At 32.1% G+C, this 48733-nt stretch carries 45 protein-coding genes and 1 other RNA gene (1 of these 46 cut by a window edge); 5 read left to right on the top strand and 41 right to left on the bottom strand.

Annotated elements, in window-relative coordinates; all coding sequences use genetic code 11:
• The 4 genes from ortB to J2Z44_RS01055 all read right to left on the bottom strand — a co-directional run.
• Window positions 1–512: the start of a 2-amino-4-oxopentanoate thiolase subunit OrtB gene (gene ortB / locus J2Z44_RS01040; RefSeq protein ID WP_031271714.1), read on the bottom strand. The gene continues 901 nt to the left of window position 1, outside the view; the window shows 512 of its 1413 coding nt (coding positions 1–512); it begins with the start codon at window positions 510–512; its stop codon lies off the left edge, out of view.
• A gap of 22 nt (window positions 513–534) precedes the next feature.
• On the bottom strand, window positions 535–834 hold the full coding sequence (gene ortA, locus J2Z44_RS01045; RefSeq protein WP_031271713.1) for a 2-amino-4-oxopentanoate thiolase subunit OrtA: 300 nt from the start codon (window positions 832–834) through the stop codon (window positions 535–537).
• 241 nt (window positions 835–1075) lie between these two features.
• Window positions 1076–2122 carry a 2,4-diaminopentanoate dehydrogenase gene (ord, locus tag J2Z44_RS01050; RefSeq protein WP_021284350.1) on the bottom strand — a complete coding sequence of 349 codons (1047 nt, stop codon included), beginning with the start codon at window positions 2120–2122 and terminating at the stop codon, window positions 1076–1078.
• A 411-nt stretch (window positions 2123–2533) separates the two neighbouring features.
• Window positions 2534–3892: a sigma-54 interaction domain-containing protein gene (locus J2Z44_RS01055; protein ID WP_209649282.1), complete on the bottom strand. Its 1359-nt coding sequence runs from the start codon at window positions 3890–3892 to the stop codon at window positions 2534–2536.
• A gap of 607 nt (window positions 3893–4499) precedes the next feature.
• Here J2Z44_RS01055 and J2Z44_RS01060 point away from each other — a divergent pair.
• Window positions 4500–5267 (top strand): threonine/serine exporter family protein, encoded by a 768-nt coding sequence (locus J2Z44_RS01060; RefSeq protein WP_021284347.1) that lies wholly within the window; start codon window positions 4500–4502, stop codon window positions 5265–5267.
• A gap of 2 nt (window positions 5268–5269) precedes the next feature.
• Window positions 5270–5719: a threonine/serine exporter family protein gene (locus J2Z44_RS01065; protein ID WP_021284346.1), complete on the top strand. Its 450-nt coding sequence runs from the start codon at window positions 5270–5272 to the stop codon at window positions 5717–5719.
• 728 nt (window positions 5720–6447) lie between these two features.
• On the opposite strand, the gene J2Z44_RS01070 is transcribed toward J2Z44_RS01065, so the two are convergent.
• From J2Z44_RS01070 to hflX, 29 genes are all read right to left on the bottom strand, one after another.
• Window positions 6448–7749, bottom strand: coding sequence for a helix-turn-helix domain-containing protein (locus tag J2Z44_RS01070; RefSeq protein ID WP_021284345.1), 1302 nt, complete (start codon window positions 7747–7749; stop codon window positions 6448–6450).
• Window positions 7750–8352: 603 nt separating this feature from the next.
• Window positions 8353–8547, bottom strand: a non-coding RNA gene (gene ssrS, locus J2Z44_RS01075) — 6S RNA.
• A gap of 355 nt (window positions 8548–8902) precedes the next feature.
• Window positions 8903–10684, bottom strand: coding sequence for an aspartate--tRNA ligase (gene aspS, locus J2Z44_RS01080; RefSeq protein ID WP_021284344.1), 1782 nt, complete (start codon window positions 10682–10684; stop codon window positions 8903–8905).
• Between the two features lie 243 nt (window positions 10685–10927).
• Window positions 10928–12178, bottom strand: coding sequence for a histidine--tRNA ligase (gene hisS / locus J2Z44_RS01085; protein WP_021284343.1), 1251 nt, complete (start codon window positions 12176–12178; stop codon window positions 10928–10930).
• Window positions 12179–12388: 210 nt separating this feature from the next.
• The gene (locus J2Z44_RS01090; protein ID WP_051186160.1) at window positions 12389–13777 is read right to left on the bottom strand and encodes a coproporphyrinogen III oxidase; all 1389 of its coding nucleotides are present in this window, start codon (window positions 13775–13777) and stop codon (window positions 12389–12391) included.
• Between the two features lie 90 nt (window positions 13778–13867).
• Window positions 13868–14470: an MBL fold metallo-hydrolase gene (locus tag J2Z44_RS01095; protein ID WP_021284341.1), complete on the bottom strand. Its 603-nt coding sequence runs from the start codon at window positions 14468–14470 to the stop codon at window positions 13868–13870.
• A gap of 11 nt (window positions 14471–14481) precedes the next feature.
• The gene (gene dtd / locus J2Z44_RS01100) at window positions 14482–14931 is read right to left on the bottom strand and encodes a D-aminoacyl-tRNA deacylase (protein WP_021284340.1); all 450 of its coding nucleotides are present in this window, start codon (window positions 14929–14931) and stop codon (window positions 14482–14484) included.
• A 156-nt stretch (window positions 14932–15087) separates the two neighbouring features.
• A complete protein-coding gene (locus J2Z44_RS01105; RefSeq protein WP_021284339.1) occupies window positions 15088–17295 on the bottom strand; it encodes a RelA/SpoT family protein in 2208 nt (735 codons plus the stop codon).
• A gap of 117 nt (window positions 17296–17412) precedes the next feature.
• On the bottom strand, window positions 17413–17931 hold the full coding sequence (locus J2Z44_RS01110) for an adenine phosphoribosyltransferase (RefSeq protein ID WP_021284338.1): 519 nt from the start codon (window positions 17929–17931) through the stop codon (window positions 17413–17415).
• A 146-nt stretch (window positions 17932–18077) separates the two neighbouring features.
• Window positions 18078–18923, bottom strand: a complete 846-nt coding sequence (locus tag J2Z44_RS01115) for a DHH family phosphoesterase (protein WP_021284337.1) — start codon at window positions 18921–18923, stop codon at window positions 18078–18080.
• A 194-nt stretch (window positions 18924–19117) separates the two neighbouring features.
• Complete coding sequence (gene secF, locus J2Z44_RS01120) at window positions 19118–20002, bottom strand: protein translocase subunit SecF (protein WP_021284336.1); 885 nt, start codon at window positions 20000–20002, stop codon at window positions 19118–19120.
• Window positions 20003–20006: 4 nt separating this feature from the next.
• The gene (gene secD, locus J2Z44_RS01125) at window positions 20007–21245 is read right to left on the bottom strand and encodes a protein translocase subunit SecD (protein WP_021284335.1); all 1239 of its coding nucleotides are present in this window, start codon (window positions 21243–21245) and stop codon (window positions 20007–20009) included.
• A gap of 99 nt (window positions 21246–21344) precedes the next feature.
• Window positions 21345–22712: a thioether cross-link-forming SCIFF peptide maturase gene (gene scfB, locus J2Z44_RS01130; RefSeq protein WP_021284334.1), complete on the bottom strand. Its 1368-nt coding sequence runs from the start codon at window positions 22710–22712 to the stop codon at window positions 21345–21347.
• A gap of 58 nt (window positions 22713–22770) precedes the next feature.
• The gene (gene scfA / locus J2Z44_RS01135; RefSeq protein ID WP_017414649.1) at window positions 22771–22908 is read right to left on the bottom strand and encodes a six-cysteine ranthipeptide SCIFF; all 138 of its coding nucleotides are present in this window, start codon (window positions 22906–22908) and stop codon (window positions 22771–22773) included.
• A 234-nt stretch (window positions 22909–23142) separates the two neighbouring features.
• Complete coding sequence (locus J2Z44_RS01140; RefSeq protein ID WP_021284631.1) at window positions 23143–23517, bottom strand: TIGR04086 family membrane protein; 375 nt, start codon at window positions 23515–23517, stop codon at window positions 23143–23145.
• 61 nt (window positions 23518–23578) lie between these two features.
• The gene (yajC, locus tag J2Z44_RS01145) at window positions 23579–23854 is read right to left on the bottom strand and encodes a preprotein translocase subunit YajC (RefSeq protein ID WP_021284632.1); all 276 of its coding nucleotides are present in this window, start codon (window positions 23852–23854) and stop codon (window positions 23579–23581) included.
• Window positions 23855–23872: 18 nt separating this feature from the next.
• A complete protein-coding gene (tgt, locus tag J2Z44_RS01150; RefSeq protein WP_021284633.1) occupies window positions 23873–25003 on the bottom strand; it encodes a tRNA guanosine(34) transglycosylase Tgt in 1131 nt (376 codons plus the stop codon).
• Between the two features lie 198 nt (window positions 25004–25201).
• Window positions 25202–26227: a tRNA preQ1(34) S-adenosylmethionine ribosyltransferase-isomerase QueA gene (gene queA, locus J2Z44_RS01155; protein ID WP_021284634.1), complete on the bottom strand. Its 1026-nt coding sequence runs from the start codon at window positions 26225–26227 to the stop codon at window positions 25202–25204.
• A 24-nt stretch (window positions 26228–26251) separates the two neighbouring features.
• Window positions 26252–27262 (bottom strand): Holliday junction branch migration DNA helicase RuvB, encoded by a 1011-nt coding sequence (ruvB, locus tag J2Z44_RS01160; RefSeq protein ID WP_021284635.1) that lies wholly within the window; start codon window positions 27260–27262, stop codon window positions 26252–26254.
• A 127-nt stretch (window positions 27263–27389) separates the two neighbouring features.
• Window positions 27390–27983, bottom strand: coding sequence for a Holliday junction branch migration protein RuvA (ruvA, locus tag J2Z44_RS01165; protein WP_021284636.1), 594 nt, complete (start codon window positions 27981–27983; stop codon window positions 27390–27392).
• A 235-nt stretch (window positions 27984–28218) separates the two neighbouring features.
• Complete coding sequence (locus tag J2Z44_RS01170) at window positions 28219–28884, bottom strand: hypothetical protein (protein ID WP_021284637.1); 666 nt, start codon at window positions 28882–28884, stop codon at window positions 28219–28221.
• A 582-nt stretch (window positions 28885–29466) separates the two neighbouring features.
• On the bottom strand, window positions 29467–31242 hold the full coding sequence (locus J2Z44_RS01175; protein WP_021284638.1) for a M3 family oligoendopeptidase: 1776 nt from the start codon (window positions 31240–31242) through the stop codon (window positions 29467–29469).
• Window positions 31243–31461: 219 nt separating this feature from the next.
• Window positions 31462–31872 (bottom strand): DUF3785 family protein, encoded by a 411-nt coding sequence (locus tag J2Z44_RS01180; protein ID WP_021284639.1) that lies wholly within the window; start codon window positions 31870–31872, stop codon window positions 31462–31464.
• Window positions 31873–32081: 209 nt separating this feature from the next.
• A complete protein-coding gene (rodA, locus tag J2Z44_RS01185) occupies window positions 32082–33203 on the bottom strand; it encodes a rod shape-determining protein RodA (protein ID WP_021284640.1) in 1122 nt (373 codons plus the stop codon).
• Between the two features lie 266 nt (window positions 33204–33469).
• Window positions 33470–34210 carry a YebC/PmpR family DNA-binding transcriptional regulator gene (locus J2Z44_RS01190; protein ID WP_021284641.1) on the bottom strand — a complete coding sequence of 247 codons (741 nt, stop codon included), beginning with the start codon at window positions 34208–34210 and terminating at the stop codon, window positions 33470–33472.
• 287 nt (window positions 34211–34497) lie between these two features.
• Window positions 34498–35145, bottom strand: a complete 648-nt coding sequence (locus J2Z44_RS01195) for a YigZ family protein (protein WP_021284642.1) — start codon at window positions 35143–35145, stop codon at window positions 34498–34500.
• Window positions 35146–35147: 2 nt separating this feature from the next.
• On the bottom strand, window positions 35148–35828 hold the full coding sequence (locus J2Z44_RS01200) for a HEAT repeat domain-containing protein (RefSeq protein ID WP_021284643.1): 681 nt from the start codon (window positions 35826–35828) through the stop codon (window positions 35148–35150).
• 180 nt (window positions 35829–36008) lie between these two features.
• Window positions 36009–36233, bottom strand: a complete 225-nt coding sequence (locus J2Z44_RS01205) for a hypothetical protein (RefSeq protein ID WP_021284644.1) — start codon at window positions 36231–36233, stop codon at window positions 36009–36011.
• Window positions 36234–36617: 384 nt separating this feature from the next.
• On the bottom strand, window positions 36618–38405 hold the full coding sequence (gene hflX / locus J2Z44_RS01210; protein WP_021284645.1) for a GTPase HflX: 1788 nt from the start codon (window positions 38403–38405) through the stop codon (window positions 36618–36620).
• A gap of 166 nt (window positions 38406–38571) precedes the next feature.
• On the opposite strand from hflX, the gene hpt reads away from it, so the two are divergent.
• The gene (gene hpt, locus J2Z44_RS01215) at window positions 38572–39096 is read left to right on the top strand and encodes a hypoxanthine phosphoribosyltransferase (RefSeq protein WP_209649283.1); all 525 of its coding nucleotides are present in this window, start codon (window positions 38572–38574) and stop codon (window positions 39094–39096) included.
• Between the two features lie 252 nt (window positions 39097–39348).
• Here the strand turns inward: hpt and J2Z44_RS01220 are convergent, their stop codons facing one another.
• Window positions 39349–39909: a hypothetical protein gene (locus tag J2Z44_RS01220; RefSeq protein ID WP_021284647.1), complete on the bottom strand. Its 561-nt coding sequence runs from the start codon at window positions 39907–39909 to the stop codon at window positions 39349–39351.
• A gap of 278 nt (window positions 39910–40187) precedes the next feature.
• Window positions 40188–40847, bottom strand: coding sequence for a sporulation protein YunB (gene yunB, locus J2Z44_RS01225; protein ID WP_021284648.1), 660 nt, complete (start codon window positions 40845–40847; stop codon window positions 40188–40190).
• Window positions 40848–41021: 174 nt separating this feature from the next.
• Here yunB and J2Z44_RS01230 point away from each other — a divergent pair, with 174 nt between their 5' ends.
• Window positions 41022–43523, top strand: coding sequence for a transglycosylase domain-containing protein (locus J2Z44_RS01230; protein ID WP_021284649.1), 2502 nt, complete (start codon window positions 41022–41024; stop codon window positions 43521–43523).
• A gap of 223 nt (window positions 43524–43746) precedes the next feature.
• On the opposite strand, the gene spoVAE is transcribed toward J2Z44_RS01230, so the two are convergent.
• The 6 genes from spoVAE to spoIIAA all read right to left on the bottom strand — a co-directional run bounded on the left by spoVAE (window position 43747) and on the right by spoIIAA (window position 47271).
• Entirely contained in the window at window positions 43747–44103 is a 357-nt protein-coding gene (gene spoVAE / locus J2Z44_RS01235) for a stage V sporulation protein AE (protein WP_031271783.1), read from the bottom strand.
• Window position 44104: 1 nt separating this feature from the next.
• Window positions 44105–45121 (bottom strand): stage V sporulation protein AD, encoded by a 1017-nt coding sequence (gene spoVAD, locus J2Z44_RS01240; RefSeq protein WP_021284651.1) that lies wholly within the window; start codon window positions 45119–45121, stop codon window positions 44105–44107.
• Between the two features lie 5 nt (window positions 45122–45126).
• The gene (gene spoVAC, locus J2Z44_RS01245) at window positions 45127–45579 is read right to left on the bottom strand and encodes a stage V sporulation protein AC (protein ID WP_021284652.1); all 453 of its coding nucleotides are present in this window, start codon (window positions 45577–45579) and stop codon (window positions 45127–45129) included.
• Window positions 45580–45722: 143 nt separating this feature from the next.
• On the bottom strand, window positions 45723–46478 hold the full coding sequence (gene sigF, locus J2Z44_RS01250) for an RNA polymerase sporulation sigma factor SigF (RefSeq protein ID WP_021284653.1): 756 nt from the start codon (window positions 46476–46478) through the stop codon (window positions 45723–45725).
• Window positions 46479–46487: 9 nt separating this feature from the next.
• Complete coding sequence (gene spoIIAB, locus J2Z44_RS01255) at window positions 46488–46922, bottom strand: anti-sigma F factor (RefSeq protein WP_021284654.1); 435 nt, start codon at window positions 46920–46922, stop codon at window positions 46488–46490.
• Between the two features lie 13 nt (window positions 46923–46935).
• Entirely contained in the window at window positions 46936–47271 is a 336-nt protein-coding gene (gene spoIIAA, locus J2Z44_RS01260) for an anti-sigma F factor antagonist (RefSeq protein ID WP_021284655.1), read from the bottom strand.
• Between the two features lie 504 nt (window positions 47272–47775).
• Here spoIIAA and speE point away from each other — a divergent pair.
• Window positions 47776–48603 (top strand): polyamine aminopropyltransferase, encoded by an 828-nt coding sequence (gene speE / locus J2Z44_RS01265; protein ID WP_021284656.1) that lies wholly within the window; start codon window positions 47776–47778, stop codon window positions 48601–48603.
• The last annotated feature ends 130 nt before the right edge of the window (window positions 48604–48733 follow it).

A 48733-nucleotide genomic window follows, 5' to 3' on the forward strand; every position in this document is an offset into this window, starting at 1 on the left:
TCTGCTCCTAAACCTTCACATTTTCTTCCCTTTTCTAGAATTTCTGGCTGACCTACTTTTTTAGAGTCATAGCACTCTTGAACGATTATACATTTTAACCCCTGCATAGCTGCTTGAGATGCTACCGCTGCTCCATAGTTTCCTGAGGTTGCAGAGGCAACTCCCTTATATCCTCTTTGCTTTGCATCATAAACTGATACTGAGGCTCTTCTATCTTTAAAGCTTCCTGAAGGATTACAGCTTTCATCCTTTATGAAAATTCTAGCTGCTTTTCCTGTTTTAGAAACCTTTCTTGCTAAAGCTGTAATATTTTTTAACTCTAGAAGAGGTGTGTTACCTACCCCAACTTCTCTTTGAATTTTCATGATGTCACTTAAGGAATATCCAGTGTCTCTCATCATAGCTTCATAATCAAAAGCTAAGGCTCCTGTTTCATACTTACTAAAGTCAATACCAACTGACTTTATCATTATTTCATTTTTTCTCTCCATGAGAGCTTCATATTTATTCACCTTATTCACCTACTTCCTTACACTATTTGAATAGCATTTCCTTTGCTTGCTTTCCTACATAAGCTATCTCACTTACATACCTACCAAAGTCATGGGTGTAAGCTGGTTCTACTGCTGTTACTACCCCTCTAACTTTTCTTCCACTAGGAGTTTCAATTTCTGTCTCTTCTCCTAAGCTACATTCTGTTGTAGTAAAGCCTCTAACCCACATCATAAGTGGAGTGATTTTTGTTTCCTCTGGTATAACAGGTGATCTATCCTCTGGATCTAAAACTTTGTTTGTTATCTCAACGAAAGTTCCTACCTTAATCAAGTTATCCACCTCCAAATTTTTAATCTATCTTTTATTTTTAACCATGCCTTCTCATAAACTCTCAATTTATACTTAACTGAAAGTGACTTTATAATATGCTTCCTTGAGCAAATTTCTCATATATTTATAAAAATTACTCAAGGAAGTTTAATTTAAAATTATTATTAACTCTATATTCCTTAGAGGCTTTTACCCTTAAAGCCTTTTAATTTCATTTTCTATATTAATGATTTAAATTTAAAACTATATATTATCTCTTTATAAAAGTTCTAAAGTCTCCCATAATAGCTCTTGGTACTGGTAAATCTATCATTGTTTTTAAGCCTGGATCTGCATTAATAACATGTGGAATCATGTTAACGCACATAGCAATAGTTCCAAGCCCTCCATCTACTTCTGGTTTAATTGACATGTTAACCTCTGGAGTACCTTTTATAGTGATATAATCTCCGGTAAAAGTGCCTTCCATTTCTGGTTCAATTTGTTGTGGATGAATCATATCAATTTTAACTTGTCCATCTACATATCCTTGTCCAGTCATATTAACACCTGCTACATCTCCAGCTGCTGCAAAACCAAATGGTGATTTTCTATCTACAGATGTAACTATTGGAGCCATTTGTTGCTCAAACTTATCAACTTTCCAGCCAATAGCATCCGCAATCATATTAATAGACTCAGAGAAACCAACATGTCCTGCTAAGCTTCCATCAGCAACTCCTCTATTGAAATCATCTACCTTCATTCCAACTCCTTGCTCTTCCATAACTGCTGGTCCGAATGGTGAAAGGCTGTTTACTCTCTTAGCTTCAATATGATCTACATCAGTCATGCAGCCTGTTAAGCAAACTACTAATAAATCCATTATTAGTCCTGGGTTTATTCCTGTTCCAAGAATAGAAACTCCATTTTCTTTAGCAATTTTATCAAGTTCTGCTGCAATTTCTGGATTTTGAGCTTGTGGATAAGCCATTTCTTCAGCAGTTGAGATTACATTTATTTTTTTCTCTAAAACTTTCTTTAATCTTGGGAAAGCATTTTTAGTGAAAGAATCTGTTGCACAAAGGCATATGTCACAGCACTTTTCAGTTAGTACTTCATCTATGTTAGGATTTATTATAACCTCTGGCTTTTCTCCTCTTTCAATACCTAAAACATCATAAATACTTCTACCAGCTCTTTCTGGGTGTAAATCACATACTCCTACTATATCTACACCTTTTTTCTTTAAAAGCATACGAGCCATTCCACTTCCCATAGCTCCAAAGCCCCAAATTGCTACTTTAACGTTTTCCATATTAAAAATCCCCCTTAGAATTTATTTTTTCATATACTTTATATATACAGCAATTTCCGTGCCAACTATCAAAGGGAGTTTTAATAGAAATTTTCTGTACTTATAACATTTATTTTGTATAATATTCTAAATATTTTAAACAAGATTAATTAATTATTTATTTGACTGCAAAATATTTTTCACCTTTTAAAGAAGAAAAACAAGTTTTATTACATTTATTCCAAAATTAAAAGGGTTAGCGCATATTTTTTTGCACTAACCCTGCCGAATTTATGGCACTTATCTATATTTTATAATTATTCGCCCTATTTTGAAAATTATTCGCCCTATTTTGAAAATTATTCGCCAATATTTTAAAATTCTTTTATATCTTATTATTTGATTTTTATATTAATTATATTATTTAATTGGTTAAAGATTATATTTCTTCAGTTTATATTGGAGATTCTGTCTAGATATCTTAAGCTCCTCTGCTGTTCTAGTAATATTCTCTCCATTTTTCTTATATATTTTCGTTATTACAGACCTTTCAATCTCTTCTAAATAATCATTTAAGGATAAATCACCAGTAAACTTACTATCATTATTCATATCTCCTACTATGGTAAATTTATTTTCAAAAAATTCTTTTGTTAGTATTTCTCCATCATCTACCATATTCATTGCTGCTTCGATAGTATTTTTAAGTTCTCTTATGTTTCCTGGCCAGTTATACTGTTGAAACTTATCCCAAACCTCTTCACTAAGGTTTTTAACATTTTTTGATAAAAGTCTATTGTAATAACTTATAAAATATTCAGTGATCTCCTTAATATCTTCTTTTCTTTCTCTTAGAGATGGGACATCAATTCTCATTACACTTAATCTGTAATAAAAATCCTTTCTAAGTTTTCCTTCTTTTATAAGATTTTCTGGCTCTTCATTTAAGGTAGCTATAACTCTTACGTCAATGTCAATGATTTTATTGCTTCCTACTGGTCTTATATATCCATCCTGAAGTACTCTTAAAAGCTTTGATTGAAGATAAGGTTCCATAGAGTTCACTTCATCCAATAATACAGTTCCTCTATGAGCTTCTTCAAAGAGTCCTTTTTTATTTTCGGCCCCAGTAAAGCCTCCCTTCACCGTTCCAAAGAGCATCCCCTCTAAGAGAGCACTAGGTATAGCAGCACAGTTTATAGCAATAAAGGGCTTGTCCTTACGAATTCCATTGTAATGGATACTTTGAGCGAAGAGCTCCTTTCCTGATCCTGTTTCTCCATAAATTAATACAGAAGAATTTGAAAGGCTTGCTTTCACAGCTTTATTAATTTCATTTCTTATTTTAGGGCTATTGCCAATAATATCTTTAAAGGTATAATTATTTTCTTTTTCTTTCATAGCACTTTCAAGCATGCATATTTTTTCATTTAGCTTTTTTAACTGAGTCATATCTCTTGCAATTTCAATGGCAGCTACAGTCTTATCCCCAATAATCACAGGAATTGTGGTGTTAATAGAGGTTATGTTCTTACCATGATTATTGCTATATTGTTGAACAACATCCTTAAATTCCTCTCCATTTTTAAGGGCATTCATCAGGGTAGAAGTTCCCTCCATCTCCTTTAGGTATTCATAGACCTTTTTACCCAGAACCTCTTCTCTTTTTAACCCTTCCATTGTGGCCATGGACTTATTATAGTAAATAGTCTTTCCTTTGCTATCCACTACATGAATACCTTCTTTTAAGTTATTGATAAGATTTTCCAAAATTCCTTCAATCTTATTCATTTATATCCCCCATTTTTATAATGCCAATTTTAGACATCTTCAAAAAATAAATAAGTCAGTATGCTCGTCTATTTTGTGCTATACTGCGCCAAAAATTTCCTTGCCTAACTCAAAAACCCTTCACATCTTTGACTTATTTTTTACAGATGCCTCATACTCCAATTATAGTTATTTGAATCTAATTAATCAATGAATTCCTATGTATAAAATTATCTATGTCTTAGCTTTTATATTATGGGGAATCAAAGTCAATACCTAACCTATAGATGGCTCCTACTGTGGCTCCTTTAAAGTTTTTGCGAGATGAATTTACACCATAGGGAAATTGAACTCCCTATGTAAAACCCTGTAATATTATAAGTAAATCTTAATATTCTAACAGATTACATTTTCTCAAGTTTTTGATATATAATAACATTAGCACTGGCTTAATGTTTAAAATAACATGTTAGTACTTTAAATATTACGCCTAAAAGCTTTTACTTTCCCCTGCTATAGACTATTTAATAAATTTGAATAGTTATATAAACAAGACTTAAAGCTAAATTTTGTATCCTTATATAAACTTCGAATTAAAATTGCTATATATATTATAGGAGGATTTTTCATGTATAATGATGAAATTGTTCACATAGCCGCAGAGGCAGGAAAAATAATGCTTGAAAATGGTGGAGAAACTTATAGGGTTGAACAAACTATTTCTATGATTTGTAATGCTTATAATATAAAATCTACAGAAAGCTTTGTTACTCCTACCGTAGTAATGATTTCAATTACTAACCAAATGGGAGAAACCACCACTGTTATCAGAAGAATAACCTCAAGAACTGTAAATTTAGAAAAGATATCTGCAATTAATAATCTTTCAAGATCTTTATATTCAAGCCCTCTTTTAATGAAAGACTTAAAGGATGAGGTAAAGAAAATAGAAAGCCAACAAAGATATAGTGAAAAGGTTTCTGTTTTTGCTGCTGGAATTACCACTGCTTTCTTTTCCTTACTGTTTGGTGGCAATATTAGAGACTTTTTCATTGCTTTTATTGCTGGAATCTTAATTACTCTTTTAAGTAATTTTTTAAACAAATTGGATGTTAATGGTTTCTTTATTAACGTGCTTGGTGGCGCACTAGCAGCTCTTATAGCATTAGTTTTTAGTTCCTTATTCCCCGGATTCAATGTGGATAAAATTATAATTGGTTCCATAATGCTTTTAGTGCCAGGCCTTGCTATTACTAACGGCATAAGAGATACCATAGCTGGAGATTTATTATCTGGATTATCTCGTTCTTTAGAAGCTCTTATGATTGCTGCAGCCATTGCGGCTGGCACAGGTATTGTATTTAAAATTTGGATATACATCTTTGGGGGTGTTTAATTATGATAAGTGTTCTATATGCTTTTATTAGTTCCTTAGGGTTTGGAATTTTATTTAACGTACGAGGAAAAAACTTAATTATAGCCTCTATTGGTGGCGGTGTTGGATGGCTTTTTTATCTTTTAACTAAAAACTCTACTGGCTCTGAAATTGTATCATTGTTTGTAGGTTCTTTAGTAATAAGTATATACTCAGAAATATTTGCAAGAGTTATGAAAAATCCTGTAACTATTTTCTTAATATGCGCTCTCATTCCACTGGTTCCTGGAGGAAGTATGTACTACACTACCTTCGAGGCGGTGCAAGGAAACATAGATAAATCCATTGTACTAGGAATTCAGACACTTTTTAATGCAGCCTCCATTGCTGTTGGAATAATTCTAATTTCAACTATAAGTAGAATTATCAATAGATTAAAGTTTAATAAATTACAGAAACTAGGAAAAAGGTAGGAACCTAGCAAGATACTTAAATCTTGCAAGGGTTCCTTTTCTTTCTACTTTTAAACTTTAAGTTTTCTACGCTTTATTTTTCTTAGTGAAGTTTAATTTGCTTATCTCAAAAAAATCTTAAGTTAACTAAACTAGTAGTAATATATAGGTTAAATCTTGGATTTCCTTCCTTTTGTATAATAAATGACTCTGATGGTCACAAATAGTTAACAATAAGTTCTTTATTTTAGTAGTATTATTTCTTGCAATACACCTTTAAACAGTTATTACATGTTTATTTTTTAACTTCTTTCTTTTGAGCTGTAAGTTTGCAGAATTATCAAAATAATTTTGTTGCAAAATCTCTCTGATTAAAATTTAAAATTAAATATATTAAATTTTTTTTTGTACTACTTATTTTTATTCTGATTTTCCTTCATTTGAAACCTAAGAGTTTTTTTATTCAGTTACAATAAATTTACTTTTTCGTCATGAAGCTATATTTGCATATAAGCTTATAATTATTATATATATGTTTTAAATTTGATACTATTTTTCACCTTTATTTGTAAAGTAATTTCATAACTTATTTATCAAGAGTGCTTAAAATAAACAAAAGCTAGGGAATATAAATTCTCCTAGCTTTCATGTTTAATTTATAAAGAATGGGAGTTAACATTTAAGTGCAAGAAAGCAACTTCAATAACTAATACTTTTAAAAAAAATTATTAAACTTAAGATTTTTTCTTTTAGCTTTCTAAAATAAAGGTTAATAGGTTATCTATACTTTCCCTATCTTCAACACTGTTATAATACTTAATTAGCTTAGCTATATTTATATTATTTTTAGCTATTAACCCATGGGAAATAAGTTCCAATACATTATTCTTAAAGTCATCAATATTCTCTGAATTATTTTCAATTAAAAGAAGATTAAAATATTCATCTAGTGCTTTATCTAACACATGGGAATCTCTTTGTTTTTTGCATAAGCTTATTACTTTATCATAGCATTCTTTTGCTTTATCTATATCCTGCAATAGCACTAAAGCTGCTCCAATTTGAGTATATATCCTAGGGCTATTAGGATTATTATCTAAATCCTCATATTTATTAATTTCACCTGTAATTTTCTTTAAATACACCTTTATATTTTTATAATCTTTAAGAGCTGAGTAAATATCTAGCATATTAGTTAAAGTTGTTATCTTTTTCTCTAAATCACTATCTTTAACTTGTTCTAACAAGGTTTTACTTAGCTTTATGGCACTATTAAATTCTTTTATTTGTCTAAGACAATGAACTCTAAGCATGTTAACTTCAAAAAGTTCTTCTACACTTTGCTTTGAAAATATATTTATGATATTTTCAGTTTCTTCTATTGCCTTATGATACTCCTTAAGATGCACATAAGCTAGTATATTGTTCAAAAGTAGCTTACGTTTTAAATCCTTTGATAAATGTTCCTCATATCTTAATGCAAAGCTGTTGAAATGAAGAGTTTCTTCGTATTTCATAAGCTTTAAGCACAGTACACCTATTTTTTCACTAACCTTAATTAAAGCTATGGTTTCATCTATACTAGCTGCATTTTCTAAAGCCTTAATGTAGTAGGTGTAGCTTTTATCATAGGATCTTTGCTTATTGTAAATATCACCAATTTTTTCATATAAAGCTAAATTCTTTTCTGCCTCTCCATATTTCATACAGAAAAACTCTATATGATCTATCTCTTCTATGAGACTTTGGGAAAATTCATTTTCATTTGTTGATAAAAATTCAATATACTCATCTGCAATTTTATTTGATTGCTGACTAACATCCTCCAATAAGTAGCTTGCCTCCACAGAGAATTCTATTCCTCGCTCCTTACAGATTCTGTTTATATTATCTGCTATTATTTGTGCCACGTTAGGTGTAAGATTAGTCTTATTGTTTTCAATTATACTTATAAGTTCTCTTGTTATTTCCCCACCAGTAATATCTTGTTGTCTGATTTTAAAGCTTTTTCTTATTCTTTTTATTTTTTCTCCTTGTGATAAAATCTCCATAACTTATTCTCCTCATCTAAAAACCTTAGTATAAATTTAATACCTACACAACCTTCAAACAAAACCCCAATATAAGCAGTTATTTTTCTTTACTGCACCCCTAAATGAAACTCTTAAACCTGAAAACTAATTTATCTAACTAATTCTTTATAATTTTACCATTGAGTAACTTAACTAATTTACGACTAATTTAAGTTATTGTAAAATTATACTAGTAATCATATTTATATTATACTATTTTTCAAAAAAAAATAAAGTATAATTATAAAAGGTTTTCCAATAATCAGAAAAGTTTTTTCTTACAGAATTTAATATAATGAATTTTTACCTTTGGACCTATTATATAGTTCTATATCTAATCTAATTAATTTCTTTAACAACTAGATTATATAATTTAATTACAAAATTTTATATATGTATTTTTTATAAGCTTCCTTCTAAGGAACCCCTTTAAATTTAATGCAATACGAATATAACTTTAATTTTTACGACTATTTGTTTTTTTGTAAAAATAAATACCACTCCAAAGAGTGGTATATTTTTTCATAATGAGAGTTAGCAAGAATTCACTTGCTAACTCTATTATTTAAAGTAAAATCTTTAATATAAACCGCTGTGCCGTTTATGCTGGTATATTTGAACCCGTTCTCCCACGGGTGGATTCCGCCTTTTTACTTCTGGTACCCATCAGTTAATATTAATAATAAGTGACAGGTCTACACTTCATAAAAAGAACTTCTTCCAATTAAATCACTGTTGGCTCAACATAGACCAGTTCCGCGCACACAGCAGATCATTTCTAACTTGTAACTACATTATATAATAATTTTAGCGTAATTGCAAATAGAATTAAAACTTTTTATTAAAGATTTTACAATAATAGTATATCCCCTGTAGTGGATATTATTCTTTTTAAAATTTGGCTATTTTTCTATATTTATCAATCTAATTACAATGTATTTTATTAGTAAATGAGAAACCAAAGTCATGACTTAACCTACACATAAACCCCGCCTTGGCTCCTCTAAAATTGCTAGACACCGAATCAAAAATACTTTTCCCATAGAAATCTAAAAGGAACTAAAACCAAGAGTAAGTTTATCACTTATTAGGCTTTAGTTCCCTTTATAATTTCAAAGCTACTATATTAAAATTAGCTGTTTTTTGCTATACCTATACCAAGTTCTTTAAGTTGTTTTTCTTCAACCACATTTGGTGCTTCACTCATTGGGCAGTATGCATTTTGGTTCTTAGGGAAAGCAATAACATCTTTAATGTTATCTGTTCCAGCTAGGAACATTATCATTCTGTCTAAACCATAAGCTAATCCTCCATGTGGTGGTGGACCATATTTGAAGGCTTCTAATAAGAATCCAAATCTCTCCCAAGCACTTTCTTGAGTAAATCCAAGTAAACTAAACATTTTTTCTTGAAGCTTAGTATCGTGGATTCTTATACTTCCTCCACCTAATTCCTCACCATTTAGTACAATGTCATAAGCCTTTGCTCTAACTCTCTTAGGATCAGTATCTAGGTACTGTAAATCCTCATCCATTGGTGCTGTGAATGGATGGTGAAGAGCAACATATCTTTGTTCTTCTTCATCGTACTCAAGAAGTGGGAATTCTGTTATCCATACAAAATTAAACTCTTTGTTGTTTTCTAAAATTCCTAACTCTTTTGCAAGCTCTAATCTTAATGCTCCTAAGGATTGTAATACTACGCTATCCATATCAGCCACAATTAAGATTAAATCTCCTGGTTTTGCTCCAGCAGCTTCAATTATTTTATTCATTCCTTCTTCATCAAAGAATTTAGAAATTGGAGATTTTATTTCCCCCTCTTTATAAGCTATCCAAGCAAGACCTTTAGCTTTATAAGTTTTTACGAACTCTCCAAGCTTATCAAGCTTCTTTCTTCCCATATCCGCTGAGTTTTCAGCTACTATAGCTCTTACTGATCCGCCATTTTCTATGGCATTTTTAAACACTGCAAACTCTGTGCCTCTAACTGCTTCAGTAATATTTTTTATCTCCATACCAAATCTTAAATCTGGTTTGTCACTACCGTATTTATCCATAGCTTCTGCATAAGGCATTCTTCTTATTGGAAGATTAACCTCAACATCGCCCACTTCTTTAAAAACTCTTTTGATTAAGCCTTCATTTAATGCTATAACATCATCAAGTTCTACAAAGCTCATCTCTAAGTCTATCTGTGTAAATTCTGGCTGTCTATTTGCTCTTAAATCCTCATCTCTAAAACATTTTACAATTTGGAAATATCTATCAAAACCAGATACCATTAATAATTGCTTAAATATTTGAGGTGATTGTGGAAGAGCATAAAACATTCCAGGATAGTTTCTGCTTGGAACTAAATAATCTCTAGCTCCTTCTGGAGTACTCTTTGTAAGCATTGGAGTCTCCATTTCTAAGAAACCATTTTCATCTAGATAATCTCTAACTACTTTAGCAGCCTTATGTCTTATCATAAGGATTTTTTGCATATCTGGTCTTCTAAGATCAAGATAGCGATACTTTAATCTTATATTTTCTGATGCATCTAAATCCTCTTTTATGTATATTGGAGGAGTTTCAGATTCAGAAAGTATTTTAATACTTTCTCCTTTAAGTTCAACCATTCCTGTAGGTAAATTAGCGTTTGGTGCTTCTCTTTTTATTATTTCACCAGTAACTGCAATACAGTATTCTGATTTAGCTAGGTCAGCTTTTTCAAAAGCCTCCTTATTTATTTCTTCTCCAAATACCACTTGTAAAAGTCCAGTTCTATCTCTTAAATCGATAAAAACTAAACTTCCTAAATTCCTTTTTCTTTGAACCCAACCCATTACAGTAACCTTTTGTCCTACATGACTTTCTCTAAGTTCACCGCACATTTGGTTTCTTTTAAGTCCGTTTAGTGACTCACCCATTAATACTTCCTCCCTTTATGCTTCCTTAATTACATTCTTCTTTTAAATTTCTCTGTGTAATTAATAAAACCTATTATATATTTAACTATTATTTATAGTATAAAATCAGTATTCTACAGGGTTCCATGATGAAATTTAAAATTATCCATGATAAATAAAATTCATCTTCATAAACCCTTAAGGAAACCAGAATAGGACTCCTCTATAAGTTAAGTTTCAACTCTGATTCCCTATAATTTAGAACTAACTTTTGATTAGGTTTGCTATGGCTTCTAAATTATCCAAAGAAACCTCTATAGTTTCTCCATCACTCATTCTTTTCATCTTAGCTAATCTATTTTTCACTTCATCTTCTCCAAGAACCATAGTGTAACTTGCTGAAATTTTATTGGCAAACTTCATTTGAGCCTTTACACTTCTAGCCATGTGATCACATTCACACTTAATCCCTTTATTTCTTAATCCGTGAATAACCTTTATAGCCTCAATCTTACCTTCAGCTCCCATGGAACCCACATATAAATCCATGTAAGTTTCTTCTGGTATATTTATTCCCTTTTCTTCTAAGGTTAGGAGTAATCTTTCCATTCCCATACCAAAACCTATAGCTGGCATTGATGGACCACCTATTTCTTCGATTAGGTTGTCATATCTTCCGCCACCACAAAGAGTAAAACCATTATCCATGATTTCAAATATGGTCTTACTGTAATAATCTAGACCTCTAACTACTTGAGGATTTACTACATAATCTATTCCCATAGCTGTTAAGTAAGTTTTTAGGCTTTCAAAGTGTTCACTACATTCTTCGCATATATAATCTAAAATTATTGGTGCTCCTTTAACCACTTCTTTGCAGCTATCAACCTTACAGTCTAACACTCTTAAAGGGTTTTTATCTAATCTTGTTAAACAAGTTGAGCATAAGTGCTCTTTTTTACTACCTAAAAACTCAATTAATGCTTCATTATATTTTTTCCTGCAGGTTGGGCATCCAATGCTATTAATATTAAGCTCTATACCTTCTACACCCATTCTGTTATAAACATCCATTACAATGCTTATAACCTCAGCATCAACTGAAGGCTCCTTTGAACCAAAAACCTCCACTCCGAACTGGTGATGTTGCCTTAATCTACCCTTTTGCATTTTTTCATATCTAAAAGCAGGAGTAAAGTAGTACATCTTAGTTGGTTGAGCTTCACTATAAAGTGTATTTTCTACAAAGGCTCTAACTGCTGGTGCTGTTCCTTCAGGTTTTAAAGTGATGCTTCTGCCACCCTTATCTTCAAAGGTATACATTTCTTTTTGAACCACGTCTGTAGTTTCCCCTACACCTCTTTTAAATAAGTCTGTATGTTCAAACATAGGAGTCCTTATTTCTCTACAACCATAAGCAGCCGCAATTTCTCTCATAACTTTCTCAATAAAATGCCACTTGTACACACTTCCTGGTAAAATATCTTTTGTACCTTTAGGCGCTTTAAATTCCATAAAAATTCCTCCTTGTTATTTTGAGGCATTTTCAAAAAATAAGTAAGTCAATCTGTTCATCTATTTTGTGCTATACTGCGTCAACAGAACCCTTTGATAGCTCCACTATCTGCGGAACCTGTTTCCTTGTCGGCACAAGCTTGCTTGTGAACGCAAAATAGCTTTCACATCTTTGACTTGTTATTTATTTTCAGATGCCTTAAGTCATCTTCAAATGCCTAGCATATCTAATAGTGCAATTTTTTTCTCTATCATTTCATCAATTCTATTTACATATTCCCTAACATCTTTGACATTTCCAAATCTTTCAATTCGGTTTTCTTCTAAAAATACAACCTTTGACACCGCATCTGCACCTAAGGCAACAATAGTTTGTTTTTCTTCAATCATTTGTATATTGTAGATACCCTCTTTTCCCCTTTGAGAATAACCTACATTCTCCATGCTACCTACCATGTTCTTTTGTCTATACATATAGTAAGGAACCATTTCTAAGGTTGTAGCTAAACTAACAGTAGCTTTATACATTTCATTAAGTTCTTGTTGGTCTGGCACCTCATATTTAGTGTTATTAATCATATTCTCATAAAGCTTAGATGCTCTTTTAATAGACATACCGTGAACCGTTAAGCTATCAGGCTTCAGCTTTAAAAGTTCTTCACAGGTATTATTAACCTCTTCTAACTTTTCACCTGGAAGACCGATAATAACATCCATATTTATATTTTGGAAGCCTAACTCCCTTGCCATATTAAACGTATCTATGGCATCCTGAGAGCTGTGATTTCTTCCAATTAACTTTAAAGTTTTATCATTCATGGTTTGAGGATTTATGCTAATCCTATCAACCTTATATTTTTTCATACTTTGAAGCTTTTCGTAGGTTATACTATCAGGACGACCGCACTCTACTGTAAACTCCTTTATATTTTGATTATGTACAAAGTAGTTATAAATATCCTTCAATATATGTTCAAATTCCTCATTATTTACAGAGGTAGGTGTTCCCCCTCCAAAGTATACAGATTCTATTGTAAGGTTACGCTCTTTTATATAGTTGCTTAAAGCTTTTATTTCCTTTGTTAGAGCTTGTAAATACGGGGCAACTAAACTCTTACAACTCCCTATAGGGTTTGAGGTAAAGGAACAGTACACACAACGAGTTGGACAAAAAGGCATTCCTATATAAACACTTATGACTTTTTCATCCTTATTTACTATGTGTCTTTCATATTTTGCTACTTCTATGCAAAGCCTTGCTTTTTCCTCTGAAGTTTCATGAATCTCCTTAAAAGCTTTAACAATTTCCTCTTCACTAATTCCCTTTTCCAAAAGCTCTAAGGCTTTCTTAGAAGGTCTAATTCCAACTAAAGTCCCCCAAGGAAGTACTTTCCCCGTATCTTTTGTTAGAAAATTAAATACTGCTTTTCTAACCTCTTCCTTTAGTTTATGATTTTTGTTAATATGAAACTCTTCATTCTTACTCATAGTTACAAGAATAACTTTTTCTTCATTAACTTCTATAGAAAGATTATACTCCTCTTCACAGCCCTGTTCTAAAAATCTTATATCAGCAAATCCGTAAAAAAGATTAATCATTTGAAATACATCATATCTAAAATCTAAATTGTTTAATTTTACTTTATATTCTTTGTTAGTGTTATACACTTTATATCAAGTCCTTTATGTTTATAAAAATGGATTGTATAGCTCTTCATCTCCAATAGTTGTACTTGGCCCATGTCCTGGATACACTATAGTTTCCTTAGGAAGAACTACTAATCTTTCTTTAATATTTCTTATAAGAGCTTCTCCATCTCCACCTGCTAAGTCACTTCTGCCAATGGAGCCCTTAAACAAAGTATCTCCAGAGAAAAGCATATTCTCAATTAAAAAGCATACGCCTCCTGGGGTATGACCTGGAGTATGAATTACTTTCATAGTATGTTTTCCAAAATTTAAAGAATCACCATTATTTAGAATTATATGTGCTCCACCTTCAATAAAAGGTCCATAATACTGAACATCTTTTAATATCATTTCATTATCTTCTTTTCCTATGGCAACTTCTGCTTTAGTTATTGCTTGAAGTCCATCAACCCCAGTAGTATGATCAAAATGTCCATGAGTAAGAGCAATATATTTAACCTTTGCCCCTAAAGATTGTAATACCTTTTCTATATCATCTACATCTCCACCTGGATCTAAAACTACTGCTTCCTTAGATTCTTCATCCATAACTATATAGCAATTAGCTCCATAGATTCCTGCCATCATTTTTTTTACTATCATCTACTTCACCTCTAAAAATCCTTTTTACTTTCTAAAAGTAGAGTTACTGGTCCATCATTTTGGATGTAAACTTGCATATCTGCTCCAAACTCTCCTGTTTCAACCTTTTTAACTTCCTTTTTAAAAGCTTCTACTAACTCATTATACAGTTGCTCTGCAGCTTCTCCACCTTGAGCTTTCATAAAGTCAGGTCTCTTTCCCTTACGGCAATCTCCATAAAGAGTGAACTGTGAAATTATCAAAAGTTCTCCATTTACATCTTCAAGAGAATGAGTCATCTTTCCTGTTTCATCTTCAAAAATTCTCATTCCTACAATTTTCCTAACAATATACTCTAGGTCTTCCTTTGTGTCTTCCTTACTTATACCCACTAAAACATTTAATCCTACACCAATTTCTCCAATAACTTTATTATCAACTTCCACTCTAGAAGCTTTGACTCTTTGTACTACTGCTCTCATAATACTATCTCCTTTAGTTTAAGCTTTATTTGTATTTTTATAGAATTAATTTAGTAATATATAGAACTAATCCCAGCTTTATTTTATAGTACTCATTCTTATCTTTATTTTGTACTTCCTATTTATTACCTATTACTTCCTACTTAAAATCATATATTAATGCTTAATTCTATAGACGTCTCTTACACCTTTTAGTTTTCTTATCTTACTTTGAACCTGTTTTAAATGGTCTACATTAGTTATTTTTATTTTTATATTTACTAAAGCTTCCCCACTTTTTAAGGTTTTCCCATTTATTGATAAGATATTTGTTTTTGTTAGTCCAAGGACTTCAATTATATCTGTAAGAAGACCTAATCTGTCTTCTCCTCTTATTTGTATATCTGTTATATAGTTTTCTCCTGTTTCAAGTCCCCAAGAAACTTCTATAATCTTGTCTGGTTCTGTTTCTTGAAGAGATAGTAGGTTTTTACAATCACTTCTATGAACGGATACCCCTTTTCCCTTTGTTATATATCCTATAATATCGTCCCCTGGAACTGGACTACAGCACTTTGCAAACCTAGCATGAACATTTGAGGTTCCTTTAACTTGTAGTCCTGAGTAACTATTATTGTAGCTAATTGCTTTTTTTCCCTGTTCCTTAATATTTTGTTCCTTATTAAACTGATCAATGACAGAAGTATTACTTTCTACTTCTTTCTCCTTAGCTTCATAGGCCTCTCTTAACTTAGTTATTAAGTTATAGGGATTTATCTCCCCTACTCCAACATTTGCATACAAATCTTCAAGATTTTTTAAATTGTATCGTCTAAGAATCTTTTCAAGGGTTGCAGATTTTGAAATTACACTAAAGGAGTACCCTTGTTTTTTTGTCTCCTTTTCAATAACTTCTTTTCCTTTTTCTATACTCTCTTCCCTATTAGCCTTTTTAAACCAAGCCTTAATCTTACTCTTAGCCTGATTGCTCTTTGCAATATTAAGCCAATCTATACTTGGTCCTTTAGTACTTGGTGAAGTAAGCACTTCTACAATTTCCCCAGTTTTTAAGCGATACTCTAGGGTAACAATTTTACCATTGACCTTAGCACCTGTACATCTATGCCCTACATCAGTATGGATTGTATAAGCAAAGTCTATAGGAGTTGAATCACTAGGTAGATTAATTACATCTCCCTTTGGAGTAAATACGAAGACTTCATCAGAAAATAAATCTATTTTAAATCCTTCCATAAACTCTTCAGCATCAGAAGTTTCCCCTTGCCATTCTAGCATTTCTCTAAGCCAAGAAAGTTTTGAATCCAAAGAATTATCTCCTTCTGCTCCATTGGCTCCATTAGCTTCTTTGTATTTCCAATGGGCAGCAATACCATATTCTGCTGTTCTATGCATATCATAGGTTCTAATTTGTATTTCAAAAGGCTTACCAAAAGGACCAATAACAGTTGAATGAAGGGACTGATACATATTGGGTTTTGGCATTGCAATGTAATCTTTGAATCTTCCTGGAATTGGTTTATACATTGTATGAACTATTCCAAGAGCTGCATAGCAGCTTCCAATATCCTCTACTAAAATTCTTATAGCAGTTAAGTCAAAAATTTGGTCAATATTCTTATTTTTGCTTTCCATCTTTCTATAGATACTATAAAAATGCTTTGGTCTGCCTTCTATGTCTGCCTTTATACTGACCATAGCTAGATGCAGTTTTAATTGAGAAATAATATGATTGATTTGCTCTTCTCTCTCTGCACGTTTATCTGAAATAAGCTTTACAAGTTCATAGTATTTTGTTGGTTGTAAATATCTAAGAGCTAAATCCTCTAATTCCCATTTAATCTTAGAAATTCCCAGCCTATGTGCAAGAGGAGCAAAAATATCTAATACCTCTTTAGCTTTTTCCTTTTGTTTGTTTTCTGGCATATACTTTAAGGTTCTCATGTTATGTAATCTATCAGCTAATTTTATAAGTATTACTCTAATGTCCCTAGCCATAGCAAGAAGCATCTTTCTTACATTGTCAGCTTGTTGCTCTTCTTTAGATTTATATTTAATCTTCCCAAGCTTTGAAACACCTTCTACTAGGTTTGCAATTTCTACGCTGAAAATTTCGCAAACCTGCTCATAAGTGTATTCTGTATCTTCTATAACATCATGTAAAAGACCCGCTGCAATGGTTGAGGTGTCAAGTCCAAGTTCTGCTAATATACAAGCTACTTCTAAAGGATGAATTATGTACGGTTCTCCCGATTCCCTTTTTTGATCTTTATGGGCATTAAGAGAAAAGGTATATGCTTTATGTATAAAATCTATATCCACATTGTGACAATTATTGTTTATTTTCTCAATTAGCTTCTCAATCATTGGATTCACTCCTAAAACTAAAGGCTGGTTACATAACCAGCCAATTATTTTTACTATATAATATTATATAACACAACCTAAATTAATGCAATTTCTAGTTAGGATATTTGTCAAATTTTATAAATCATATTGTACCACTGACATAATGTCGTGGTTACCTAATTTACTTCTTCCATTTAACTCTGTAAGCTCAATTACAAAGTTAATTGACACTAATTCTCCACCAACTTCTTCAATAAGTTTTGCAACAGCTCCTACAGTTCCCCCAGTAGCTAACAAATCATCTACAATAGCAACTCTTTGACCTGGTTTTATAGCATCCTTGTGTATTTCTAAAACGTCACTTCCATACTCTAAATCATACTCCACCTTCATTGTATCATATGGAAGCTTACCTGGTTTTCTAACTGGTACAAAGCCTGCTCCAAGTGCATAAGCAACTGGTACTCCAAATAGGAAACCTCTAGCCTCTGGTCCTACAACGATATCTATATTTTTATCTTTTAAATAATCTGCAATAGTGTCTATTGTTGCTTTTAAAGCTTCTCCATCTTGTAAAAGTGTAGTTACATCTTTAAAACTTATACCTTCTTTTGGAAATCCATCTATAACTCTAATTTTTTCTTTAAAATTCACTTCTATTCCCCCTAATGCAATTTTTACGAACATTATATACTTTTCAAAGTTTATTGTACTTTACTATTATATATTACCTTTATGTATTTATGCAATAATTCACTAGTTTTATCTTTAGTTATCTATTAGTTTAATATATGAAACTTTTATTGCTCTGCTCTTCTTTTTATTTCACTATATAAGTATTTAGAAATTTGTGCAGCTCTATAACTATCACTGGTGGTTAAAAGCTCCACTATAATTCTTGAGTTGTTTATTCTCTCCTTGGGAATCATTTCAGGAAAAACATTAGCTATGGTCTCAAGGTTAAAAAACTCCTCTTTATAATGGGTATTATGTTCTTCTAGCAAGGCTTTTATTCCATAATTATTGGTATGTCTTAATTGTTTTAGACCTTCTTCAACAAAGAATAGATTTTCCCCACTGATAGGAAGTTTTTTTGTCACTGTCCCAATCATAACTAAATCTAAATACTTTTGTATGCAAGTCATTTTATAATAAGAAGAAATAGTTTCTGCTAGCTTATAGGCAACCCCAACAGAACCTAAATCCTTAAAAGGATATATGCATCTTGAACTGTTAGGATTTATTACTATTTCCTCTAAGCTATTAAAATCACATTTGTGATAATCTGTAACTATAACATCTATATTATTTTTCCTGCAAAACTCAATATCTTCAAGAGAGCTTGTCCCGCAACCTACAGTAATTATCAAACTTGCTCCAAGGTACTTTATATAGCTACTTATATCATTTTTACATAGATTTCTTCCATCTCTCACTTCGCTTGGAATAAAGTACTCTACGTCAGCATTTAAATACTTTAAAACTAACATCAATAGTGAAACAGCAGTTACTCCATCGAAATCATAATAGCCATAGATAACTATCTTTTCTCTTTCATTTATTGCTTTAACTATTCTATTCAATGCATTTTTCATGTTTCTTAAAAGTAGCGGATTGTACTGATTAACCTTGAAAAATTCTTCCATGTGCTCTCCTCCAAATAAATAGAAAACACATATATTATAATTTAAAAACTGCTTTATTACAAACATTTTTCGAAAAAACACGCCAGAAATCTACAAAAATTGATTTCTGGCGTGTTTTTTATGTTTTTATACATAAGCATTTATGCTTTTGCATTTATGCTTTTGCATTTATACTTTTGCAACTTCAATCCTAATTATGCTGCTGCTGCATTTTTATTCTTTCTTTTTCTATTCTTTAGTACCACCCAAAGTGGACTAGCTATAAATATGGAAGAATACGCTCCACAAGCTATTCCAATTATAAGTGGTAAAGTAAATTCTCTAATTGTTGGCACAAATATATAAACTGCTGTTATAGTTATTAAAGTTGTTAATGTAGTATTTATAGATCTTGCCATAGTTTCATTTACACTAAGATTAGCAACTTCCTCTGGTGACATTCTTCTGTTTTTCTTAACATTCTCCCTAACTCTATCAAACACAACTATAGTATCGTTTATTGAATAACCTACTATAGTTAGTACTGCTGCAATAAATGGAGTATTAACTTGTATTCCAAATATAGCATAGAAGGATACTGTTAAGAATACATCATGGATAAGAGCAATTATGGCTGCAATAGCAAAGTTTAATTCAAAACGCATAGCAACATAAATTAATATGGCTGCATTAGCTACAATCAATGCCCAAATTGCTTTTTCTTTAAGCTCATTACCAACACTTGCACCTATAGTTTCACTGCCTATTACTGCGCTTTCTTCTAAAGAGTATTGAGTTTTTACATCTTTAATAAGATTGTTAACTCCTTCCTCATTTAAGACACCTTCTTGAACAAGAATTTCTATCTCTTTTCCCTCATTGGCAACCTTTGTGGAATATTTTCCTTTTGCATACTTATCTACAATAGTATCTACGTCTGCCTTTTTAAATTCTTTATTTATGTTCATAGATATTAAAGTACCACCTCTAAAGTCTATACCATAGTTTAATCCTTTAGTAAAAAGGAAGGCTATTCCGATTATTGTTAGAACTATTGAAATTGTAAACCAAACTTTAGTCTTTTTAATTATCTGTAACATAATCCTACCCCCTCTTCACACCAAAATGAGATGGTTTAGTTATTATTCCTGCATTTATAGCATGCTTCAATAAAAACTTAGTAACTACAAGTGCTGTAAATATACTTACTATTATACCTATCATTAAAGTTACAGCAAAACCTTTAACTGCTCCTGTTCCCATGAAGTATAGTACTAAGCCAGCAATTATAGTTGTTATATTTGAGTCTAAAATTGAGGATAAAGCTCTATCAAACCCTGAATCTACAGCAGATTTAACAGATTTTCCTGTTTTTAACTCTTCTTTAGTTCTCTCAAATATAAGTACGTTAGCATCAACGGCCATACCAATTGTTAGGATTACTGCCGCTGCCCCTGACAAAGTTAAAACTACGCCAAAAGCTGAGAACACGTATAGAACTAAAACAACGTATAAGGATACTGCTACTGAAGCAATTATTCCTGGTGCTCTGTAATAAAGCATCATAAATAACATAACACAGATTAATCCTACCATACCTGCTTTTTTACTAAGTCCCATAGCCTCAAGTCCAATAGTAGGTCCTACTGTTTTAACTGAAACTGCTTCTACTGGCACTGGTAATGCTCCTGATTGAATAATGTTTGCAATTGAATTTGCCTCTTCAAGAGTCTTCATTCCCGTAATAACTGCTTCACCTGCATTTATTACTTCATTTACTGTTGGAGCTGTTAAAACATCTTCATCCATTTTAATTGTAATTTGTTTACCTATAAACTTTTCTGTGGCTTCAGCAAATTTTTGCTTTCCTTCCTCATTAAGCTTTAAGTTAACTACATTTTGATTTTCTTGAGTAATATAAGCTGATGCTTTATCAACTTCTTTTCCTGTTAAGATAACATTTCCATCTGGGTCAACAAAGGTTAATTCACCTGTTTTACCAATTGTATTCAACACCTTATTTGTGTCAGATTCCCCTGGTATTTCGATTCTAATTCTCTTGTTGCCCTCTGGAACTACTGAAACTTCACTTGTACCCTCTTTATTAATTCTTCTAGAAATTAAAGTTACAGTCCTATCCAAAACGCTTGAATCCACATTATCTGCTTTAATTTCCATTAATAGAGAAGTTCCACCAACTAAGTCAAGACCTTTACTTATTGATTGACCAAAGGACTTAACCCTATAGTCCCCTAGATTTATTCCGTAAAGTCCTGAATAAGCTAATAGGGCAATTACTAAAATACTAATAATTAAAAAAAATCCACTTTTACCCTTTCTCATTTTTATCCCCTTTCACGTTATTCAAAATAATCTTATAATGTAGATTATAAGTCTTCCTAAAAAATTAGTCAATGACAGAAGGTAACTAGTGGAATCCCACTAGTTACCCATTACCTTGCTCTTTAATGCTATGGCACATTCTATCCTTTTCTTCTGCATCTCACACCCTACTTCATAAGGAACATGGATATCTCCATTGAAGTTAAAGTTATTTGCTTGACAGCCTCCACTACAGTAGAATCTAGCCCAGCAGTCTTTACAAGTTGGTTTATTGTATATGTGAGCTTCTTTAAAATTCTTGACTAAATCATAGTTTTTTACACCATCAAAAATATTTCCCATTAAAAACTCATCTTTTCCTACGAACTGATGACATGGATAAATATCTCCATCTGGAGTTATAGCAACATATTCATGACCTGCTCCACAACCTGAGATTCTCTTGTAAACACAAGGCCCCCCCTGCAAATCTATGTTAAAATGATAAAACTTAAACTCTTTTCCTTCTTCATGACGTCTTAACATTTCATCATAAAGCATATCATATTGCTTAAATATAGTAGGCAAATCTTCTTTTCTTAAAGAAAGTGGATGCTCATCTGGAAGCACCACTGGCTCAATAGAAATTTCCTCAAAACCTAAATCAGCCATGTGCTTTACATCCTCAAAGAAATCTGTATTTTCTCTAGTAAAAGTACCTCTAACATAATAAGATTTTGATTTATCTCTAACTTCCACCATTTTTTTGATTTTAGGAAGTATACTGTCATAACAGCCAGTGCCATCAAATCTTATTCTTACCTTATCATTGATCTCTTTTCTTCCATCAATGCTAAGAACTATATTTCCCATATTTTTATCTAAATAATCCATAGTTTCATCATTTAAAAGAGTGGCATTAGTAGTCATAGTAAATCTAATTACCTTTTTATGAAGCTTTTCCTGCTCTCTTGCATAGTCAACTATTTCCTTTATGGTTTCAAAAGCCATTAAAGGTTCTCCACCAAATAGATCTACCTCAATATTTCTTCTTGGTCCAGAATTTTTAATAACGAAATCTATGGCTCTTTTTCCTATTTCAGCAGACATAGGCTTTCTACAACCACTATTATACTCTCCTTCATCTGCAAAGCAGTACTTACATTTCAAATTACAATCATGAATAATATTTAAGCAAAGAGCCTTTATATTAACTTCCGCTTGTCCGCTTTCCATTGCTATATCTTCATATAAATCCTTAGAGTATAGCACTTCTTCTCTTACTAACTCCTCTAACTCATCATACACTTCATTTATTTCTTCTACAGAATATTTATTACTATATTCTTTTATAATCTCTTCCTTAGATCTTAGCTTGTCCTCATCTAGAAGGTCATAAACTATTTCGTCTACTAGGTGTACTGCTCCAGAATTAACATCTATAATATAAAAATCATTTCCTTGTATAAATTTATGAACTAATGACATTTTTTTCCTCCCAACTAAACACAAAGCAGTAACCCTTAGTTACTGCCTCTTTAGATAATTAGTTTTCACAAGCTAAATTAGCTACTGTGCATGAAGTTTTGCATGCTGATTGGCAAGAGTTTGCACACTCTTTGCAACCTGGTTTCTTTAAGCTTTCTTTGATGTTTGATTTGTTGATTGTTTTGATGTGTTTCATTTTTGTTCCTCCACTTGCATTATTAATAATTATTTATAATAAGGCATTTGAAAATAAATAACAAGTCAAAGATGTGAAGGATATTTTGAGTTAGACAAGAAAACAGGTTCCGTGGATAGTAGCGCTATCTAAGGGTTCTGTTGACGCAGTATAACTCAAAATAGACAAACATACTGACTTATTTATTTTTTGAAAATGCCTAAAGTTAACAAAAGCTTTGATAACCTCACTACCTTAGTTTTCTAGGTTTATTGCAAGCATTCCAGATAGTGAACCCACTGCCATGGCAAGCAATAATCTTATGAAGTCACCCCCATCAACACCAAAACCTTTCCCACATAATACAGATACTATATATAGTATTAGCATGTAGAAAACTGCAACTAACAATCCTATAAGCCATCCTTTACTTCCTGATTGTAATGTGGCATAAACTGAACCGTATAGCACACTGACTAAAGTTAACACTACAATAAATGCAGAGGTAACCTTAGGGCTAAAAGGTGTAAAAGCTGTTACTAAAGAATAAATTAGTACGCATAGCATGGTAACTATTGATGCTCTTAGGACTCCTTGACCTACACATGAGTATTTCAATTTTTTATACATATATAATCCCCCCCATCTATATAATAAATATGAGTAAATAGGGGGAATTATTCACAATATATTATTTTTCAGTTTCGTTAGTTGTAACTTGACCGATTCCCATTTTAGCAAGTTTAATTCTCGCTCTATCTGGACCTGTTTCTAATATAATGTAGTCTTCTTGGATATTAATGATTTTACCCATTATACCGCCTTTTGACACTACCTCATCATTTACTTTTAAAGATTCAAGCATGTCATTGTACTGTTTTTTTCTCTTCTTTTCTGGAACGAAAATCATAAAATAAAACATTGCAAGTATAGCTACCATAGGTAAAAAAGCTATTATTTGTTGCATAATATTCCCTCCTTTCCTTTAAGCCTTTCCATTCCATTGATTTAGCTTCTCTTCTTTAAATTCTTCGAAGTAATCTCCATCAATGGCACTTCTGATATCTTCCATAAGCTTATTATAGAAATATAAATTATGCAGTACACAAAGTCTCATTGCTAGCATTTCCTTAGCTTTGAATAGATGTCTTATGTAAGCTCTTGTATAATGCTTGCATGCAGGACAATCACATCCTTCATCTATAGGACTGCTATCTAATTCAAACTTTGCATTCATCAAATTTATTTTACCATATTTAGTGAACACATGTCCATGTCTTCCATTTCTAGCTGGTAGTACACAATCGAAAAAGTCTACTCCTCTAGAAACGGCTTCTAATATATTACTTGGAAGTCCCACTCCCATTAAATAAATTGGTTTATCCTGTGGAAGGTGTGGCACTACCGCATCAATAACTCTATACATTTCCTCATGAGTTTCTCCAACGGCAAGACCTCCAATAGCATAACCATCCAAATCCATTTTAGTGATAGTCTTAGCATGTTCTATTCTTATATCTTCATAAGTTCCACCTTGGTTTATACCAAAGAGCATTTGTTTTTTATTTATAGTATCTGGAAGAGAATTTAATCTATCCATTTCAATTTTGCATCTTTCAAGCCATCTAGTAGTTCTAGCTACAGAGTTAATTACATACTCTCTTGTGGATGGATTTGGAATACACTCATCAAAGGCCATGGCAATGGTAGAAGCAAGGTTACTTTGTATTTGCATACTTTCTTCTGGACCCATAAATATTCTTCTTCCATCTATATGTGAATTAAAGTAAACTCCTTCTTCTTGTATTTTTCTCATAGCTGCTAAAGAAAACACTTGGAAGCCACCTGAGTCTGTTAAAATTGGTCTATCCCAATTCATAAACTGATGAAGTCCGCCCATTTGCTTTACAACTTTATCTCCTGGTCTTAAATGAAGGTGATATGTATTAGATAATTCAACTTGGCAGCTTATTTCTTTTAGATCCATAGAGGATACGGCTCCCTTTATTGCCGCTAGAGTTCCCACATTCATAAAAACTGGAGTTTGAATTACTCCATGGGGTGTATGAAACTCTCCCCTTCTAACTTTTCCCGACTTTTTTAGTAACTTATACATGTTATCCCGTCCTTTTAGTTACTTATATATTATTATCAATAATAAATTAAATCATAAGGCTATGAAACCTATTATAATGGTGCCTTTTAAATCGTAATCAAAATTGATGTTTTTATTAAAACTATTGATAGGTTCCTAAAACAATGCACCATTTTCATTATTTATCAGCACTAATCAAATTAGTGAACACTAATTAAATTAGTGAATAAACATAGCATCTCCAAAACTAAAGAATCTATATTTATTTTCTACAGCAATATTATAAGCATTCATAATTATTTCTCTATTTGAGAAAGCACTAATTAACATAATTAGGGTAGATTCTGGAAGATGAAAATTTGTAATAAGTGCATCTACAATTTTAAACTTATATCCTGGGTAAATAAAGATGCTGGTGTATCCAGATTGTTCTTTTACTCTTCCATTATCATCAGCAATACTTTCAAGAGTTCTGTTAGAAGTAGTACCTACTGCTATAACTCTTTTCCCGCTTTCCTTAGTCTTGTTTATTATATCTGCATTTTCACCATTTAAATAATAGTACTCAGCATGCATTTCATGTTCTTCTATATTTTCAGCCTTTACTGGTCTAAAAGTACCCAAACCCACATGAAGAGTAACAAAGGCAATATTAACACCCTTTGCTTTAATTTTATTTAGTAACTCTTCAGTAAAGTGAAGTCCTGCCGTAGGTGCTGCTGCTGAACCTACCTCTTTTGAATATACAGTTTGATATCTTTCTTTATCTTCTAATTTTTCAGTGATATAAGGTGGTAGTGGCATTTCTCCTAGAGAATCTAACACCGCCTCGAAAACACCTTCATAGAAAAACTTAACTTTTCTATTTCCATTATCCAAAACTTCTATTACTTCAGCTTTAAGCTCCCCATTTCCAAAGGTGAAGGTAGCTCCAACCTTAGCTCTTTTTCCTGGTTTTACAAGAGTTTCCCATACATCCTTTTCCAATCTTCTTAGAAGAAGAAACTCCATTTTACCTCCTGAACCTTCTTTTGCTCCATAAAGTCTTGCTGGCATAACTCTAGTATCATTTAATACTAAGCAGTCTCCTTCTTCAAGGTAATCAATTATATCCTTAAAAACCCTATGGTCAATATGTCCAGTATTTTTATCTAATACCATTAATCTTGATTCATCTCTTTTTTCTAAAGGATGTTGTGCTATCAATTCTTCTGGTAGATGAAAACTAAAATCTTTAACCTTCAAAGTTAACACCCCTTTTCTTTATTGTTAAAATACTTTTCCTTCTGGAATTATTCTATTTAAATGATTATAAGCTTTATTTGAAGCAATTCTTCCTCTAGGTGTTCTGATAATAAAACCTTTTTGAATTAAATAAGGTTCATATACGTCCTCTATAGTTCCTACCTCTTCACCTATATAATAAGCAAGAGTCTCAAGACCTACAGGGCCACCCCCAAAATTATCTATTATAGCTTCTAGAATCTTATTATCAACCTGATCAAAACCTTCATCATCAATTTCTAAAAGCTGTGCTGCTGCCTTTACTGTAGCATAATCTATATGTCCATGACCTTTAACTAAACAATAATCACGAACTCTTTTTAAAAGTCTATTGGCAATTCTAGGTGTTCCTCTAGATCTCTTTGCAACTTCAATTGCAGCCTCTTCATCTATTGTCACACTTAAAATTCCTGAGGATCTCATGACAATCTCCTTTAACTCTTCCTCATCATAGTATTCCATTGGGCACATTACCCCAAACCTATCTCTCAAAGGTGAAGTTAGTAGCCCCGCTCTGGTAGTTGCTCCAATTAAAGTGAACTTTGGCAGATCAAGTCTTATAGACTTTGCTGAAGCCCCTTTACCTATAACAATATCTAAGGAATAATCCTCCATAGCTGGATAGAGAATTTCCTCTACAGCCCTATTTAGCCTGTGAATCTCATCTATAAAAAGCACATCAAAGTTGCTTAATCCCGTAAGTATGGCAGCTAAATCTCCAGCTCTTTCAATGGCTGGCCCTGAGGTTATTTTTAGGTTCCCACCCATTTCCTTAGCAATAATATTAGCTAAAGTAGTCTTTCCAAGACCTGGAGGTCCATATAAAAGTACATGATCTAAAGGCTCTTTTCTAATTTGTGCTGCTTGTAAAAATATGCTTAATCTTTCCTTAACCTTCTTCTGACCTATATATTCCTTAAGCCTTTGGGGTCTTAAAGAGTATTCTACCTCAACATCCTCTTCTTTAAATTCAGAAGTAATAATCCTTTCCTCCATAGCACCCTCCCCTTTACAAAGAGTTTCTAATTAAAACTTTTAATAAATTAAAGCTCTTTAATAAATTAAAGCTCTTTAATAAATTAAATCTCTTTAATAAGCAAAACTTCTCTAATCAATTAAACTTTTAGTTCATTAAAAATTGTAAACATCCCTTTATCATTTCTTCAATAGATTTAGATTTATCTATATTACTTAACGCCTTTTCTGCTTCTTTTTCTGAATATCCTAAGGCAATAAGCGCTCCAAACACCTCTGAAGTGTTATCTTCATTATTGTTAGCAGTACTAGCACTATTATTTTTCGAAACTACCTCTTCTAATTTAATCTTATCCTTAAGTTCTAATATTATTCTTTGAGCTATTTTTTTACCAATGCCAGGGGCCTTTGTTAGTATTGTTTCTTCCCCACTCAATATTGCATACTGAAGATTTGTTACATTACAAATAGACATTAAGGATAAGGTAGCTTTAGCACCTACTCCGTTAATGGTAAGTAAAAGATTAAACATGTCTATTTCCTCTTTAGTCAAAAATCCATATAGTCCAATAAAATCTTCCCTTACTATCTGCTGTAAATATAAAGTAATCTCTTCTCCTACAGAAGGTAAGTTTGATATGGTGCTTCCTGAGGTAAATATTTTATATCCAATTCCATTATTTTCAATTATCACATAATCTTTAGTAAATCCAATAAAAATTCCTTTTATGTATTCGTACATATATGATCACCTGTTATCTACTTATTTTATCAGCTACACTCCATTAGCATAATGGTGCTATCTTTGCTACAATTGGATTAGATTAAATTCTAAAACCTTACAATCTTTGAATCTACTATAGCTTTCCTAATTATCTTTGCATTGGAAGCCAATAACAACTATATATTACTTTACCATCTATAATAACACAATTCAACAAAAAACCTTAAGGAATAATCATCCTTAAGGTTTTTTGTTATGTGCTACAAAGAGACTGACCATATTCTACAGCATCTTGTATATTTGAAAACTGATAATCTTTGTCACCATAATATAAGGATTTTAAAAGATTACCTTTGTCTTCTATGTCCTTTAATGTGATATTGGAATTATCTTCTCTTTTTAAATTTATAATTTTGCCTTCAACTACTCTGATGCTTTCATCCTTTTCCTTCTTATATATAACCATATTGTCATCTTTAATACCTATAAAATAACTATCTGGAGAATAGTTATATCCTGCCACATCTTTAACAAAAACAGCTTCTACTTTTGTGAACTTTTCTAGGTTATATCCAAATTTCTTAAAAATTTCTTCTAATTGTTTCTCATTAAGGCCTAAGAGTTTTTCTTTCTCAACCTTAATGCTTTCATCAATTTTGTTATCAGCTTTAATGTAATCTAAGCAGTTGGCATATCTTACAAGAAACTCTAATTTAGTATCCTTTGTAACTATAACTCCACTTTCTTTAATAAAGCTAGTTTGCTTACTTTCAGCTAATACACTATCATCTTGAGCATCTCCATGGTTTCCTTTATTAATGAAGCTCAAACTAAGAGCGTAACTAGCAGTAAAAATACATAGACCAAGAATTGTTATAACTATATAAAACATCTTATTTTGTTTAAATTCTTTTAACATAATATCCCTCCTATAAGGGATTATCACCACTCCAAAGATTTTTATACAATTATTCATCTAATTTTTAAATATTTTGTGAAATAGTTCTTTAATTATTCACTGATATAAATTCATTCCATATAACTTACACTGACTATTACATTTAGGTCTATAAATCACTTCCTTAGCCACAAACCCGCATGAATACTATATCTTCCTATCTTTTTTTCTTTTTTTATTGTTTTCTTGTTTTTTTCTTATATTCATATCTATACTTTGTCCATGAAATTACACTAACACTAAACTCAACTTTTATATTTATTTATCATTTTACTGTGGCTTAACTATTTATCTTAACTTATATGGACTTAACTTCCCCTTTTGCCGCCAAAAATACTTCATCTCTACATAAATAAAAAGGAACTGTTTACAATGCACCCTTGTGCACTATAACCCAGTTCCTTTATTTAGGATTACTAATTCCTACAATATTTTATTTTAGCCAGCCCTTAAAAAAGTAACTGTCTCCTGCTGTTTAAGTTAGAATTAAATTTCCTTCTAAAGTGATTTTATCTAATGAACTTGTTCATTCCTTAATAATTTCTATCTCTTCAAGCTTAACTCTAAGAACTTCTCAATATCTTCTTCAATGATACTTAAAGAACCTCTCCAGAAATCTACTGAATTAATATCAATGTTCATTATGTTAGTAACTTCAGCCACCTTTAACTTTCCTGTAACACTAAGTAACTTATCGTACTCCTCAACAAAGGATTCTCCTCTTTTTAGGTACTCTGCATATAAACCTTTTGCAAATAATAATCCAAAGGCATAAGGGAAGTTATAGAAGTTATATCCTGCTTCATAATAGTGAGGTTTGCATACCCACATGTAAGGATGTAAGTATTCCTGATCTAGTCCATCTCCATAAGCTTCTTTTTGAGCTTCTAACATTAATCCCTTTAGTTCTTCACTACTTAAAGAGCTTACTTTTCTATTTTCAAATAAGTTACTTTCAAATATAAATCTACTTAGAATGTCTACAATTATTTGAGTACTATCTGAAATTTCATTTTCTAATATAGAAAAAGCTTCTTCCTCTGTAGCAGTTTTTATAGCAGCCTTCTTTACTATGGTTTCACAGAAGGTAGATGCAGTTTCTGCAATTGGCATTGGATAGTCACTATTTAGATATAGTTCATCCTTTAAGCATTCTCCATGATATCCATGTCCAAGCTCATGGGCCATAGTTATTACATCACTTAAGGTGTTACCATAATTAAGCATTATACGGCTTTCACCTATCATATGAAGATTACTACAGAAAGCTCCTCCTACTTTTCCTTCTCTTGGATATACATCTATCCAGCAGTTGTCAAAGGCTCTCTTTGCGAAATCACCTAGCTTATCACTAAAGCTTCTAAAGTTTTCCTCAACAAAAGCTTTTCCTTTTTCATAATCAAATTCCATTTCTGCATTTCCTATTGGTGCAAATAGCTCATAAAAAGGAAGTCCGTTATTATGTCCTAATAACTCACCCTTTCTTCTTAAGTACTTTCTGAAAGTTGGAAGACTTTCTTTCATTGCAGTTATCATGGCATCTAGAGTTTCTTTCTCCATTCTAGATTTGAATAAGCTCTCATGTAGTGGAGATTCAAAACCTCTTAAGTTAGCTACAGTTATAACTTCACCTTTAATTCCATTTAGAGCTGCTGCCACTGCTTCTTCAACCTTTGAGTAAGCTTTAAGTTCTGCCTCATAAGCAGCTTTTCTTACCTTGCTGTCCTTATGATGAGCTAAATTTCTTGCTACAGTAAGAGGTACTGATTTTATTTCTCCATTTTCTTCAATCTCTACTCTTAAGTTTGAAGTTACTAGGTTTTTCATTTTTGACCAAGCACTTGAACCAGTGGTTCTCATCTTAGCAATGATTCCCTCTTCTTTATCACTGAGCATGTATTTGCTTTCTTCAGCTATAGCTGTTAAGAAGAATTCATATTCCTTTAATTTGTCTGAGCTTTGTACAACTTCCTGTAGATTTTCTATAGCTCCAATAAACTTATAAATTTTAGCAGATGGTTCTGCAATTTTGCTATACTTTTCTTCCCCAATTTCCATATTCTTTTGTGCTTCTGAATTATTAGTGTCTACACTTAAAATTAAAGATGCAAAACTTAAAACTTTGTTAAAATTTATTATCATGTCGGTATTAAGGGTAATATATTTTTCTAGTAGTTCTTTTTTGCACTCATAGGTATCTAGCGAATTAGCAAAATCTACATAAGCTTTAACATACTCATCACATTTTGCCATATCACTTTTATATTCTTCACTATCAAAAGAAGAATATAATTCTTTTAAACTCCAATTTTCTTTCATCTACTTCGCCCCCTGTAAAAATTAATGTTATCATTTACCATTTTAACACTTTTCCTTAATGATTTGAATATATTTATATGATTACACAAAAGTTTTACATTTATAAACTAAAGTGCACAGCTACACCTACTTTTTTACATTAATGAATTATATTAAACTTTTCTCCAAAATATTAATGAAATAAAAAGAAGCTTTAATATAAAGCTCCTTAATTACAAATTACATATCGCATTGCTCAACTTCAATAGCCCAGGTACCGCAGTTTTTACAAACTAAGATACTTACTATGTGGCTATTATCTATTTTTTTATCTCTTACTAAAGAAGTTAGCGTAACCTCCTGGTACTCAGGAGATATAGTGCTTAAAACATAGTTATTTTCCTTTGTAAATATATAAAAATGATACTCTAAAAACTCAAAGAATTTAGTATCATCTTTTCTATTGAATTTACACTCTTCACAACAGCTATCATAGTACTCAACGGTAAATCCAACCTCTTCACCTTTATTTAATAAATCTAGCACCGTTGAAATATTAAAGTTTTCTACCTCTTCATTATTTATGTAGTCACAATTATCTTCTTTAAGCTCAAACTCTTTGTCTTCATATTGAAATTTGTAGTTACTCATTTTTATCAAACCCTTCTATATCCTATGATTCTCCAACTTTAAGTCTATTATAGATATATCACAACCAATATAAGTTTTCAAGCATATATAAACTACAGCAATCTTATTATTTCACTAAAACAGCTTATTTATTAAGTCTTTTTTATAAACAAGATTAGTAATAATTCATGACTAGTGCTCCTGATAATTATTTTAGGTTATAATTCTTTCTAAAAGTTAAACTTCCTTTTTCTCATCCCTACATTTAAAACCAGTGCTAAACACATAAAAGCTGTTAACATAGAACTACGCCCATAACTCATAAAGGGCAGTGTAATTCCCGTTATAGGCATTATTCCTATGGTCATGCCTATATTTTGCAGTACAGAAAATAATATTGTAGATATTATCCCTACTGAAATAACTGAGCCAAATATATCCTTTGCATTTTGGGCTATTCTGACAAGCCTATATATAAGAATTCCATACAAAAGTAATAATACCACTGCACCAATTAACCCCCACTCTTCACATACAACTGCAAATATAAAGTCAGTATGATCCTCCGGAATAAACCCTCCTGATATCTGAGTGCTCTGCATAAATCCTTTTCCTAAGACTCCTCCAGAGCCTATTGCAATTTTAGATTGTTCAAGTTGATAGCCTGCTCCTAAGGGATCCGCCCCTGGATTTATAAAAGAAGTTAACCTACTTTTCCAATGTGGTTGCATCAAAGGTGAATTCCAAAACATAGCAACAGAAATTATTGTAGCTAAAATAATTCCTAGTATAGCTTTTAGATTTAGTCCCGATGTAAAATATATTCCTAATACAATAAAAAAACAAACCATGGTCATTCCCATATCTGGTTGGGTAACAATTAAAAGCATTGGAAAGCCTGCATAAGCAGTTAACTTAAAAAAATTTTTAAAATCATTAATTTTACCTTCCATATCATCGAGTTCTTTCGCCAGCATCATTATAATCCCAATCTTGGCAAATTCAGAAGGTTGCATCGTAATAGGTCCAATTTTAATCCATGATGAAGCGCCATTAACAGTTACTTGAAACATAGGCAGACAATTTAATATAAGTAGAAAAACACCAAACATATAAATTACAACAGCATAATCCTTAACAATAGAGTAATCCGGTATCAAAACTAAATAACCTAAAATTAATCCTACAACTAACCCTATAAGTTGAGATTTTAGGTAATAATTACCATATCTTAAATGAGTTGCACTATGTACATTAATTGTACTAAATGCTACCAACAATATTATTAATATTATAACAACAAAATCTAATTCTCTTAAAAGTTTTCTTCCAATTTTAAGCTTTTTTAACATCTTATCTCCCCCATTATATTACAAATTATAACATATAAACTAAATAAAGGGGGATGATTAAGTATTTGTTATCTATTTATTTACATTCAATGACATCAAAGTAAATAAATAAACTGAAGCAGGTAGGTCGAACTTAGCAAAATTTTTCTGATTTTTAAATTAATAATGCTGATTTAAGAGGTTAATTATAAGATATGGTATAATAAAAAAATCACTCCTTCAGTTGTTTTCATGCAACCTTTAGAGTGATTTTACTTATTTTCTTATTAACCTTCAAACTCCTCTGGGAACTCTGCATTGTGCCAAACATCTTGCACATCATCATCATCCTCAAGGGCATCAAGCATCTTTTGGAACTTAACTGACGTTTCCATATCTAGTGCAGTAGTTGTATCTGCTACTAACTTAACTTCAGCTTCTAAGAACTCTATTCCGTTACTTTCAAGATTCTCTCTAACTGTGCCGAAATCTTCTGAAGTTGTTGTTACAACATAAACTTCTTCCTCAGCGGAGAAATCCTCTGCACCAGCATCAAGAGCCATCATCATTAATTCATCTTCATCGATGCTATCAGTTTTTTCTATGATTATTTCGCCTTTCTTTTGGAACATAAATCCTACACAGCCACTTGAACCCATATTTCCGCCATGCTTAGAAAATGCATATCTTACGTTTCCAGCAGTTCTATTTTTGTTGTCAGTTAATGCTTCTACTATAACTGCAACTCCATTTGGGCCATAACCTTCATATGTAATTTCTTCGTAAGTTACACCTTCAAGTTCCCCTGCTGCCTTTTTAATTGCTCTAGTAATTGTATCTTGAGGCATGTTTGAAGCCTTAGCTTTAGCAATAACGTCTCTTAATTTGTTATTAGTTTCTGGATTAGAACCACCAGTTTTAGCAGCTACCATTAACTCTTTACCAATTTTCGTGAAGATCTTTCCTCTTTTTGCATCTACTTTGCTTTTCTTAGCTTGTATATTATGCCACTTTGAATGTCCTGACATATTATTTTCCTCCTAACTATATATAAGACATTTTCAAAAAATAAATAAGTCAGTATGTATGTGTATTTTGAGTTATACTGCGTCAACAGAAGCCTTAGATAGCTCTACTATCTACGAAACCTGTTTCCTGGTTGCACAAGCTTGCTTGTGAACATAAGCTTGCTTGTGAACTCAAAATATCCTTCACATCTTTGACTTGTTATTTATTTTCAAACGCCTAAAGTATCCTCATTATACAAAATAACCTAATTATTATATCATAACTTATCTATTAATTTCAAATCTGGTTAATCCACTACATAAAGCCTATTTTCCTGTTTAAAGAAATATGCTTCATCCCCTTCATTAATAGCTAATTTTCCATTGGTACTTTCAGTTAAAGTATTACTTATTTCTTTAATCTTTGTAGTTTCACAGTACATTAAAATTTCCACCTTGTCTGTATATAGAGTATCTTCAATATGCCACTGATTAGTGCTGCAAACGTACTGAATTTTTCCTAATAAGTCATAATCTATAGTAATTTTAAAAGGAACCCCAAGAACTTTTTCTACCACTCCACTTTCACCAATGGCTAAAGAAGCTCCTTTTGAATACGCCCTAGCAAGACCTCCTGTACCTAATAAAATCCCACCAAAGTATCTAGTTACCACCACAACTATGTCCGTTAAATCACTTTTTTTAAGGACCTCAAGTACTGGAATTCCTCCTGTTCCCTGTGGCTCTCCATCATCACTATATCTTTGAACTCCTTTATTAACACCTATGATATAAGCATAAACATTGTGTCTTGCTTCTTTATGTAGTCCTTTTACCTTGTTTATAAACTCCTTAGCTTCCTCTTCATTATGTACTCTTTTAACATGTCCAATAAATACGGACTTTTTCTCCTCAAACTCAGCAGAAGCTTCCTTTTTCACTGTAAAATAACTCAAAACTATTCCCCCTCCCCTAAGGTTTCTCCATGTTCTAATGCTGTTAAAAATTCCTCACAAGCCTTTTTAATATAAGGCTTGTCACTGATGCTTAAAATTTCTTTAATTCTTTGAACAGCTCTTTTAGATTTAAGCTTTTGAAGGGATTTTATTGCATAGGAAACCACTTGGGAATTTTCATCACTTAAGGCTCTAATTAATGCAATTTCTCCTTTTTCATGAGCAAGTTTACCTAAGGCAGATACTGATAGTCTTCTTATATTAACATGATTATTTACAGTTCCCTTAATTAGAATATCTACACACTCTTCTATTCTTAATTCTCCTATAATCCAAATTGCCGATTCCTTGTTCTTTAAGGTTAAGTCCATAAAGTTTCTTTTTATAAAATCTTTAAGTTTTTCCCTATTAACCCTATCTAAGCTATTTAAAACATAAACCCTTTCTGACTTATCAGCTTGGGCTAAAGATTTAAATAATTCATCTATACTACTACTTTTAACTAAATATCTATATTTAATTTTTGCATTAATTATATGCTTTTGTATTGTTCCCTTATCTAAGTTTCTAATTTTGCTGATGGCCTCTAAAGATTTTCCCTCTAAGTGTAGAAAATAGGTTATTTCCTCTTCACTATAGTTTTCTATAAAGTCCCAATTATATTTTACTAATCCACTGCTCAAAATCTTACCACCTTAAAATCTTCTATTCTTACTATTAATAAATAAAAATTTAAACCACCTAACAGTATATTTTTAATTTCTAAAGAAAAAACTTATTTGGTCTGGAAGGCTAAAGTAAATTTGAATTTGTATAATTTGTCTTTATATAAATCAATCTTTATTTACATACTAATTTTACGACTATACATGAATTTTCTCAACGTTTTTTCTTTCGAAGCCTCCACATTTATTACATTTAAATATATGAACACAACAATTTCCATTATCATCTACAGGATCATCAGCACTATAATCATCAAAATACTCCTGTTCTCTCCCCTTATTTTCCATAACTCCCTCACAGTGACCACAATTATAAACTGTATTATATAAATCATTGCATAATGGACAAATAATTTCCTCCATAGTATTCTCCTCCTAAGAACTAAGTATTTTTCTTTATTATTCTAGCCATTATCAGTGCAATATATTATTAAAGAAAAATGTTGTAACAAAACTAATATTTAGGCATCTGAAATAAATAACAAGTCCAAGATGTGAAGGATATTTTGTGTTCACAAGCTTGCTTGTGCAGACAAGGAAACAGGTTCCGCAGATAGTGGGGCTATCTAAGGGTTCTGTTGACGCAGTATAGCACAAAATAGACGAGCAGATTGACTTATTTATTTTTTGAAGATGCCTTATTAAGTTAACATGAATAAAGCCATGAATAAATAGAGAACTAGCATCTCTATTATCCATGGCTGACCTAGTACTTAGGATTTTTACCCATTCTGCAACAATCCTTAACTATTCTATAATATAAGCTTTACACTTATTATAAACTTCCTCATCACCCTGAACTTTAACTAAAGTTCCTTGTTCCTCATACTCTTCACTTTCCACCTTAGCATTTCTATGAAGATACGCAACTGTTGAAGAATCGCTGTAAGGGATTAAAACCTTAAAGCTTTTTAACTTATATGGAAGAACTTTTGTGCATTCTTCAAGCAAACCATCTAAGTTTTCTCCACTTTTTGCTGAAATCTCTATGATGTTATGTTTTGAGAACTTATCTCTTAAAACTTTAATTTGCTCTTCTGAAGCCTTATCTACCTTATTTAAAACTAATATTGTAGGCTTTTCTCCTGCACCTAATTCCTTTAATACTTCTTCAACCACCTCTACTTGCAGTGCTGCAGTGCTGCTAGATGAATCCACCACATGGAGAAGTACATCTGAATACACAACTTCCTCTAGTGTTGATTTAAAGGCTTCAACTAAATCATGAGGGAGCTTTCTTATAAATCCAACAGTGTCAGTTACTGTTGCCTCTCTATTATCTGGAAGCACTATACCTCTTGTAGTAATATCTAAAGTTGCAAAAAGCATATCTGCTTCAAAAACTTTCTCCTTTGTTACTGATGATTTTTGAGGAGAAAAATCACATAAAGCATTTCTTAAAGTAGATTTACCTGCATTAGTATAACCTACAAGAGAAATTCTTGATACGTTATCTTTATTTCTTCCTTCTCTTTGAGTAGCTCTTGTGGTTTTTATTTTTTCTAGTTCCCTGTTTAAATCATATATGGTTTCTTTAATGTGTCTTCTATCTGTTTCAAGTTTTTTCTCTCCAGGTCCTCTTGTACCTATTCCTCCACCGGTTCTTGAAAGCACAGTTCCAAGACCACTTAGCCTACTTAGTCTATATTTTAATTGAGATAATTCCACCTGAATTTTCGATTCCTTAGATTTAGCACGTCTTGCAAATATATCTAAAATTAAAGTAGTTCTATCTACCACTTTTACCCCTAAAGCTTGCTCTAGATTTCTAACTTGTGACCCTGATAATTCTTCATCAAAAATCACTACATTAGCTCTTAAGGCTTGCCTTAACATGGCAATTTCTTCAACCTTTCCACTTCCAATGTATAAGGCAGGATCAATTTTATTTCTTTTTTGCAGTATGCTGTGTACTGGCTCTACATTACAAGCCTTTGTAAGCTCTTCAAGTTCTTCAAGGCTTTCTTCATCTTCTACGGCTACAAGGATTGCTCTTTCGCTGTTATCTTCTATAATTTCATTGTCCTTCATTAAGCTTTCAATGTGTTTTACCTTATCTAAAAAGTTAAAATCTAACACTTTAGATATGCTTAAAGGTCCTATTTCTTCTTCAATTAAAATATTGTCTTTCACATCACAAAAACCCAGATTACAATAGAGAGGATTATCCTTAGAAACTCCAATAGCTACAATGCAGTCTAGCTTCAATTTAAGCAATGCTGAAATATCTAAAGCAGATAGCTTTGGATTTCCATTAGGATGAGTGTGAATTACTCTCACTGCGGATAGTTTTCCTTCTTTTATATTAATTTCAGGCATATCCACTGTGGAGCTATCTCCTATGGCTACACTTACCACTGAGCCTTTTCTATCTATAGCTACACTTACTTCTCTTTCTAATTCTAAGGTAACTTCCTTTAAAAGGTTTGCTAATTCTTCTGAAAGTATTTCAACTTTTCCAAATTTCATGTCATATATGCTGTCTAGTTTGTTTAAAATAAACTTTTTTACACCTTCGGTATTTCCATTTACCATAACATCATCTCCACCCTGTCTAAAATTAAGTTATTGTAGAATACTATATGTTGAATCTTATAATAAGTATTTATATTTTTATATTCTTATATACCCTTGACAACTTTCATATTATTTTATACTATAAAACCATTATTGTAAATATAGATTAGAGGGCGTGAATCTTATGGAGAATAAAGAAAAAAACATATTGTTTTCTAAGGAACAAATTGATGAGGCGATTGTAAAAATCGGTGCACAAATCTCTAAAGACTATGCAGATAAAAAGTTATATGTTCTATCCCTTTTAAGAGGAAGCTTTATTTTTACTGCTGATTTAGTTAGAGAAATTTCAGTTCCAACTAAAATTGGATTTATGACAACTTCAAGCTACGGTCATGGAGAAGAAAGTTCTGGGGTTTGTAAGGTTGTTAATGATGTGCCAGATAATATAGAAGGTTACGATGTTCTAGTTGTTGATGATATTGTAGACAGCGGAATAACTATGGACTTTGTAATGAATCATGTTAAAAGCCTTGGAGCTAATAGTGTAAAATGTTGTACATTATTAGATAAACCTGAAAGAAGAAAAGTAGAAATCAAACCAGATTATTGCTGTTTTGAAATTCCTGATTTATTTGTAGTAGGTTATGGACTAAACTATGGCGATTACTACAGAAATATACCATATGTATTCAATTGGGAATCATAAAAATTAATTAGTAAATCAAAAAAACCACCTAGAAAAAGTCTATGGTGGTTTTTTTGCCACAAAATTAAGTGATAACAACTATATGGAAGTTAATGGCTTTTCTAATTAATAAAGCATCTAATTTCTTACTAAAAAAATAAGAGCAACCTATTATAAGTTGCTTCTCTTCCAGTATTAAGCTTAGGCAACTTCAAAAATAAATAAATCAGTGTCCTCGTCTACATGGCTTATTATTTATTTTCACATGCCTTATTAAATAGCTGCTGTGCTATAGCTATAATTTATTCCATCACTGTAATCACGTAAAAGTCCTGTATAAACTACATCTTTGTCTTTCATATTATAAAAGTGTGTAGGTTGTACAAGAGCTGATGGAATATTAAAATTCAAGACCCCACTTTTCAGTAATACCTCTGATACAAACTGTGAACAAAAATAATGATTTCTTCTTTCTATAGGCACATTAACCAGTACCCCTAATAACCCTATCATATTATAATGAAGATTATGTTTTTTTATTTCAAAGTCTTTTATTATATTACTGATGGTTTCGTATTGTTCATCAGTTACTTCTAGAGAATAAATATAGCATTTAGTGTTTTCGAACTTTTTATAAATACCACCATTTATATCTTCCTTTATAAAACCACCAATAAAAGGATTATTTACTTTCTTTCTTGCAAAACTATATAATTCCTTTAACTGCGAATCCAAAGCAATAGAAACATGCGAGTATTTTTCCTTAGAGAAAAGCTTGATTACTTTAGATGGAGCTGTTCCAGTATATGAAAGCATAATATATATTTTTTTCATATGTGTCCTCCATTAAATTAATAAATAATAAATAATTGCAATTTGACTTATTGGTCAAATTAATCTTACCATAAATTTTATAGTTTGTCCCTATAAATCTACTAGAAAAACTTCTATTTAGTTCCAAATAAGTAATTTCTTTTAATCAACTTAATTTACTTTATATAGGCTTCCTAAGTAAAGCCTTTAACTTTTTAATTTTAATAAAAGCCTTAAGGGACCCAAGGTAGCTTCTATGTATAAACTAAGTCTTAGCTTTGGTTCCCTATAGTATAAGTTTACTGTCCTATAAGTTCTTCACCCATCTGATTGTTTTTCAAATCCATTTGCAAGGAGGTTTGAGGAACTTTTCCTACTATTATAGTTTCAGCAATGGGGACTTGATTAACTATTTCCACATCACTGCTAGCCATAGGAAGTATAACCTTAATTTTAGTTTTTGCTTCCACATATATCTTATGTCTAGTTTGATTTATGCCTGCTGTTTCAAACTTAGAAATATACTTGGTTTCTATATGACCTATAGGCTGCATTCTTACAGTTACCTTTGGTCCGTAGTAGGCAAGAATATTATTTTTTGTTAGATATCCCAAGGGAAGCCTAATCCCAATTTCCCCAACTTTCTTTATCTCTTCTTGTGCACTTAAGGCTACATTTGTAGCAATTTTGTTCATTTTTAGTGTGTCTGTTTTTAGCATTGAGATATTGCCTTCCCCGTCCTTTTCTACAGTAATTATTTCTCCATAGTTAAAGTTGTTTGAATACTCATTAAAAATAGCCTTATTAATTATTTCTGATGCCTTAGCTTTCATTTCTGCATCACAGGTTACCATAACAGTTGGCATAATAACAGCATCTAGCGCATATATAGCAGTAAAGCATAGCGACATTAAAAAAAATATTATAATCAGTACTTTAAATTTTGTTATAGCTTTCATAGCTGAACCCCTTTAAAATGTAATATAGTGGAAATGATTATATAAATGTATATTTTTGTATATACTTATATATATGTTCATGTCCACTAAGAATAACTTTGTTTTGAAATTTTTAAAATTATGGTATAATACTAGAAATACTAGTAAAAAATGAAATCTTAAGGAGGATACCTTATGGGGGAAAATAAGCAAACAGAAGTAAAAAAGAAAAAACCCGTAAAGAAAAAGAAAAGAAAATTCTTTAAAATTCTATATATACTTCTTTTATTAATTATTCTAAGTACAGTTGCTATTGGCAGCGGGATTTTTCTAGCAGTTATAAAAACTGCTCCAAAGCTTGAAGTAAATAATTTCCTAAAGGTTAGAGAGACTTCTATACTTTATGATAATAGCGGACAAAAGATGGATGAATATATTTCTGAGCAAAGAAGAATTGTTATTACACTAGATAAAGCACCTGAGAACTTAAAGGATGCCTTTATTAGTATTGAGGATGAAAGATTTAAGCTACATCACGGCATAGACTATAAGAGATTAGTCGGCTCTCAGCTTCAAAATTTAAAAATTATTGCTGGATTATCAAGGGGTGATTATGCTGGAGCCTCTACTATCACACAGCAGCTTGTTAAATACAAATTCTTCTTGCAAGAGTCCTTAGATGATAGACTTTCTATAAAAAGAAAAATTCAAGAAATGTATTTAGCAACTGAAATCGAAAAAAAGTTAAGTAAAGATCAAATTTTAGAAGCTTATATGAATACCATATTCCTAGGGGGAGATTCCCACGGAGTTGAAGCAGCTTCCAATATGTATTTTAATAAATCTGTTACAGACTTATCACTAAAACAAGCAGCTTTTTTAGCTGGTGCAGCTCAAAATCCATCCCTATCCTTTAGTATGGCTCGTGCTGCATTTGAAAAGAACCAGCCTTTTGACTCACCTAGAACAAACTCAGTTTTAGGAAAAATGCTAGAAACTGGTGCCATTACTCAAAATGAGTATGATGAAGCTATGCATGAGGACTTATTATTTACTTTTTCTACAGTTGCAATAGATAAGATGAATTATGAATGGTTTTCTCGCCCAGTAGTTGACCAAGTTAAAAAGGATTTAATCAAAATTTATGGATATACTGAAGCTGAAGCCTATGAACATCTTAATTCTGGTGGATTGCAAATATACACTACTATGGATAAAAAGATTCAAGACTCCACTCAAAATGTTATAAATGAATCCTTCCCTGGCTATAAAAACTTGCAAGCTTCTGCAGTGGTAGTAGATTATTTAAAGGGAGAAGTTAAGGCCATTGTTGGTGGTCGTGGAGATCAACCTGCTCTATCTTATAACAGAGCGGCTTCTGATAACTTTTTAAGAGCACCTGGTTCAAGTATTAAACCATTAACAGTTTATGCTCCTGCCATTGATTCTAAAAAAATAACGGCAGGTTCAGTATTTGAAGATGCACCAATTTCTAAAAGTATTGGTACTAAATATGCTGCACCTGGTGCAGAGCCTTATAACCCTACTAACCTACCTAATAAATATGCTGGATTTATAACTTTAAGAGATGCTGTAAAGTATTCAAAAAATACTATCTCAGTAAAAATTGATGATGAAATCGGACTCCAAACTGCAGTAAAATATGGTGAGAAATTTGGTATACACCTAGATAATGTAGATAAAACTAGTATCTCAGCCCTTGCCTTAGGTCAGCTTGATGGTGGAGAGCTGAAAGGAACTAATCCTCTTGCCCTTGCACAAGCTTATGGCACCTTTGGAAATCAAGGAATGATGTCTAAGGCTAGAATGTATACTAAGGTTACAGATAAAAGTGGAAAAGTTCTTTTAGAACCTAAATATGAGTCTACTCAAGTAATTTCACCTCAGGCAGCCTATATAATGTATGATCTATTAAAAGAGCCAATTGCAGGAACTGGCCCTGGCGCTAGATTTAGTGATATGCCTGTTAGAGGTAAAACTGGAACCTCTTCAGACTATGTAGATATTTCTTTTGCGGGACTTACTCCTTATTATTCTGCTGCTGTATGGGTTGGTTACGATAATAATGCTGAACTTGAGCCTGGAATTAGAGGAAGTAATAATTCAGCTACTCTTTGGGGTAAAATTATGAAACCTATTCATGAAGGTTTAGAAATAAAAGATATACAAAAACCTGATGGAATTGTTAATGCTTATGTTTCTAAGGATTCAGGAAAAATTCCAACAGAACTTACTAAACGTGACCCAAGGGGAAACAGAGCTTACTCTGAAATATTTATAGAAGGAACTCAACCTACTACTCTTGATGATGTACATGTTGAGTTAGACGTAACAAAAGGAGCAGATGGCAAGTACTATCTAGCTACTGAGTTTACACCAAAGGATAAGGTCGAAAAAAGAGTGTTTATTAAGAGGGAACATAAATATAATGTGAAGCTTGAGGACGATGCTTACTTGGCTCCTACAGAAAAAGATCCTGCTAAGCCTGAAGAAAAACCTCCAGTAACACCACAAAACCCAGTTACTCCTGGCACTACTACACCTGGAACTACTCCAGGAGGTACAGGAACCACTCCTGGTGGCACTGACCCTACTAAGCCTGGAGATCCAACTGACCCTACTAAGCCGACTAAGCCTGGAGATCCAACAACCCCACCAGTAAAACCAAATCCTTAATAATTTATTGTTAATAACTTATGTTTTTAAACCCCGATATTGAAAAAATATCGGGGTTTTTAGCTTCTTATATTCTACTTTGCTTACTTTACTCCTTTATCATTACTTCAATTTTCATAAACTAAAAAAATAATTGCATTTTTTAGTTTAAACCTAAATTGGTTCATTATTTGACTCATTTCATAATAAATATTAAGTATAGTAACCTGCCTTTTTCATAACTCTATTTTGTCTTTGAATTAAAACAAAGGGACATAATATATCCAAAGACAATGGCAGCGGTAATTCCCCCTGCTGTTCCCTTTACGCCACCTATAAAAACACCAATAATTCCATTTTCATCAACTTCCTTCATTACTCCTTTTGCAAGAGAGTATCCAAACCCAGGAAGTGGTACTGTTGCCCCCGATCTTCCCACCTCTACTATTTTTTCATATATTCCAAAGCCCTGAAGTATAACTCCAGCAGTAACAAAAATAACTAGTATTCTTGCTGGTGTAAGCTTTGTAGTATCCATTAATATCTGTGCTATAACGCAAATTATTCCTCCCACAAGAAATACTCTTATATACTCACCCAAATTAATCACCTCCGCACTCCACAGCAACAGCGTGAGCTATTCCTGGAATACTTTGTCCTTGAAGAGATGAGGTTGAACTTAAAAGTGCCCCTGTAGAAATTAAAAGTACTCTTTTGTACTTTTTACTTAACAGACCTTTATATATCATGCTAGACATGACCGCAGCTGAGCAGGCTGCTCCACTTCCTCCACAATTAGTACCTTGACTTTCACCATGAAAAATTTCATCTCCACAATCTATATAATTACTTTCTATATTATATCCATATTCCTTTAAAAGCTCTATGGTAATAGCCTTTCCTACTTTCCCTAAATCTCCACTGACAATTAAATCATAATCTTTCTCAGTTCTATTGGTATCTTGAAAATGTTGCTTTAAGGTATCCACAGCAGCTGGTGCCATAGCTGCCCCCATTTCATTGGGATCTTTTACCCCATAATCCTTGACTTTTCCTGTTGTAACATGGGTTATATAAGGGTAATTTCCTTCTCTCCCAATGAGCAATGCTGCCGCTCCTGTCACAGTCCACTGAGAAGATGGTGCCCTTTGGCTCCCCATCTCTAATGGTAGTCTAAATTGTCTTTCTGCAGAGGAAAAGTGAGAAGAGGTTGATGCAATAGTATAGGATGCAAACTCTGCTTCTATAGCCATTGCTGCCATGGTCATTGCTTCAGTGAAAGTGGAGCAAGCTCCATATAGTCCAATAAAAGGAATTTCTAAATCTCTTGCCATAAAGGTTGACGCCATTATTTGATTTAGTAAGTCCCCAGCAAAAATATAGTTGATGTCAGCTTCCTTTTTTCCTGCACTTTTTATGCAGCTAGTTACTGCTTTATAATGAATTTTACTTTCAGCTAATTCAAAGCTTTTACAATCACACATATCATCACTAAGAATTTCATGGAAGTATTCTCTTAAGGGTCCTTCACCTTCTTTCGGACCCACAATTGTATAGGACTGAAGAATTTTAGGTTTACTACTTAGTTCTACTGTTTGAAACCCTATTCTCTTTCCCACAAATATCACCACCTAAAAAAATAATATAGTAGTCCTAATATAAAAGATGAAGTAATTCCATAAACTAGAACTGGACCTGCAACCGTAAACATTTTTGCTCCTACACCAAATACAAAACCCTCTTTTTTAAATTCTATAGCTGGTGAAACTATAGAATTAGCAAAGCCTGTTATTGGTACTACTGAACCTGCTCCAGCATAATCTCCAATCTTATCATAGACTCCTACACCTGTAAGTAAAGCACCAATAAAAATCATCGCTATTGACTCGAAAGCTGAGGCTTCTGTTTTAGCTACTCCAAAATAGATTAAGAAGTCATATATTATTTCTCCTACTATACAAATTAGACCTCCAGTCCAAAAGGCCCTAAAACTATTTTTGTATAAATTAGGTCTAGGCTTAGACTCTTTATAAAGCTGCTGGAACTTTTGTTTTATGTTTTTTTCTTTAACTTTCATATTCTTTCAGCTCCTTATAACTCTTGTAGCATAAGTATATTTTAAAAAGTCTAATACAAGTATATTATCTGCAGAAATGTTATTTTTACTCAAAAAGAAGATACCATTGCAGATTACTCTTTGGTATCCTCTGCAATGGTATCTTATCCACTCAGTTTTTCCTTCATTATTTTTAGAACCTTTTTTTCAATTCTCGATACTTGAACTTGACTTATGCCCATCATTTTTGCCACTTGAATTTGGGTCTTATCCTTAAAGTACCTTAGGAGAATTATTTGCCTTGATTTCATGTCTAGTTTAGTTAATGCTTCCTTTAGTGCTAGTTTATCTATGACTTCATTATCTTCCTCGTAATCTTCACTTAACTTATCAATTAATAGCACTGGAGCTCCATCATCTTGATGAATAGTATCGTAAAGATATTGCATACTGCTAGAAGATTCTAAAGCAGTGATAATTTCTTCCTTATCTATTCCTGAAAACTGTGATAGCTCCTCAATGGTTGGCTCTCTCCCCAATTTTTTAGTTAAAGCATCTTTGTCATAGTGAAGTTTTCTTGCTGTATTTTTTACACTCCTGCTAACCTTAATGATCCCATCGTCTCTTAAAAATCTCTTTATCTCTCCTATTATCATTGGAACAGCATATGTAGAGAATTTCACATTAAAGCTATCATCAAAATTATTTACAGCCTTTACAAGTCCAATACAGCCTATTTGAAATATATCATCATATTCATACCCTCTATTTAAAAACTTTTTACTAATAGAAGATACTAAGGGTAGGTTCATTTCAATAAGATAATCTAATGCTACCTTATCTCCAGCTTTAGCAAGCTTGATTAACTGCATGTTGTCATCGTAGTTGTAATTGTTGTTTTTATGCCCCTTATCACTCATACTTGTCACCTATCTTACTGAGTTAAAGATCTTTTTCATTGTAATAGTTGTTCCCCTGCCTTTTTCTGATTTAACTTCTAAGGAATCCATAAATGTTTCCATAACAGTAAATCCCATACCTGATCTTTCCAAATCTGGTCTTGATGTGTATAAAGGTTGCATTGCAAGCTCTACGTTATCAATTCCCTCACCTTCATCAGTTACACTAACAGTTAACTCATTACCATCTATTGTAGCTTCTACTATAACATTTTTATCTTCATTTTCACTTCCATAACCATGAATTATGGCATTAGTTACAGCTTCTGAAATTGCAGTTTTTATATCACTTATCTCATCTATAGTGGGATCTAACTGAGCAGCAAAAGCAGACACTACCACCCTAGCAAAACTCTCATTTTCAGAAATACTTTTAAATTCCACTTTCATTCTATTTTGCTTCATTACAATCCCTCCATTAAATGTTGCTTATTGCTTGTTCAACATCATCAAAAACTGAAATTATCTTAAACATGCCTGATAGCTCAAATACTCTTTTCACTGAAGCTCTTGGATTAGTAATACAAACTTTACCATTTCTCATAGCAACTTTTTTATACCTCCCAATCACTGCACCTATACCTGAACTGTCCATAAAATTTACCCCGGTAAAGTCTAATATTAGTTTTGTATACCCTTCTTTGTCTATCATATCGTCAACTCTGTTTCTAACTTCTTCAGCACTGTGGTGATCTAACTCCCCCTGTAAGTAAACCACAAGCTTATCCATTTTCGGCTCAAATCTTAGCAACATGTGTATCCCTCCAAAATATTTATATATATTCAAAACCTTTCCACTTATGATAATTAATTATACACTAATTATTCTATAAATTACAGTTTTTTCCTTCTTTTTAACAATATTTTCATATTAATTTTTAAAAACTTTTTTATTACCTTAAAAATTGTAGTTAAGAATCACTTTTTTCACATAATATATAGGCATATTTCAAGTGTTATACGATTAAATTTTGAAAACTATTAAAATATTGCATAGTACTAAGTACATTGTTATAATAATATTGTTTATTTTTTACAAGTATTTAGTTAAGGCATCTTCAAAAAATAAATAAGTCAATCTGCTTGTCTATTTTGTGTTATACTGCGTCAACAGAACCCTTTGATAGCTCCACTATCTGCGGAACCTGTTTCCTTGTCTGCACAAGCTTGCTTGTGAACACAAAATAGTCTTCACATCTTTGACTTGTTATTTATTTTCAGATGCCTAATGGAATTTTATAACATGGAGGAATTCAACATGGAAATGTGGTTAAAAGAAGAACAAATAGAAAGCGCCGCTATGACCTATAAGGTTAAAGAAACTTTAGTAAGAAGAAAAACTGACTTTCAAGATTTAGCTATATTAGACACAGAGGCTTTTGGAAGAATGTTAGTACTAGATGGAATAGTTCAAACAACAATCAATGACGAATATGTTTATCATGAGATGATATCTCATATCCCTCTATTTACTCACCCAAACCCTAAGAAGGTTTTAGTTGTTGGTGGTGGAGATGGTGGTGCCATAAGAGAGGTTTTAAAGCATCCTTCAGTAGAAAAGGCTGTGCTTTGTGAAATTGATGGAGTTGTAGTGGAGGAGTGTAAAAAACACTTACCTGAAATTTCTTGTGCATTAGAAGACCCAAGATGTGAAGTTTTCATAGGTGATGGAATAAAATATGTTCATGAGCATAAAAATGAGTTTGATGTAATAATTGTAGACTCTACTGATCCTTTTGGCGCAGCTGAAGGCTTGTTCGGAGGAAGCTTTTATAAGGAGATATATGAATGTCTAACTGAAGAAGGTATATTCATTGCTCAAACTGAAACTCCTTTCTATTTACCTGAAGTAGTAAAGAGTGTATTTAGTGATGCTAAGGCTGTATTCCCAGTGACTAAGTTATTTATGGCAGCCATTCCTACCTATCCAAGCGGATACTGGAGTTTCACCGTAGGTTCTAAAAAGCATGATCCTGAAAATGCTGATTTATCTAAAACTATAGATATTAGCACAAAATACTACACTAAAAAATTACATAAAGCTTGCTTTAGTCTTCCTAAATATGTGGAAGATCTAATTAAGTAATAGCTTTAAAACTTTTAAGTGTTCTTATAATTAGGAATCGAGTAGGAGCTGAATAATTATTTTATTCAGCGACCTCTCACACCACCGTACGTACCGTTCGGTATACGGCGGTTCAATAGAAATTAATGTA

The organism is Clostridium punense (assembly GCF_017874425.1).
Taxonomy (GTDB): Bacteria; Bacillota; Clostridia; order Clostridiales; family Clostridiaceae; genus Clostridium_J; species Clostridium_J punense.

Excerpts from the sequence above, each read along its gene's own strand:
- ord (WP_021284350.1), bottom strand. The coding sequence starts at position 2,122 with ATGGAAAACGTTAAAGTAGCAATTTGGGGCTTTGGAGCTATGGGAAGT.
- J2Z44_RS01055 (WP_209649282.1), bottom strand. The coding sequence starts at position 3,892 with ATGAATAAGATTGAAGGAATTTTGGAAAATCTTATCAATAACTTAAAA.
- J2Z44_RS01060 (WP_021284347.1), top strand. The coding sequence starts at position 4,500 with ATGTATAATGATGAAATTGTTCACATAGCCGCAGAGGCAGGAAAAATA.
- J2Z44_RS01065 (WP_021284346.1), top strand. The coding sequence starts at position 5,270 with ATGATAAGTGTTCTATATGCTTTTATTAGTTCCTTAGGGTTTGGAATT.
- J2Z44_RS01070 (WP_021284345.1), bottom strand. The coding sequence starts at position 7,749 with ATGGAGATTTTATCACAAGGAGAAAAAATAAAAAGAATAAGAAAAAGC.
- aspS (WP_021284344.1), bottom strand. The coding sequence starts at position 10,684 with ATGGGTGAGTCACTAAACGGACTTAAAAGAAACCAAATGTGCGGTGAA.
- hisS (WP_021284343.1), bottom strand. The coding sequence starts at position 12,178 with ATGGAATTTAAAGCGCCTAAAGGTACAAAAGATATTTTACCAGGAAGT.
- J2Z44_RS01090 (WP_051186160.1), bottom strand. The coding sequence starts at position 13,777 with ATGATTAATCTTTTTTACGGATTTGCTGATATAAGATTTTTAGAACAG.
- J2Z44_RS01095 (WP_021284341.1), bottom strand. The coding sequence starts at position 14,470 with ATGATAGTAAAAAAAATGATGGCAGGAATCTATGGAGCTAATTGCTAT.
- dtd (WP_021284340.1), bottom strand. The coding sequence starts at position 14,931 with ATGAGAGCAGTAGTACAAAGAGTCAAAGCTTCTAGAGTGGAAGTTGAT.
- J2Z44_RS01105 (WP_021284339.1), bottom strand. The coding sequence starts at position 17,295 with ATGATTGAGAAGCTAATTGAGAAAATAAACAATAATTGTCACAATGTG.
- J2Z44_RS01115 (WP_021284337.1), bottom strand. The coding sequence starts at position 18,923 with ATGGAAGAATTTTTCAAGGTTAATCAGTACAATCCGCTACTTTTAAGA.
- secF (WP_021284336.1), bottom strand. The coding sequence starts at position 20,002 with ATGTTACAGATAATTAAAAAGACTAAAGTTTGGTTTACAATTTCAATA.
- secD (WP_021284335.1), bottom strand. The coding sequence starts at position 21,245 with ATGAGAAAGGGTAAAAGTGGATTTTTTTTAATTATTAGTATTTTAGTA.
- scfB (WP_021284334.1), bottom strand. The coding sequence starts at position 22,712 with ATGTCATTAGTTCATAAATTTATACAAGGAAATGATTTTTATATTATA.
- scfA (WP_017414649.1), bottom strand. The coding sequence starts at position 22,908 with ATGAAACACATCAAAACAATCAACAAATCAAACATCAAAGAAAGCTTA.
- J2Z44_RS01140 (WP_021284631.1), bottom strand. The coding sequence starts at position 23,517 with ATGTATAAAAAATTGAAATACTCATGTGTAGGTCAAGGAGTCCTAAGA.
- yajC (WP_021284632.1), bottom strand. The coding sequence starts at position 23,854 with ATGCAACAAATAATAGCTTTTTTACCTATGGTAGCTATACTTGCAATG.
- tgt (WP_021284633.1), bottom strand. The coding sequence starts at position 25,003 with ATGTATAAGTTACTAAAAAAGTCGGGAAAAGTTAGAAGGGGAGAGTTT.
- ruvB (WP_021284635.1), bottom strand. The coding sequence starts at position 27,262 with ATGGAGGAAAGGATTATTACTTCTGAATTTAAAGAAGAGGATGTTGAG.
- ruvA (WP_021284636.1), bottom strand. The coding sequence starts at position 27,983 with ATGTACGAATACATAAAAGGAATTTTTATTGGATTTACTAAAGATTAT.
- J2Z44_RS01170 (WP_021284637.1), bottom strand. The coding sequence starts at position 28,884 with ATGTTAAAAGAATTTAAACAAAATAAGATGTTTTATATAGTTATAACA.
- J2Z44_RS01175 (WP_021284638.1), bottom strand. The coding sequence starts at position 31,242 with ATGAAAGAAAATTGGAGTTTAAAAGAATTATATTCTTCTTTTGATAGT.
- J2Z44_RS01180 (WP_021284639.1), bottom strand. The coding sequence starts at position 31,872 with ATGAGTAACTACAAATTTCAATATGAAGACAAAGAGTTTGAGCTTAAA.
- rodA (WP_021284640.1), bottom strand. The coding sequence starts at position 33,203 with ATGTTAAAAAAGCTTAAAATTGGAAGAAAACTTTTAAGAGAATTAGAT.
- J2Z44_RS01190 (WP_021284641.1), bottom strand. The coding sequence starts at position 34,210 with ATGTCAGGACATTCAAAGTGGCATAATATACAAGCTAAGAAAAGCAAA.
- J2Z44_RS01205 (WP_021284644.1), bottom strand. The coding sequence starts at position 36,233 with ATGGAGGAAATTATTTGTCCATTATGCAATGATTTATATAATACAGTT.
- hflX (WP_021284645.1), bottom strand. The coding sequence starts at position 38,405 with ATGGTAAATGGAAATACCGAAGGTGTAAAAAAGTTTATTTTAAACAAA.
- hpt (WP_209649283.1), top strand. The coding sequence starts at position 38,572 with ATGGAGAATAAAGAAAAAAACATATTGTTTTCTAAGGAACAAATTGAT.
- J2Z44_RS01220 (WP_021284647.1), bottom strand. The coding sequence starts at position 39,909 with ATGAAAAAAATATATATTATGCTTTCATATACTGGAACAGCTCCATCT.
- yunB (WP_021284648.1), bottom strand. The coding sequence starts at position 40,847 with ATGAAAGCTATAACAAAATTTAAAGTACTGATTATAATATTTTTTTTA.
- J2Z44_RS01230 (WP_021284649.1), top strand. The coding sequence starts at position 41,022 with ATGGGGGAAAATAAGCAAACAGAAGTAAAAAAGAAAAAACCCGTAAAG.
- spoVAC (WP_021284652.1), bottom strand. The coding sequence starts at position 45,579 with ATGAAAGTTAAAGAAAAAAACATAAAACAAAAGTTCCAGCAGCTTTAT.
- sigF (WP_021284653.1), bottom strand. The coding sequence starts at position 46,478 with ATGAGTGATAAGGGGCATAAAAACAACAATTACAACTACGATGACAAC.
- spoIIAB (WP_021284654.1), bottom strand. The coding sequence starts at position 46,922 with ATGAAGCAAAATAGAATGAAAGTGGAATTTAAAAGTATTTCTGAAAAT.
- spoIIAA (WP_021284655.1), bottom strand. The coding sequence starts at position 47,271 with ATGTTGCTAAGATTTGAGCCGAAAATGGATAAGCTTGTGGTTTACTTA.
- speE (WP_021284656.1), top strand. The coding sequence starts at position 47,776 with ATGGAAATGTGGTTAAAAGAAGAACAAATAGAAAGCGCCGCTATGACC.